The sequence below is a fragment of the Methanoregula formicica SMSP genome (genome assembly GCF_000327485.1).
Lineage (GTDB): Archaea > Halobacteriota > Methanomicrobia > Methanomicrobiales > Methanospirillaceae > Methanoregula > Methanoregula formicica.
Genome location: NC_019943.1, coordinates 620,664 through 676,048, shown reverse-complemented (window position 1 = coordinate 676,048; position 55,385 = coordinate 620,664). Strand labels below are relative to the sequence as shown.

At 56.3% G+C, this 55,385-nt stretch carries 60 protein-coding genes (2 of these 60 cut by a window edge); 29 read left to right on the top strand and 31 right to left on the bottom strand.

From position 1 onward, the window contains the following. Positions 1-1,536, top strand: the 3' portion of a protein-coding gene (locus METFOR_RS03460) for a hypothetical protein (RefSeq protein ID WP_015284712.1). Its footprint begins 132 nt before the window's first position; the window shows 1,536 of its 1,668 coding nt (coding positions 133-1,668); its start codon lies off the left edge, out of view; it ends in the stop codon at positions 1,534-1,536. A gap of 95 nt (positions 1,537-1,631) precedes the next feature. Next, complete coding sequence (locus tag METFOR_RS03455; protein WP_015284711.1) at positions 1,632-2,525, top strand: 4Fe-4S dicluster domain-containing protein; 894 nt, start codon at positions 1,632-1,634, stop codon at positions 2,523-2,525. A 116-nt stretch (positions 2,526-2,641) separates the two neighbouring features. Here the strand turns inward: METFOR_RS03455 and METFOR_RS03450 are convergent, their stop codons facing one another. The 6 genes from METFOR_RS03450 to METFOR_RS03425 form a co-directional block, all read right to left on the bottom strand. Further along, a complete protein-coding gene (locus METFOR_RS03450) occupies positions 2,642-3,442 on the bottom strand; it encodes a formylmethanofuran dehydrogenase subunit C (RefSeq protein WP_015284710.1) in 801 nt (266 codons plus the stop codon). A gap of 10 nt (positions 3,443-3,452) precedes the next feature. Beyond that, the gene (locus METFOR_RS03445; RefSeq protein ID WP_015284709.1) at positions 3,453-5,165 is read right to left on the bottom strand and encodes a formylmethanofuran dehydrogenase subunit A; all 1,713 of its coding nucleotides are present in this window, start codon (positions 5,163-5,165) and stop codon (positions 3,453-3,455) included. A 1-nt stretch (position 5,166) separates the two neighbouring features. Beyond that, the gene (locus METFOR_RS03440) at positions 5,167-6,483 is read right to left on the bottom strand and encodes a formylmethanofuran dehydrogenase subunit B (protein WP_015284708.1); all 1,317 of its coding nucleotides are present in this window, start codon (positions 6,481-6,483) and stop codon (positions 5,167-5,169) included. Continuing rightward, positions 6,480-6,887 carry a molybdopterin dinucleotide binding domain-containing protein gene (locus tag METFOR_RS03435; protein ID WP_015284707.1) on the bottom strand — a complete coding sequence of 136 codons (408 nt, stop codon included), beginning with the start codon at positions 6,885-6,887 and terminating at the stop codon, positions 6,480-6,482. Before METFOR_RS03435 ends, METFOR_RS03440 begins: the two co-directional genes overlap by 4 nt. A gap of 13 nt (positions 6,888-6,900) precedes the next feature. Then, the gene (locus METFOR_RS03430; RefSeq protein WP_015284706.1) at positions 6,901-7,161 is read right to left on the bottom strand and encodes a 4Fe-4S dicluster domain-containing protein; all 261 of its coding nucleotides are present in this window, start codon (positions 7,159-7,161) and stop codon (positions 6,901-6,903) included. A gap of 328 nt (positions 7,162-7,489) precedes the next feature. Beyond that, positions 7,490-9,349 (bottom strand): molybdopterin biosynthesis protein, encoded by a 1,860-nt coding sequence (locus METFOR_RS03425; protein ID WP_015284705.1) that lies wholly within the window; start codon positions 9,347-9,349, stop codon positions 7,490-7,492. Between the two features lie 233 nt (positions 9,350-9,582). On the opposite strand from METFOR_RS03425, the gene METFOR_RS15720 reads away from it, so the two are divergent. Together METFOR_RS15720 and METFOR_RS03420 are read left to right on the top strand one after the other, a co-directional pair. Further along, positions 9,583-9,753 (top strand): hypothetical protein, encoded by a 171-nt coding sequence (locus METFOR_RS15720; RefSeq protein WP_015284704.1) that lies wholly within the window; start codon positions 9,583-9,585, stop codon positions 9,751-9,753. An 88-nt stretch (positions 9,754-9,841) separates the two neighbouring features. Continuing rightward, positions 9,842-10,024 carry a hypothetical protein gene (locus METFOR_RS03420; protein ID WP_015284703.1) on the top strand — a complete coding sequence of 61 codons (183 nt, stop codon included), beginning with the start codon at positions 9,842-9,844 and terminating at the stop codon, positions 10,022-10,024. A 69-nt stretch (positions 10,025-10,093) separates the two neighbouring features. Here METFOR_RS03420 and METFOR_RS03415 read toward each other — a convergent pair whose 3' ends face one another. Further along, the gene (locus tag METFOR_RS03415; RefSeq protein ID WP_015284702.1) at positions 10,094-11,347 is read right to left on the bottom strand and encodes a Coenzyme F420 hydrogenase/dehydrogenase, beta subunit C-terminal domain; all 1,254 of its coding nucleotides are present in this window, start codon (positions 11,345-11,347) and stop codon (positions 10,094-10,096) included. Positions 11,348-11,349: 2 nt separating this feature from the next. Continuing rightward, positions 11,350-13,410 (bottom strand): formate dehydrogenase subunit alpha, encoded by a 2,061-nt coding sequence (fdhF, locus tag METFOR_RS03410; RefSeq protein ID WP_015284701.1) that lies wholly within the window; start codon positions 13,408-13,410, stop codon positions 11,350-11,352. Between the two features lie 201 nt (positions 13,411-13,611). Here fdhF (METFOR_RS03410) and METFOR_RS03405 point away from each other — a divergent pair, with 201 nt between their 5' ends. After that, positions 13,612-14,238: a hypothetical protein gene (locus tag METFOR_RS03405; protein ID WP_015284700.1), complete on the top strand. Its 627-nt coding sequence runs from the start codon at positions 13,612-13,614 to the stop codon at positions 14,236-14,238. A gap of 73 nt (positions 14,239-14,311) precedes the next feature. Here METFOR_RS03405 and METFOR_RS03400 read toward each other — a convergent pair whose 3' ends face one another. The 4 genes from METFOR_RS03400 to METFOR_RS03385 all read right to left on the bottom strand — a co-directional run bounded on the left by METFOR_RS03400 (position 14,312) and on the right by METFOR_RS03385 (position 17,892). Beyond that, positions 14,312-15,415 carry an ABC transporter ATP-binding protein gene (locus tag METFOR_RS03400; RefSeq protein WP_015284699.1) on the bottom strand — a complete coding sequence of 368 codons (1,104 nt, stop codon included), beginning with the start codon at positions 15,413-15,415 and terminating at the stop codon, positions 14,312-14,314. Further along, positions 15,412-16,143, bottom strand: a complete 732-nt coding sequence (locus METFOR_RS03395; RefSeq protein WP_015284698.1) for an ABC transporter permease — start codon at positions 16,141-16,143, stop codon at positions 15,412-15,414. The genes METFOR_RS03400 and METFOR_RS03395 overlap by 4 nt, the downstream gene beginning before the upstream one ends. 204 nt (positions 16,144-16,347) lie before the next feature. Next, entirely contained in the window at positions 16,348-17,406 is a 1,059-nt protein-coding gene (locus METFOR_RS03390; RefSeq protein WP_015284697.1) for a substrate-binding domain-containing protein, read from the bottom strand. Positions 17,407-17,559: 153 nt separating this feature from the next. Then, on the bottom strand, positions 17,560-17,892 hold the full coding sequence (locus METFOR_RS03385) for a hypothetical protein (protein ID WP_048110788.1): 333 nt from the start codon (positions 17,890-17,892) through the stop codon (positions 17,560-17,562). A 305-nt stretch (positions 17,893-18,197) separates the two neighbouring features. Here METFOR_RS03385 and METFOR_RS03380 point away from each other — a divergent pair, with 305 nt between their 5' ends. After that, entirely contained in the window at positions 18,198-18,464 is a 267-nt protein-coding gene (locus METFOR_RS03380) for a rubredoxin (RefSeq protein WP_015284695.1), read from the top strand. A gap of 158 nt (positions 18,465-18,622) precedes the next feature. On the opposite strand, the gene METFOR_RS03375 is transcribed toward METFOR_RS03380, so the two are convergent. Continuing rightward, a complete protein-coding gene (locus METFOR_RS03375) occupies positions 18,623-18,841 on the bottom strand; it encodes a KTSC domain-containing protein (RefSeq protein WP_015284694.1) in 219 nt (72 codons plus the stop codon). A 105-nt stretch (positions 18,842-18,946) separates the two neighbouring features. Next, positions 18,947-19,825 (bottom strand): 4Fe-4S binding protein, encoded by an 879-nt coding sequence (locus METFOR_RS03370; protein ID WP_015284693.1) that lies wholly within the window; start codon positions 19,823-19,825, stop codon positions 18,947-18,949. A gap of 82 nt (positions 19,826-19,907) precedes the next feature. Here METFOR_RS03370 and METFOR_RS03365 point away from each other — a divergent pair, with 82 nt between their 5' ends. The 7 genes from METFOR_RS03365 (at position 19,908) to METFOR_RS03335 (ending at position 23,895) form a co-directional block, all read left to right on the top strand. Continuing rightward, complete coding sequence (locus METFOR_RS03365; RefSeq protein ID WP_015284692.1) at positions 19,908-20,480, top strand: hypothetical protein; 573 nt, start codon at positions 19,908-19,910, stop codon at positions 20,478-20,480. Positions 20,481-20,665: 185 nt separating this feature from the next. Next, positions 20,666-21,199: a YeeE/YedE thiosulfate transporter family protein gene (locus METFOR_RS03360; RefSeq protein WP_015284691.1), complete on the top strand. Its 534-nt coding sequence runs from the start codon at positions 20,666-20,668 to the stop codon at positions 21,197-21,199. A gap of 2 nt (positions 21,200-21,201) precedes the next feature. Further along, positions 21,202-21,723 (top strand): YeeE/YedE thiosulfate transporter family protein, encoded by a 522-nt coding sequence (locus tag METFOR_RS03355; protein WP_015284690.1) that lies wholly within the window; start codon positions 21,202-21,204, stop codon positions 21,721-21,723. A 9-nt stretch (positions 21,724-21,732) separates the two neighbouring features. Then, positions 21,733-21,969, top strand: coding sequence for a sulfurtransferase TusA family protein (locus METFOR_RS03350; protein WP_015284689.1), 237 nt, complete (start codon positions 21,733-21,735; stop codon positions 21,967-21,969). Between the two features lie 63 nt (positions 21,970-22,032). Next, the gene (locus tag METFOR_RS14435; protein WP_015284688.1) at positions 22,033-23,277 is read left to right on the top strand and encodes a DsrE family protein; all 1,245 of its coding nucleotides are present in this window, start codon (positions 22,033-22,035) and stop codon (positions 23,275-23,277) included. Positions 23,278-23,293: 16 nt separating this feature from the next. Further along, positions 23,294-23,542 carry a hypothetical protein gene (locus METFOR_RS03340; protein WP_015284687.1) on the top strand — a complete coding sequence of 83 codons (249 nt, stop codon included), beginning with the start codon at positions 23,294-23,296 and terminating at the stop codon, positions 23,540-23,542. After that, entirely contained in the window at positions 23,542-23,895 is a 354-nt protein-coding gene (locus tag METFOR_RS03335; RefSeq protein ID WP_015284686.1) for a hypothetical protein, read from the top strand. Before METFOR_RS03340 ends, METFOR_RS03335 begins: the two co-directional genes overlap by 1 nt. Here the strand turns inward: METFOR_RS03335 and METFOR_RS03330 are convergent. Beyond that, a complete protein-coding gene (locus METFOR_RS03330) occupies positions 23,860-24,354 on the bottom strand; it encodes a C-GCAxxG-C-C family (seleno)protein (RefSeq protein WP_015284685.1) in 495 nt (164 codons plus the stop codon). The genes METFOR_RS03335 and METFOR_RS03330 overlap by 36 nt on opposite strands. A gap of 16 nt (positions 24,355-24,370) precedes the next feature. Further along, positions 24,371-24,895 (bottom strand): OsmC family protein, encoded by a 525-nt coding sequence (locus METFOR_RS03325; protein ID WP_015284684.1) that lies wholly within the window; start codon positions 24,893-24,895, stop codon positions 24,371-24,373. 260 nt (positions 24,896-25,155) lie between these two features. Between METFOR_RS03325 and METFOR_RS03320 the strand changes: the two genes are divergently transcribed. The 8 genes from METFOR_RS03320 to METFOR_RS03285 all read left to right on the top strand — a co-directional run bounded on the left by METFOR_RS03320 (position 25,156) and on the right by METFOR_RS03285 (position 33,269). Beyond that, positions 25,156-25,413, top strand: a complete 258-nt coding sequence (locus METFOR_RS03320) for a 4Fe-4S binding protein (protein WP_048110786.1) — start codon at positions 25,156-25,158, stop codon at positions 25,411-25,413. A gap of 17 nt (positions 25,414-25,430) precedes the next feature. Beyond that, positions 25,431-25,841 carry a molybdopterin dinucleotide binding domain-containing protein gene (locus METFOR_RS03315; protein ID WP_015284682.1) on the top strand — a complete coding sequence of 137 codons (411 nt, stop codon included), beginning with the start codon at positions 25,431-25,433 and terminating at the stop codon, positions 25,839-25,841. Positions 25,842-25,843: 2 nt separating this feature from the next. Next, positions 25,844-27,220, top strand: coding sequence for a formylmethanofuran dehydrogenase subunit B (locus METFOR_RS03310; protein WP_015284681.1), 1,377 nt, complete (start codon positions 25,844-25,846; stop codon positions 27,218-27,220). 1 nt (position 27,221) lies between these two features. After that, positions 27,222-28,952: a formylmethanofuran dehydrogenase subunit A gene (locus tag METFOR_RS03305; RefSeq protein ID WP_015284680.1), complete on the top strand. Its 1,731-nt coding sequence runs from the start codon at positions 27,222-27,224 to the stop codon at positions 28,950-28,952. Positions 28,953-28,961: 9 nt separating this feature from the next. Continuing rightward, positions 28,962-29,768 carry a formylmethanofuran dehydrogenase subunit C gene (locus METFOR_RS03300; RefSeq protein WP_015284679.1) on the top strand — a complete coding sequence of 269 codons (807 nt, stop codon included), beginning with the start codon at positions 28,962-28,964 and terminating at the stop codon, positions 29,766-29,768. 90 nt (positions 29,769-29,858) lie between these two features. Continuing rightward, positions 29,859-30,614, top strand: a complete 756-nt coding sequence (locus METFOR_RS03295; protein WP_015284678.1) for a SagB/ThcOx family dehydrogenase — start codon at positions 29,859-29,861, stop codon at positions 30,612-30,614. A gap of 167 nt (positions 30,615-30,781) precedes the next feature. Next, the gene (locus tag METFOR_RS03290; RefSeq protein ID WP_015284677.1) at positions 30,782-32,680 is read left to right on the top strand and encodes a molybdopterin biosynthesis protein; all 1,899 of its coding nucleotides are present in this window, start codon (positions 30,782-30,784) and stop codon (positions 32,678-32,680) included. 130 nt (positions 32,681-32,810) lie between these two features. Beyond that, positions 32,811-33,269 (top strand): ferritin-like domain-containing protein, encoded by a 459-nt coding sequence (locus tag METFOR_RS03285; protein ID WP_015284676.1) that lies wholly within the window; start codon positions 32,811-32,813, stop codon positions 33,267-33,269. A 136-nt stretch (positions 33,270-33,405) separates the two neighbouring features. Here the strand turns inward: METFOR_RS03285 and METFOR_RS03280 are convergent, their stop codons facing one another. Together METFOR_RS03280 and fdhF (METFOR_RS03275) are read right to left on the bottom strand one after the other, a co-directional pair. Then, the gene (locus tag METFOR_RS03280; RefSeq protein WP_015284675.1) at positions 33,406-34,662 is read right to left on the bottom strand and encodes a Coenzyme F420 hydrogenase/dehydrogenase, beta subunit C-terminal domain; all 1,257 of its coding nucleotides are present in this window, start codon (positions 34,660-34,662) and stop codon (positions 33,406-33,408) included. Between the two features lie 2 nt (positions 34,663-34,664). Beyond that, positions 34,665-36,731, bottom strand: a complete 2,067-nt coding sequence (gene fdhF / locus METFOR_RS03275; protein ID WP_015284674.1) for a formate dehydrogenase subunit alpha — start codon at positions 36,729-36,731, stop codon at positions 34,665-34,667. A 245-nt stretch (positions 36,732-36,976) separates the two neighbouring features. Between fdhF (METFOR_RS03275) and METFOR_RS03270 the strand changes: the two genes are divergently transcribed. Beyond that, positions 36,977-37,570: a DUF6431 domain-containing protein gene (locus METFOR_RS03270; RefSeq protein ID WP_015284673.1), complete on the top strand. Its 594-nt coding sequence runs from the start codon at positions 36,977-36,979 to the stop codon at positions 37,568-37,570. A 158-nt stretch (positions 37,571-37,728) separates the two neighbouring features. Here METFOR_RS03270 and METFOR_RS03265 read toward each other — a convergent pair whose 3' ends face one another. Continuing rightward, positions 37,729-38,880 carry a Coenzyme F420 hydrogenase/dehydrogenase, beta subunit C-terminal domain gene (locus tag METFOR_RS03265; RefSeq protein ID WP_015284672.1) on the bottom strand — a complete coding sequence of 384 codons (1,152 nt, stop codon included), beginning with the start codon at positions 38,878-38,880 and terminating at the stop codon, positions 37,729-37,731. Then, positions 38,881-40,950, bottom strand: coding sequence for a formate dehydrogenase subunit alpha (gene fdhF / locus METFOR_RS03260; protein ID WP_015284671.1), 2,070 nt, complete (start codon positions 40,948-40,950; stop codon positions 38,881-38,883). A 269-nt stretch (positions 40,951-41,219) separates the two neighbouring features. Here fdhF (METFOR_RS03260) and METFOR_RS03255 point away from each other — a divergent pair, with 269 nt between their 5' ends. Both METFOR_RS03255 and METFOR_RS03250 read left to right on the top strand, forming a co-directional pair. Next, a complete protein-coding gene (locus METFOR_RS03255) occupies positions 41,220-41,822 on the top strand; it encodes a hypothetical protein (RefSeq protein WP_015284670.1) in 603 nt (200 codons plus the stop codon). 98 nt (positions 41,823-41,920) lie between these two features. After that, positions 41,921-42,556: an FmdE family protein gene (locus tag METFOR_RS03250; RefSeq protein WP_015284669.1), complete on the top strand. Its 636-nt coding sequence runs from the start codon at positions 41,921-41,923 to the stop codon at positions 42,554-42,556. Positions 42,557-42,610: 54 nt separating this feature from the next. Here METFOR_RS03250 and METFOR_RS03245 read toward each other — a convergent pair whose 3' ends face one another. Next, positions 42,611-43,024, bottom strand: a complete 414-nt coding sequence (locus METFOR_RS03245; RefSeq protein WP_048110784.1) for a hypothetical protein — start codon at positions 43,022-43,024, stop codon at positions 42,611-42,613. A gap of 360 nt (positions 43,025-43,384) precedes the next feature. Then, positions 43,385-44,194, bottom strand: coding sequence for an amino acid kinase family protein (locus METFOR_RS03240; protein ID WP_015284667.1), 810 nt, complete (start codon positions 44,192-44,194; stop codon positions 43,385-43,387). A gap of 131 nt (positions 44,195-44,325) precedes the next feature. Here METFOR_RS03240 and METFOR_RS03235 point away from each other — a divergent pair, with 131 nt between their 5' ends. From METFOR_RS03235 to METFOR_RS03215, 5 genes are all read left to right on the top strand, one after another. Further along, positions 44,326-44,529, top strand: a complete 204-nt coding sequence (locus METFOR_RS03235) for a hypothetical protein (protein WP_048110783.1) — start codon at positions 44,326-44,328, stop codon at positions 44,527-44,529. 142 nt (positions 44,530-44,671) lie between these two features. Then, entirely contained in the window at positions 44,672-45,835 is a 1,164-nt protein-coding gene (locus tag METFOR_RS03230; RefSeq protein WP_015284665.1) for an aminotransferase class V-fold PLP-dependent enzyme, read from the top strand. Further along, a complete protein-coding gene (locus tag METFOR_RS03225; RefSeq protein WP_015284664.1) occupies positions 45,822-46,187 on the top strand; it encodes a hypothetical protein in 366 nt (121 codons plus the stop codon). Before METFOR_RS03230 ends, METFOR_RS03225 begins: the two co-directional genes overlap by 14 nt. A 30-nt stretch (positions 46,188-46,217) precedes the next feature. After that, positions 46,218-46,775 (top strand): class I SAM-dependent methyltransferase, encoded by a 558-nt coding sequence (locus tag METFOR_RS03220; RefSeq protein WP_158491343.1) that lies wholly within the window; start codon positions 46,218-46,220, stop codon positions 46,773-46,775. A 57-nt stretch (positions 46,776-46,832) separates the two neighbouring features. Beyond that, positions 46,833-47,537 carry a DUF5714 domain-containing protein gene (locus tag METFOR_RS03215; protein ID WP_015284662.1) on the top strand — a complete coding sequence of 235 codons (705 nt, stop codon included), beginning with the start codon at positions 46,833-46,835 and terminating at the stop codon, positions 47,535-47,537. A gap of 173 nt (positions 47,538-47,710) precedes the next feature. Here METFOR_RS03215 and METFOR_RS03210 read toward each other — a convergent pair whose 3' ends face one another. The 9 genes from METFOR_RS03210 to METFOR_RS03170 form a co-directional block, all read right to left on the bottom strand. Beyond that, entirely contained in the window at positions 47,711-48,511 is an 801-nt protein-coding gene (locus METFOR_RS03210) for a formylmethanofuran dehydrogenase subunit C (RefSeq protein ID WP_015284661.1), read from the bottom strand. Positions 48,512-48,521: 10 nt separating this feature from the next. Further along, complete coding sequence (locus METFOR_RS03205; protein ID WP_015284660.1) at positions 48,522-50,231, bottom strand: formylmethanofuran dehydrogenase subunit A; 1,710 nt, start codon at positions 50,229-50,231, stop codon at positions 48,522-48,524. Next, positions 50,232-51,557 carry a formylmethanofuran dehydrogenase subunit B gene (locus METFOR_RS03200; RefSeq protein WP_015284659.1) on the bottom strand — a complete coding sequence of 442 codons (1,326 nt, stop codon included), beginning with the start codon at positions 51,555-51,557 and terminating at the stop codon, positions 50,232-50,234. Positions 51,558-51,563: 6 nt separating this feature from the next. Then, positions 51,564-51,974 carry a molybdopterin dinucleotide binding domain-containing protein gene (locus METFOR_RS03195; protein ID WP_015284658.1) on the bottom strand — a complete coding sequence of 137 codons (411 nt, stop codon included), beginning with the start codon at positions 51,972-51,974 and terminating at the stop codon, positions 51,564-51,566. Positions 51,975-51,989: 15 nt separating this feature from the next. Next, positions 51,990-52,253 carry a 4Fe-4S binding protein gene (locus METFOR_RS03190; RefSeq protein ID WP_015284657.1) on the bottom strand — a complete coding sequence of 88 codons (264 nt, stop codon included), beginning with the start codon at positions 52,251-52,253 and terminating at the stop codon, positions 51,990-51,992. 356 nt (positions 52,254-52,609) lie between these two features. After that, positions 52,610-53,377, bottom strand: coding sequence for a transglutaminase domain-containing protein (locus tag METFOR_RS14430; RefSeq protein ID WP_052310746.1), 768 nt, complete (start codon positions 53,375-53,377; stop codon positions 52,610-52,612). Positions 53,378-53,503: 126 nt separating this feature from the next. After that, the gene (locus METFOR_RS03180; protein ID WP_015284655.1) at positions 53,504-54,373 is read right to left on the bottom strand and encodes a flavodoxin family protein; all 870 of its coding nucleotides are present in this window, start codon (positions 54,371-54,373) and stop codon (positions 53,504-53,506) included. A gap of 44 nt (positions 54,374-54,417) precedes the next feature. Next, on the bottom strand, positions 54,418-55,074 hold the full coding sequence (locus METFOR_RS03175) for a class I SAM-dependent methyltransferase (RefSeq protein WP_015284654.1): 657 nt from the start codon (positions 55,072-55,074) through the stop codon (positions 54,418-54,420). Between the two features lie 18 nt (positions 55,075-55,092). After that, a protein-coding gene (locus METFOR_RS03170; protein ID WP_015284653.1) for an iron ABC transporter substrate-binding protein crosses the window boundary here: on the bottom strand, positions 55,093-55,385 show its 3' end. The gene runs 823 nt beyond the window's last position; the window shows 293 of its 1,116 coding nt (coding positions 824-1,116); the start codon falls outside the window, past its right edge; its stop codon occupies positions 55,093-55,095.

Sequence of the window (55,385 nt, the reverse complement as noted above, 5' to 3'; positions counted from 1 at the left end):
CTTGAGCCGGAGATGATACCATTTTCCGACATCGTGACCGTCAAAGGCGGCAAGGCTGCCACCGGTGAACCGGCCGTCATCCTCACGCTGAAAGAAACGAGCACGTTCAGCAATTCGGCGCAGGTGAGTCTCATCTTCACCCAGAACCTCGGCGAGAAGCGGCGTCATGAGCGCGAACTCTGGGTGAAGAGGCTCATTGAGCTGGTCATCAGGGCACGCGAACAGGAGGCACAGAGCACCGTTGTGCCGGTGGCAAAAAAGAACGGTCTCCAGCCATCAGTGAGGCGCTGGGAAGCTCCCGAGCCCGTCCGCCCACGGTCATCCGTAGCTGAACCCGCGCCACCGATTGCCGAGCCCGTGATCATCACCGAGCAGGAGCCTGATTCGCTGGAGTTCTTCCTTGAGGAAAAAACTCAAAAGAGCGGGATGGTAGAACCTGCAACGGAAATGCGTGAGGAGACACTCCCGTCAATCCCGGCGCGGGAGAAAGAGACCCCCCGCACAGAGGCCGAACACATTGCTGAAGAACAAGACGCAGAGGAGTCGTCCAGCCAGAAACTGCTTCCGGAACCGGAAATACCCCCGGTTCAGGAAGCGGTTCCCCGGGACCCGTTTGCCGGGATTCACATCCCTCCGCCACGGACTGAGCCGGTTGAAACACCGCAATCACCCCCGGCACAAAAAGCATTTGTCGCGGAGTACCGCTCGCAGGAGCCGTTTAAAAACATCGTCCAGGCTGCCACGGAATCCCTCAAAGCGATCCAGAATACACCGGATTTGCTGCCTGTGGACGAACCGATCGTGAAAACAACCTCGGCCCTTCCCGATCCTGCCCTGAAACCCGCCCCGGATGCTCCTCCTGCCCGGCAGACCCCGGGCGAGAAGCGCGAACTTCCGGGGACCTACACGCCAAAAGTCGCGGTCCCAGCCCACCCCAATTCTCCAAAGAATCGAGTGCCAGCACAGGACGGCTCCGCCAAGTGGCCCAGGAGAAAATCAACTCCCGTCCGGAAGTCTTCCCTCATTGCTGCGGCCCTTGCCATTATTGCCATTATCGCAATCCTTGCCGTGGCAGCGTTTGCCGTGAACTCCCTCTACGGCTCACCGTACAGAGACACGGTCATCACGATAACGCCCTCCGCCGGAACGGCACCCGTTCAGGGGCAGGCCCCGGCAGATATTCAGCCTGCCGGCGTTTATGTCCGGGTTATCTGTCCCGGCGACTTTGCCGGTTCAATCGGGAATCCTGGGCTCCTGCGCCAGGTCTCCGGCAGGGGGGACCAGAACTTCTCCATCCTGATGACAAAGAGCATTGTCCAGGCAACAATCCGCAAACTAGACACCTCGCCCGAGCCGCTTACCGTCGAGATCTACAACAACAGCACCCTGCTTGCCAAGAGGACGGTCACTGCTCCGCTGGGGGAAGTGGGCCTGCTCATCGATACCACGACTGCTGCTGCACCGGGTATGCGTGCTGAACTCACACCGGCCAGTGATAAACACCTGCTGGGAAACGGGTCGCTGATCTATTACTGATTTCCTAAGCGCCAAGGCAAAAGGGGGTACAGGAGGCCCCAATTCCCCTGCCACAACCCCACTCTTAATTATCTCCCTCTCCCAGAGTACTGACGATGCAGCGCGATATCGGTATCCACATGAAAGGCGGGGTCATCACCGAGCGGAATCCAGACCTCTCGACCATCCGGATTCGGGCTCCGGCCGGCATCCTCTCTGTCGAACAATTGCGGGGAATTGCCAAGATAGCAAAGACCTATGGCAGCGGAGAGGTCCATTGCACCACCCGGCAGACTATCGAAATTCCGCATGTCGATCCGAAACATCTCAAAAAAATGGCCCTTGCCCTAGAAAAGAACGGGACACCGGTCGGTTCAGAGCGGGACGAGATTGTGAATATCATCTCCTGTCCCGGCACTGAGCGGTGCAAATTTGCCAATATCGATACCATCAGCCTCACACAGAAGATCGATGCAAAACTCTTTGGCAAGGTGATGCCGGTCAAGATGCGCATTGCCCTCTCCGGCTGCCCGAACGCCTGCACCAGCCCGATGCTGAACGAGATCGGCGTGATCGGCCGTGTCAGGCCCGTCCGGACAAAGGAACGGATTTGTACCGGCTGTGGCAGCTGTGTCTTCTACTGCAAGGAGGGCGCAATCAGGATCAAGAACGGCATCTCGGTGCTGGACGAGAACAAGTGCGTGGAATGCGGTGTCTGCGTCCAGTCCTGTTCCTTTGATCTCGTCAAGGCAGAAGACCGGCACTTCCTGATTACCGTCGGGGGTCGCCGCGGTAGGCACCCGAAAGTCGGTCGTAAGCTGCTTACGGTAAAAACCGAAGAGCAGGTGCTCTTTGTGATCGAGAAGATTGTGGACTGGGTCTACCGTCGGGCCTGGAGCGGGCGGCTCCTCTCAGAGCAGCTGGACGATCTCCATTTCGAGAAGTTCAGGGAAGAGATCCTCAGGCAGGTACCGGAAGCCCGGAGCGCAGAGGATGCCGGAAAACCGTGACGTGATCCACAGCTTTCCGGGTTAACAAACAGGAGAAGAATCCATGGTTGGATTCTCTCTTCTGTTTTTCCTGTTTTTATGAATGTGTGTGTTGTGTGCAGGGAAAAAAGGGAAGATTAGATCTTCTTGTACAGGTTCCCGTACACGACGACGCCTTTCTTCTTCTTGTGGCGCTCGCCCATGTCGCCGATAAAGTGGGCGAACTTTGCCTTGGTGCCGTCGACTTCGAGCTCGACTTCGCCATTCGGCTTGAATCCGGGCATCATGACATCGATATTGCCGAAAACTATAATGGTGCCCTCAACCATCTGGCCGCCGAGCTTGCTTGCTGCATTGCCCTTGATGGTGACCTTACCGCCCTCGGCATGGGTCATAATGTGGACATCGCAGTTGCCGTTGATGGTGATTTCCCCACCGAGCATGTACATACCGGTGTCGGACCCTGCATTGCCCTTGACAAGGATCTTGCCACCGGACATGCCTCTCCAGTCGCCGCGATATGCAGCGCCAAGGTAGTTGCCGGCATTACCTTCGATGACCATTTCGCCGCCCTTCATGGCAGTTGCAGCGAATGCACCCACATCGCCCTTAGCGGTGAGATTTCCGCCCTTCATCCAGGCACCGACATACTGGTCGGCCGGGCCCTCGATGACTACCTCACCGGCAGTCATCTTGAAGCCGATATACTTGACTTTCTTCGCGTCGCCTTTGACAACGATCTTCGTGTCGGCTGCAGTTGCCCCGGCATTGCCGCTGACCTCGAAGTATTTGCCAAGAGTTGAGGGGACGTTCCCCTCAAAAACCGGGAGCTCTGCGATCTGGGCCGCACTCTTGCCGGCGAATGCATCGGGAGAGATGGTGTCTGCCTCAAGATACAGTGCAGGCGCATTTTTCATAGTAATGGTAACGGTTTCCATCTTCTTCCACCTACACTTGTGTTGCATCAACCTCGATTGCATACGGGTTCGGGACAAAGTGGTGCCCGAGCGCTTCGTAGTTGGCCTGCGTCATGCTGTAATACTTGACGAACTTCTCGTTGATGTCGCGGGCAACCTGCGGGTTCTCCTTTGCCTTGACGTTGACCCAGAGGGTCCGCTTGTTGCCATTGCTGACAATCTCGCCATTGTTGACAACCTGGACGCCGCTCTTGAAGAACGCGGCGCAGCGGGAAAAGGCCTTCTCGATGTCGTCGGGGTTTGCCACCGGCTTGTCGGGGTTGATGTTGTAGATGGCAACATCGGCGTCCATGCCGGGCTTTAAGCCTCCGCACATGGCGGCAAGGCCGAGGGACTTTGCAGGCCCGGCACGGGTCATCTGGGCGAGCTCGTAGAGCGAGATCTCGCGGTCGAGCGTGCCGATGGCAGTCTGGGAGAGAACCTTGTCCTTGTGCTTGAAGGACTCGATCTGCTGCTTCCGCGCCTTCTCGGACATCAGCCACTTGTACACGCGGGGGTACCGGGTGAACGGGCCGGCGTTCGGGTGGTCGGTGGTGATGTAGCAGCGCATCGGGTCCTTCATCATGAGGGCGATCTCAAGCCCGATTGCCCACTGGATGGCACAGACAGAGATTGACGGGCTGTAGATGTACGGGACAACACCGGCTGCCGTCTCGAGCTCAACATCGACATTTGCCCACTTGAGGTGGTTGAGGCCGGTGAGGTGGTGCTCGAACGGGCCATCGGCAGTCATCGTGGTGGTCTCGTCAAGGGTGACGTTACCGGTATCGATGGTGATGTTCTTGTTCTTGTTGACGTAGTCGGTGACTTCCTTGGCCTTGGACTCAAAGTCGCCCCAGTTGGTGCCACCGTAAGAGTGGAACTGGGTGTGGGTGAGGTGCAGGACCTGCTCACGGCCGAACTTGTTCTTTGCCTTGATGCCCTCGGCGAGCTTCATGGTGTCGAGAGTTGTCTCGTAGCAGCCGGGGTTCCCGAGGTTGTTCGGGTGGATGTGCATCGAGTGGGGGAGGCCTAAGTACTCATTTGCCTCGATAAGCCCCTTGATGATCTCTGCCGGGGTGATGTCGAAGTACGGGACGGGATCGTTGACCGTGAGACAGTTCAGGCCCCAGCCCCAGGCTTCCGTGCCGCCGGGGTTGACGACCTTGAGTGCGTATCCCTTGGTGACATTGAGGAGCCAGGCACAGTATGCCGCAGTGTTCTCGATCTCGTGGTTCTTGAGGTATTCGAGGACGAACCAGTTGTTCCCGAAGACCGGGAATGCACCCTCGTCGATGATTGGGGTGTCGCGAATCTCCTCGTGCACGTGGCGGGAGAAGAGCGGGGGCATCGCAGCCTCCATGGCTACGGCAAATCCCATCTTTGCGTATTCGTACCCGGTCTTGAACGTGGTCGGGATCGAGGCGCCGCCGCCCATCCGCTCCATGCCCTTTGTCGGGGTGCAGCTGAAGAGCTTGTCCTCGGGCCGGTAGATGCGGCCGAGGTTGACCTTGGGGCCGGCAACGTGGGCGTGGATCTCCACGGCGCCTGCCATGACGGTCTTGTCCTTTGCATCGATCACTTTTGCAGAGGAACCGACCTTGTCAACGATCTTCCCGTCCTTGATGCAGATGTCCTTCTTGTCGCCCTTGATGCCCTGGACGGGGTCAAAGACATGGCCGTTCCTGATGATGTATTCCGACATGTTATGCTACCCCCTTCAGCTTCTTTAACCGGTCACAGACCATGGTGAGGAACTCAAGGTCCGTCTTCATGCCCTCGGGCGGCTCGACAACCTTGCGGCAGTCGATCGGGACATTGTCCATGCGGTAGCAGTTCCCGCCGGTCTCGACACCGTTGAAGGCAACGGGTACGTGGAGCTTGGAGACACCGGAGGTCGGGGTCATGTGGGGATCGATACAGACCGAGTCGACCTTTGCTATCTGCTTCACGGCGCTGATCGGGAAGTGTGCACCCGGGTCGCTGCCGATGGTGAACATGGCATCGACTTCCCCGCGGAGCAGGAGGTCGATCGAACTCGAGTCGCCGGGGTTGTAGCGGGCAAAGCCTCGGGTGAGGTCAACGGAGTACGGGAACCCGAACTGCCAGGCAAAGACTTCTCCGGAGCCGGTAACATTGTAGTGGCCCCGCATCGGCATGATCGAATATTTCGTGTACTCGTTGAGGTCCTTTGTGAGCGCGATCGCCGCATCAATGTTGTGGTTTTTGGAGAGTGACTGGGTAACACCCATACCGAAGAAGATGATACCGAACCGGCCGCTCTTTAAGATGTCTGCAACCTCGCGGATCTTCTCTGCGGGAATGCCTGCCACTACATCCGGGAGCCACTCGCCTTTGAGGGCAACACGGAGGGCGTCAAGAAGCTCATAGTCGCGACCCTGTTCGATCTGCAGGTGGACATCGGCCATCTTGGCGGTGTCAGTGCAGCGGGGGTCGACGACAACAAGCTTCCTGCTCATCTGTCCCTTGCCGGTGAAGAAACCACGGGGGAAGATGGAGTACCGGGACATGTGCCGGGGGTGGGCGTGTGCCGGGTTGCAGCCCCAGAAGATGACACGGTCAGCACGGTTCTTGACTTCCCCAAGAGTACAGCTCGGGAGACCGATATCCTGAACGGCAATGAGGGTGGTCCCGTGGCAGACAGCTGCGGTGTTGTCACAGCAGGCCTTTGCGATCTCGGCGATCTCGTTACCTACGCTCTGGGCCTCGCAGTTGGTGGAGGACCAGCCGTACATCAGGGGCTTCTTGGCCTTTGCAAGGAGCTTTGCGGTATAATCCGCGGCCTCTTCATAGGAGATCTCCTTCCAGCTGCCGTCTTCCTGGCGAAGCCGGGGTTTCGTGACCCGGTCGGAGGACTGGGAGTGGAGGAACTTCTCGGTGCCGATAACGCAGGCGTTTGCCACTTCGAGGAGCTTCTTGCCGTCATCGGATACGGTGACTTCGACATCATCGCAGAGGGTCCCGCAGAACGGGCAGATTACATCAGTGATAACTTTCGTCATCCTACTTTCACCCCGCACTGTCTCTGGACGAGTTCTATTCCTAAAAGGACGGGCTCGTTGATCGCAACTTCAACCTTTGCGGGCGTACCCTTGAAGGTGGGCATCCCGGTGGAGTAGGTGTTGTTGCTGACAACGGAGTTTGCCCAGGGGCCCATCGGGATGAATGCAACGCCCGGGTGGGGGCCCTGCGTGGCCTCGATGGCCTTGACAATAACACTCCCATAATCGGTCGTGACCTTTACGTTGGTGTTCTTCCAGGCACCGAGTTTCTTCAGGTCTGATTGGTCCATTTCGATGATGCCGCAGGCGGTGCGGTATGAGGGCTTCTCCTTGCCGCTCTCGATTGCAACGCCCTGCTGGATGGTCCTGCCGGAGATCAGGTTAACGCTGATTGAGTTTGCCATGGTATTCCTCGCTTCAGGCCTCTGAAGGGATTCGTGCTCCCTTTCCGGAGAGGCGGATGACATCGTACGGGCAGGCGTTCACGCAGACGCCGCAGCCAGCACAGAGCTCGGCCTTGACATCGAGGTGGATCGACTTACCGTTCTTCACGGCATAGATCTTCTCCTTGGTTGCCGGGTCCACGGTGTATAGCTCGAGGGCATCAACCGGGCATGCGATGACACAGTTGCCACAACCGGTGCACCGCTCCATGTTTACATGTACAGAAAACGCCATGCGTATCACACACACTGTCGTCGTAAAATTATGATTTCCCGGCTAGTTAGTTAAAGGTTTCCAAATGAACATTCATACAACTTCATTAAATAAGGTTTACAAAAAAAAATTTCATTCTTAAGTAATTAACTTATGACGGAAAATTTTCTGGATGACCCCCCCACTTTCCAAATGAAGGAGTGGTTATTCCTGTTCATTCCGGTACCTGTGCCGGAAAAAAGTTAATCATTTTCATTAAATAACGAGAGAGCCCTGCTGGAAATATCTCGTTTTGAAGGGCCGATCGACTAGTAATTGTTCACAGCAGGCCGGATTCCCCCGCGCAGGATCACGGGCTACCTTGCCGGATCGTTCCTGTTTCCATTGTTTCATAGCCACCCAGCTGTTCAAGAATTGATTTGAATTCCTTTGACCGGATCGCTTCCATGAGTGCCACGACACGCGGGTCCGTTGCATGTTCCCGGCGTATGGCCAGTTCGTACCGCTCGCTCGCTACCGGGACAAACGGCAGATTCAGGGCCTTTGCCGCACTGTACACGCAGAGACCGGCATCCGCCTCCCTGCTCTTGACGGCAAGCGCGACTGCGATATGCGTGGTCACTTCCCGTTCATATCCCGGAATTGTTCCCGGGTCAATACCTGCTTTCTTCAGCTGGTAATCAAGCAGCATGCGGGTCCCGGACCCCTTCTGGCGGTTGACGAACAGCCGTCCGGGGAGATCCGTAAACGAGAGCCCGTCACGTGAGACCACACCCTGTTGCCGTTCGGCTACGCAGAGGAGATCGACTTCCGTAACCCCGAGATACTTCTGCACGTACGTGATGTTGTAGGTCCCATCATCTGCAAGGAGGTGAGTCGGTGCCGCATGGCATTCATCCTTTCTCAGGGCAAGGATCCCTCCCATACTCCCCACGTGAGTTGAAATAAGCGAGACACCCTTTGGCCGGAGGAGGTCGGCCAGGTAATCGATGGCCGGGTCGTGGCTGCCTGTAATAAGGAGGGCATTCTCTGCTTCCTCCTCCGGTACCAGCAGTCGTGCGTCCACGAGATCTCCTGCGTTGAATCCTTCCGAGTCGCGGGGGAGCCGTATATACGCGTTTGACCGGATCGCGCTCATCTGGACACCGGCACCCTTGGACTGCGGTGATATGACAAAGCGATCCCCGACCTTCCCGAGCGTGCAGGCAACATACTCATCCGAGCCGATCTCCTTGGCAAGTGCCGTGGTCACCTGCGCCTGAACAATACGGTAAGGAGGAACAAAGAGTCCATACATCCTCATCAGGGGCAGGACCAGTTCACGGAGAACGGTCAGCGCCGAGAGAGGATAACCGGGCAGACCGATGACCGGCTTCCCGTCCACCCGGCCGATGATGGCCGGTTTCCCAGGCTTGGTCGCAATGCCGTGGACCAGCACCACACCAAGTTCCGCGATCACGTCCGCGGTATAATCTTTCGTTCCCGCGGATGACCCGGCCGAGACAATAACAAGGTCATTCTCACTGCAGGCTTTCCTGATAGCATTGCGGATTTTCTCCGGGGTATCCTCGACAAAAGGGTACCGTATGCAGGTCGCCCCAACCTCATCGAGTATCGCTTTTGCCATGAGCGTGTTACTCTCAACAACCTGGCCCGGAGCAGGGCGTGTCCCGGCTGCAACGAGCTCGCTGCCTGTGGGTACGAGACCAATGCGGACCGTGATCACATCAACTTCCGTGATACCGTATGTGGCAAGGCCCCCGGTCTCGTGCGGGCGGATACGGTGGCGCGAGGGCATTACCATTTCCGATTCAGCAAGGTCCTCCCCGGCCGGCCGGACATGCTGCCACGGGCTTGCGGACTTTCGGATAGTATATTTCCCGGATTCCTCCCAGACATCTTCGATCATGATAACCGCATCGTATTCCTGAGGTACAACATTGCCGGTATTCACCCGGACCGTACGCGGCAGAGTGACAGGGTGCTGCTCGGAGGCTCCTTTTGTATCTGCACTCACAACCGCGATCCCGTCCATTGCGGAGAGGTGGATCTCCGGTACGGAATATTTGGCAAAGATTGGCCCCACTGTGATCCGCCCCGATGCGTTTTCCAGCGGTACCGTAATGACAGAGGGTATGCAGGAGAACTCACGACCCAGAAGTGCGAGCACATCATCGAGCGGTTTAACCTGGAGATACCGTTTTACCATATATTCACCTGAACTCTGAATTCCATGCGGCCTTCCCTGCTTCTCAGCCGAAGTCTACCTTTTATATTCATCTCATCAGGTATACCACTTATGGCATTCTGGCCCGAAGCTTCCTCCGTTTTCCGGAACCGAAAGGACTGAATACCGGCCGGAAATAGTTGGGGAGTTTGCTGTCAGGGGGAGCATTTACCCATTCCAAAGGTGTATTAGGAAACAATCCAAAGGAAATGATCATGGCTGAAAAACATAAGTGCGAACGGTGTGGCAAAGAAGCCATCGGATTCCAGTCGATGGAAGGAGGTTTTGAATATGTCTGCCAAGACCATGCCGACAGCCTCCTCCTTGCGCTTAAACCCGGCGAGAAAAAAACGTATGGCGTTTGTTACCTTGAACGGTACAGCTGATAGAAAAACCTTCCAGATAATGGTTACAGCAACACAAATGGCGAGAAAATTCGTACAATTTTCTTTACACAACCTCCGGGAGATGACAATGGCTGAAAAAATCAAGTGTGAATTGTGTGACAAGGATGCGATCGGGATCCAGTCGCTTGGAACCTGTGTGTCCTACCTGTGCGAGGACCATGCCGACAGTTCGCTGCTTGCACTCAGACCTGGTGAAAAAAGGGCTTACGATTACTGTTACCTTGAGCGATTCAGTCCGACCAAGGACTGATCCTAAGATAAGACAAATAAGAAAAATCCCCTTTGGTTATTCTTCTTCGTAAAACAATAAAAAAAAGGTTTAGTGTTGTGACATCGGGTTAAACACATTCAGGTAGATCATGTCGCTGCCGGTGTTGTGCAACCTCTTGCGTTCGACCTGCTCCTCTGCATATGCAAGGATTGGAAGTTCCATGTCGACGCCCGGAGTATGGCCGAACATCTTCTCGAGCTCGACCTGCTGGGCGTGCATGAAGAGCGCGTTCGGGATCTCTGCAGGGCAGAGTTCCTGGCACTGGCCGCAGTTCACGCAGGAGTCGGCAATGTGGGCAAACCGGATCAGGTGGAACATGAAGTTCGGAGGAAGCTCCCCGGGCTTGACATACGCCGGGTTCTTGGTCGTGCAGTCAACGCAATAACAGATCGGGCAGGCCGAGATACAGCTGTAGCACTTGATGCAGCGGGATGTCTCGGTCATAATCTTCTTGAGCCGGTCTTTTCCCTCTCCGAGTGCCTCGAAGTCGTGCTTGCGCCACTTGTCGCCAAGCTTCAGCATTGCACCCTCGACCTTTCCGCGGATCTCGAGGCCCTTGGGGTTGGCTGCCTCGGTCGCAAGGATGCCGTTCTTGACTGCACCTGAAACGAGGTTCGCACCTTTCTCGGAACAGACTTCAACAAAGGTTGCCTTGCCGGCCTTCTCGCCGATGACACCCCAGTTACCACAGGCAAGGTCTGCCTGCCGGGGGATCTTCATCTTGCAGCGGCGGCAGTTCGAACGCCGGCCATAGCCTGCCTCTTCGAGCTCGTCAACGGAGATGCCCTTGTGACCTCCCTCGTACTCGATGATGAACTGGCCCTTGTCGATCTCTTCCTTGTGGACTTTGTCCGGGTCAACGCCGTACTTCTCGGTGATCATCCTGCGGGCGAGGACCGGGCTGACCGATCCACCGCAGTTGACACCGATCATGACAACGTTGTCAAGGTTGATCTGCTTGCGCTTGGCGAGTTCGTAGAACGCCATCGCATCGCAACCCTTGACGGTGACACCGATCTTCATGTTCTCGGCGCCATCCATGTACTTCTTGACCAGTTTGGGCAGGAGGAGCGTCCCGCAGTGGAGGGACCCGGCAGTCTTTGCGAGTTCCTTGGGGTCGGTGATGAGGACCGGCTGCGCATCGTAGAGGTCAGTCCCCTTGGTAATGACAAGGACAGCGTCAACTGCCTTGGACTCCAGCGCGAATTTCCAGAGTGCCGTGACAGCACCGCCGAGTTCGGCCTTCTTCTTGATCTCTGCGTCGTTGGTCCACGCGTAGAGCATATCGCCTTTCTTTGCCATCTTCAGGCCTCCTTGATCTTCTCGATTTTACAGGCACATGCCTTGAACTCGGGAATCTTTGCCACGGGATCGAGCGCGTTGATGGTGAGGATGTTTGCCGCACACTCGATGAAGTGGAACGGGATGAACACGACGCCCTTCTTGATCGTCTTCGTTACACGGGCACCGATCTTGATATCGCCACGGCGGGAGGATACCTTGAGCATCTCCTTGTCTGCAATCCCCAGTGCCTTTGCGTCTTCAGGGTTGATCTCGACCCATCCGGTCGGCTCCTCGCGCTCCAGGCTCGGGGAGCGGCGGGTCATGCTGCCGGTATGCCAGTGCCAGATGCAGCGGCCGGTGGTGAGGAGGAACGGGTACTCCTTGTCCGGGACTTCGGCCTGGGCTTTCCACTCGATCGGGGTGAAGATTCCAAGACCGTCCGGGTGGGAGAACTTCTCCTTGTGCAGGATCGGGGTGCCCGGGTGTTCAGCAGTCGGGCAGGGCCAGTGGAGTGCCTCGGGCTTCTCGAGCCGGGCATAGGTCATTCCACCATAGGACGGGGTGACCCTGGCGATCTCGTTGAAGATCTCCTCGGCGCTCTTGTAGGGGAACTGCTTCTCGTATCCCATTGCCGCTCCGAGTTCACAGATGATCTTCCAGTCAGCACGTGCCTCGCCGGGCGGGTCCTGGGCCTTCCTCCACTTCTGGACACGGCGTTCGGTCGAGGTCTGGGTGCCGTCTTTCTCGGCAAAGCAGGTTGCCGGAAGGACAACATCGGCGAGCTGGGCGGTCTCGGTCAGGAAGATATCCTGCACGACAATGAACTCTGCGTTCTTTAAGCCCTTCTCCACGTGGTGGAGGTCAGGGTCAGACAGCATCGGGTTCTCACCCATGATGTACACGCACTTGACTTTCCCGGGCTCGTCAGCGAGAGTGTTGATCAGCGTGGTGACTGTCAGGCCAACTTTGCCCTCGGCAATCTGGCAGCCCCAGGCGTCTTCCATCTTCTTCTTCATCTCGGGAACGAGAACGGACTGGTAGCCGGAGTATACATTTGCAAGGGCTCCCATGTCGCAGGCGCCCTGGACATTGTTCTGGCCACGCAGTGCGCAGATGCCCGTGCCGGGTCTGCCGAGGTTGCCGGTCAGCATCTGGAGGTTTGCAACCGACTTGACATTGTCAACACCGGTCGTGTGCTGGGTGATACCCATCGAGTAGAGTACCGCAGACTGTCCCGACTTGCCGAACCATTCGGCAGCCTTGATAATGTCTTCCGCAGGAACGCCCGTGATCTTCGAGACGTTCTCGGGGCTGTAGGTATCCTTCATCACGACTTCCTTGACCTTCTCGAAGTCCTTGGTCCGGTTCTTGATGAAGTCCTTGTTCTCCCAGCCGTTCTTGAGGATCAGCTGCATGAAGCAGTTCAGCAGTGCAACATCGGTACCCGAGTAGAACTGCAGGTGCAGGTCAGCGATCTTCCCGGTCGGGGTGAGACGGGGGTCGGCGTAGATGATCTTTGCACCGTTCATCTTTGCCTGCATGATACGGCGCCCGATCAGCGGGTGCTGCTCGAAGGTGTTCGTACCGATAACAAGGAGACACTTCGACTCGGCAATATCCGCAATGGACTGGGTCATGGCACCGGACCCGAATGCACCGGCAAGACCAACGACCGTGGACGCATGGCAGAGCCGGGCGCAGTGGTCGATGTTGGGAGTCTTTAGAACAGCACGGGCAAACTTCTGCATCAGGTAGTTCTCTTCATTGGAGACACGGGCGGATGCAAGGCAGGCCATCTCTTCGCCCTTGTAGGACTTGAACTTCTGGGCGATGAGCTTGTAGGCCTCGTCCCAGCTGGCTTCAACAAACTTGCCATCCTTCTTGATGAGGGGCTTTGTTAACCGGTCAGGGCTGTTGATGAACTCCCAGGCATAGTTGCCCTTGGGGCAGAGCTTGCCTTCGTTCACCGGGTTGCGTTGCCACGGCTGGACGCCGACAACCTTCTTGTCCTTGACAACAAGGTTGAATCCGCAACCTGTGCCGCAATAGGGGCACGTGGTCGGAACGTACTTGAATTCCATGTATGACACACCTTTTAACAAAAAAAACTCAGATGGGAACGATATTTAAGCATATTGAAAAAACCACAAAAAATGATTAATAATGGTGGGTCAAAGAGTATTTCAGGATATGCTGGGTAAAATGCTTGTACCAATTATCGCACTAAATCAATTGACCCACATTTATCCGAAAATTGTTTTATTTGGGGGAGCGCGCACGTCATGAAACCTCCCAAAATTCTCCCGATTGTGGCTGCTATCGTCCAGAGTGCGATTTCCATAGTTGATGGTGTTACATTTACCGGACATTCCGTATGTCCCGCATGTGGTGGCCCTCTTGCTGGTTATGATACGAAAAGAAAACAGTACGCGCACTTGTTGATCAATAATGAGCAGAGAACAATGTATGTCTCTGTTAAACGGTTTTATTGCAAGAGCTGTGACAAACTCTGTTATGCAGATGAACCGTTCTATCCCAATACCCGAATGGGTTCCGCTATTATCGATCTCTGCGTTGCATTCTCAATGACGATGTCGGTCAACCGGGTTCCGGCATATCTTGCTGCCATGGGTATTATAGTGGACCGCTCCAGCTGCCGCCTCTATGTACAACACATCTGTAGTTGCCACGTGCGAATCAATTCCCGCTACCTGGACATAGACAACAAGTATGGTATTCACCTGCCCCTCTCCGTTCTCTCACTCTCTACGCTAGCATACCGTCGTGATATAGGGGAGCACATCGATGAATCAAAAGTGCTTGAAGCCTGCAGTTTTCCCTCTGCGCCACGGAAAGCGAAGAATTTTCCATTACCGCAGAAGCGCTGGATAAACCGGGAATTATTCTAATAAGACCAGCAAGCCCTTCTGCCACAATTAGTCGGCCTGTCGGAATTTCCGGAAATGTGGAATGCCAGAATAATTATCCAGCAGCATTTCTATCCCCGTCTTCCTGCAGGACATGGATCGCGGTTGCCTTGACACCGGCAATGACCATGGACCCTAGCGAGAGCCCGAGATCGGTGCACGACCTGCGGGTGATCAGTGCAACGAGAGGAAAACCGCAGTCCACAGCGATCCGGACGAACGGGCCGGACGGGAGAATCTTCTGGATCCGACCGACAATCCGGTTCCGCATACTGGTCTTTTCTGAGACCGAGTCAGACGGTGTCAGGGTAACGTCCTCCGGGCGGATGCAGAGCGAGACCCGCTTTCCCTTCGGGATATCCGTCAGCGCCTCAAAACAGGTCTCCCCGACGCGAATGAGGGCATGTCCCCCGGTGTTTTCAATCACCCGTCCTCCGGTAATCGCATCGATCCCGACAAAGCGGGCAATCTGCCTGCCTTTTGGCTGGTAGAAGATCTCCGGTGCACTCCCCACCTGTACCAGGCTGCCGTCCATGATCACACCGATACGGTCTGCAAGCCGCTGCCCCTGGAGCATGTCGTGGGTGGACATAACTATCGTGGTGCCGAAGCGTTTGTTGATCCTGACGATCAGGTCCTCGATCATCTCCGACGAAACAGGGTCGAGGTTTGCGGTCGGTTCATCGAGGAGGAGGACCTCCGGTTCGGTGACCATTGCACGGGCAAGGGCAACCCGCTGCATCTCACCCCCGGAGAGGGTGATCGCCCTTCGTGAATACAAGTCCGAGAGCCCGACAAGGTGGAGGGCAAACTTCACTTTCTTCTCTGCCTCCGTTGCAGGCACTCCACGGAACTTCAGGCCAAAGGCAACATTCTCGGCAACAGAGGTATTCAGGACGGCGGGTTTCTGGAATACCATACTCATCCTCCGCCGGATGACAAGCCGGTCCTTTTTGGGACCTGCGGTATCGGTACCATCGAAGAATATCTTCCCGGAACTCGGGGAATCGAGGAGATCGATAAGCCGGATAAGGGTGCTCTTGCCGCTGCCGCTTGGGCCTATCAGGGTGAAGATCTCGCCCCTGCGGATCTCGAGAGTCACGTCCCGCAGCGCTTCTTTTGCTCCGAACGCCCGGGTGAGCTTTTCAATCCGGATCATCCGTGCGGACCTCCTCCGGCAATCTGCTGCAAGTCAGACGACAGAGCCGATGTTATCAGGTTCAGGATGACAACAACGATCAGGGCAATCACCAGGAGGATGATCCCAAGCGCAATGGAAAAACCGAATTTTCCCATCCCCGTTTCGAGCGTGATGGCTGTTGTGAGTACCCGCGTATGGTCGCGGATGTTCCCCCCGATCATCATGGCAACCCCGACCTCGGCGATTGCCCGCCCGAACCCGAGCACGACCGCGCTCAGGATGGCAAACCGTGCCTCCTTGACAATCTCGATTATCTTCTGGAACTGGGTAGCCCCAAGGGAGATCAGCGTATCGCTGATGCCCCGGTCGATCCCGCTCAGTGCCGAGATAACAAGCCCCATCATGATCGGGATGATGAGGACCATCTGTCCGAGGATCATGCCCTGCGAGGTGAAGAGGAGGCCAAGGAAACCGAACGGTCCGCTCCGGGAGATGAGAAGATAGAGGATGAGGCCGACGACAACGGTCGGAACGGAGTAGAGGGTCTGGATGAGAATGATGACGGCACGCTTGCCGTAGAAGGTGTTGAAGTAGATGAGCGCGCCGGCAGGAATGGCAACGATCGCAGCGAGAGTCGTGGCAGTAAGAGAGATGTACAGCGAGAGGGCAGCGATCTGCATGACCTCCGGGTTGAGCGTAACGATAAGATCGATGGCCTGGATAATCCCGTTTGTAATGTCGCTCATTCCGGCACACCCGCCATGCACGCACGCTCCCTGATCCTCTTACCCGGACCGGCCCGGTCGCCATCCGATAATCTGTGTATTCTCTTCATCATGGTAAATGAAACGCTCCGGGCATGAACCGGATACATTCCCGGTAGGAGATCGAACAGGGTTGCCGGTCATTATTCCAGGGCCCCGATAAACGAGAAAAAGGGATGTGAGAGATTATGCTGTTGTTGCAGCGGCTGCCGGGGCAGCGGTTGCTGCCGGGGCAACAGCGGTTGCCGGCGTACTATAGTCACCAACCCAGCCGGCAGTTGCCGTGGGAACTTCAACGCTCATCGGGATGAAGAGGGCCTTGCCGTACTTATCAACTCCGAAACTGCCAATGGCGTCCTGGGTGTCTTTGGAGATCAGGAAGTTGATGAAGTTGTTAGCCATCTGGATCTTCTCGACCGGCTGCTTGTCGTTGTACACTGCCATGACACTGTAGATGTTCAGGAGGCTCGCACCCTTGGTGACGAGAGGAGTCATTTTCAGATCCTTCTTGTACGCAAGGTAGGTACCTTCATCGGTGAGGGCGTATGCTCCCTTCTCGCTTGCCATCTGGAGGGTCTCGCCCATACCCTTGCCGGCCTCTACATACCAGTCACCGGACTTCTGGACCTGGGTCGTGTAGTTGTACCCGGCCTTGGACCAGACGGTCTTTTCGGCAGAGTGGGTACCAGAATTGTCGCCGCGGGAGACGAAGGAGACGCCTGCGGTCTTGTTGGTGCCCTTCACGAGCAGCGTGGTGAAGGCCTTCTCGGGGGTCATGTCCTTGATGCCTGCGGGATCGGATTCAGGTCCGACGATGATGAACGAGTTCGATGCAAACGAGCGGCGGTTCAGGCCGTACCCGTCCTTCATGAAGGCGAGTTCCTGACTGGGGGAGTGGACGAGCAGCACGTCGGCGTCTCCCTTCTTGGCAAGCTCGATGGCCTTGCCGGTGCCCTGGGAGGTGATCTTCAGCTTGACGTTATACTGTTTCTCAAACATCGGCTGGAGATAATCGAGCAGCCCGGTGTCGTAGAGGCTCGTTGTTGTCGCGATGACGAGCGTCTCCTTGCCGCTCTCGGTTGTGACCGGGGCTGCCGGCGCTGCAGTGGTTGCGGCTGCCGGTGCAGCAGTCGTTGGTGCTGCTGCGGTCTTGGAAGGGGTACTGGTGCACCCTGCAATGAGGGCGGAAACAAACAGGACTGCAATGATCACTGCAATCGATCCGATATACACACTCTTTTTCATAGTATGACCGGAATCAATTTTTCAAAGAGTAATAATTGAATGTTTCTTTTCGTAAAAAGTAAAATAATCTTTCAATCAACTGGTAAACAAATGGTTTGCATCAGATTTCATTGATTTTTTTTCTGAGTAAAGTACATTTAAAAAATAGGCCGGTCACTTTGCGATCTTGTTGAAAAGGTCCGGGGGGATGATCCGGGAGATATCGCCGGAGTACTTCTCCTTCATCAGGTCCAGCATCTTCCGGCTTCCCTTGGCGGTAGTCAGGATGCCGACACGTTCTGCGCGGGTGATCAGTTCCTCTTCTTCCATCATGGCAAAGTACGGGAGGATATAGTAGTGGGGGACACCGAGGAATTCAGCGAGTCTCCTCGTGGTGGGGAACCGGATCCGGATCGCATCGCCCGTGAATGTGAGCGAGACTGACCGTTCGCTGATCTGGATACGGATGGCGGCATCAAAGAGGATATCAATCGACAGGGAGGCCATGGGAATTCCTGTACCTGATTGGGTGCAGCTGACTAAAATAGTATCATGATAAGGAAAAGGGGAAACCGCAAGGCCCAGTGTCCCCCGATTCTTTATGGGGGAGGAAGGGGTCCCTTCCTGCGGACTCTGAAACGGGCCAATGGGGGGCGGGTCATGGTGGGAGAGGGATGGGTACCCCCCCTTTATAGAAGATTTCTCATAGTTCACCAACATCAATCAGCCCACCCTGAACCCATTAATTTCAATACGCTAATAAGGGGTTAATGATAATAGGATTATGTTACCTATATCCAGAGGTTATCACGATGGACAAGTATGTGTGTATGATGTGCGGTCATATCTATGACCCGGCAGTAGGAGAGACCAAGGCGTTCAACAACACGATCCTGGTCAACACAGACAGGATGGAACTCTATGAGGGCAAGGTCATGGCAGCAACCCCGATCCCGGCCGGCACGGCCTTCGCCGACCTCCCCGCAGACTGGAAGTGCCCTTCCTGCGGCCACCCCAAGTCCTATTACCGCAGGATGGAGCCCGACACGCTCCGTGCCATGCGGACGATCAGCTACTGATGTGAACCAGACTGTTCACCAACAATCTTTTTCTTTGATCCGGTTCCCCTGCCAGCTGTTGCTATCGGTCACAGACCATGAGATAATTGGGTCATAAAAAACAGATCGGTCTCTAAGGTAATGCTACAACAGCCCTTGTCTCCCGTCATACTTTTTGTTCAGGAGGCGTTCACTGTCGGGATCTGCGCCTCAACGGTCTGCCGGTAGAGCCTCTCGGGGAAGGTTGCATGGAAGATCGCGGCATAGACCGGGTAAGGTACCGGCGCATGGTACTTCGTGACCCCGCCAGGAAATACTACGGCCATGGTGTGTGTCTTGACATCATAGCCCAGTTCGCGGATTCCGTTCGATACGTGCCTGTCCCAGACCATGTTCATGATGGTTCACCCCGGCACCACTCGGGTGCCTTACGCGGCAATGGATCGGCAACAAGGATAAGGATTGCGGGACGTTTCAGGATCTGCGAGAAAAGAAGAGGGGAACTATCCTTCGATCATCTTGACAATCGTCTTCTTGAACTCATCGAACTCGAGCTCGTCCAGCTGCTCGGGCAGGAGTGAGCCGGTCGAGGCCTGGCGATAGATCCAGTAAATAACCTTGTCAACGACCCGGATCACTTCCTCCGGTGTCTTTACATCGATGAGGTGCCGGCCGATCTTAGGGTGCCGGCCGCGGTGACCTCCCACGGTGATGCGGTACTCCGGAGGGGATCCCTGGATGATGTGGAACGGGCAGGGTTTGATGCAGAACCCGCATTCCATGCATTTGCCGGCATGGAGGACGATGACGCCGTCCTGGACCTCGATGGCCTTCTCCCGGCAGTAATGAGTGCAGGTGCCGCAGCCGGTGCAGAGGCCGGGGTCGCGGATCGGCCGCTGGATGCCGGTGATCCCGATCTCGTTGAGCCGCTCACTCTCGCAGCCGTTCGGGCAGGAGGAGATGGCGATCCTGACCTTGATCGGCAGTTCCTTTCCAAAGAATTTCTTATCAATCTCTTCAGCCAAGCCAACGGAGTCGATGATACCGAACTTGCAGTGCCGGGTCCCGAGGCATGAAGTGACGTTCACGACTTCTTCCCGTTCGGCACCGAGCGGGGTCCCGTTTGCAGCGAGATCATCGAGAAGGGGCTCAAGTTTCGAGGGGTCGACATGCGGGAGCTCGACCGTCTGGCGCGTGGTGAGATGAATATTTTCGATCCCGTACTTTTTTGCAATCTCACCCAGACCTTTCATCCGTTCGGGTGTGATCATGCCGGCCGGCATGCGGAGCCGAACGATACAGAAATCGGGGTCGATCTCGGTGATGATCCCGCCGCGGGTGAAGAGATCCTGGTTGACCGGGGGTCGCAGGCGACGTGGCATAACATAATTCAATTGGAGGCGTTAATTGAAAGATGTTATCACCGTACTAAAAATTAAACTGTTTCTTAACAAATAAGTACATATGACGAAACCATCGGAATACATGGAGGCATTTTTCGGGGTTGAACTGAACCAGAAGTTCGAGGACATGATTAACGAGCTCAAGGATGTGGAGGAGAGTCTCAAGGACCTCTCGCAGGACATAGGAAAACTCGGTGGGAACCTTTCTCCTGAAGATTTCAAGGGGCTTGTCAAGGAGTGCCGGGCGATCTCCTACGAGAATGCCCAGCAGATCAAGGATGTCCGTACATTCCTTGACTTCTACCTGAAATCAGATAAGACTTCAACGCACATCATTCTCGAAAGGGATGCCTATATGAAGATCTACCAGATCTTCAAGTGGGACGGCTCGGATGTCCGCGACCTGAAGCGCTGGATCAAGGAATTGAGGGAGCTCTGCGACAAGATCGGGCTCAATGTCCGCGACCTGATCAACTTCAAGAAACTCACGGCCAACCCGGTTCCTGAAGAACTGGTGAAGTTCCCGGTGTATGCTTTCGACAAACAGGGGTATTGTCTCACCGGCTCAACCTACGATGTTGTGATGCACATCGATGAAGTCCGTGAGAAGATGGCCGATAACAATTCGTCATAATCCCCATCATCCAAGCCTCCGCTTTTTTCATTCATTTTCCATGATGAGTCATGGTTATGCCGGGTAAGTCCACACGAGCAAGAGTTAGGTTTACCTATATCAAATCTTAACTCCATTAATTTTTTAGTATTAACATACTGAATGATTTCACTAAGTTTATTTACCATTATTCAGAATTAATTAACATGGCCGAAATCAAGGCAAAATCAGAAGAAACACCATCCTGCTTGGACACCCTTGCCAAAAGCCCGCTTTATGTCGGACTTGCCATCGGTATTCTCGCTGCGCTTGTACAGGCACTCCTGATGAGTGCCGGCGGACCGGAAGCCTACGGGTTCTGTGTCGCCTGTCACACCCGCGATGTCGTGAACGTTGCGGTGAACGATATCGCCGGGACGAAGCTTGCTGTTGCCGCGATCTCCCAGAATGCCATCCTGCCGATGCTGACCGTGATCGGTGTCCTCATCGGTGCGTTTGTCTCCGCCCGGTATTACCAGGAGTTCCGGACCAAGGCCGGCAATGCCGCATCCTATCTCTGGTACCTGCTCGGTGGGCTCTTCTTTATGGTCTTCGCCCTTTTCATGGGCGGCTGCCCGTACCGCATGGGCTTGCGGATCGGGTACGGCGACGTAGTGGCCGTCATCGGGGTCATCGCGATCATTGCCGGGGTTCTTGTCGGAATAAAGATCACCACCAGCCTTGCGGAGCGTGAGGGATAACCATGGCCGTAGCAGGCTGGTTAACAAAGGACGTTGCCATCATCGCCGTCCCCATCGTCTCGCTCCTCCTCGGTCTTCTGATCGGCTGGCTTGGCCAGCGGTCCGGGTTCTGCTCGATCGGAGGGTTCCGTGACTTCTTCATGTTCAAACACACCCGGCTCCTGTACGGGTATCTCGCCCTGATCATCGGGGCGTTCATCGGCTACCTCGTCTTCTGGTTCATCACCCCGCAAGCATTCGAGAACTTCTTCTGGTTCCTCCATAAGGGCCTCATGCCCGTTCCCGGTGCACCCGCGAACCTGACGCTTGCAGCTTACATCCTCCTCGCCGTTATTGGCGGTATCGTGGTCGGGCTCATTGGCGTCCTGCTGGGTGGCTGCCCGCTCCGGCAACTCGTGATGACTGCCGAAGGAAACCTACGGTCCCTCCTCTTTGTGATCGGCATGTGTATCGGTGCCATCCTGTTTGCCGCGTGGGTATCCGGCTGGGCGGTCGGGATCTTAAAGGGTCTTGGGATTGCATAACAGAGTTCGGTGATAACCTTGACAACCAAAAACCTCGACATAACCGGAAAAGTCTGCCCGTACTGCCTCCTTGCGGTCCAGAAGGCATCGGCCTCATTACAGAAAGGCGATGAACTGCTGGTCTCCTGCGATCATCCACCGGCGGCTACAACGACCATCCCGAAGTTCGCAGAGGACAACGGGATGAACTGCGCAATAAAGAAGTCTGCACCCGGGCTCTGGGAGATCCGGCTGACGAAGAAGTAACAAAAAACCTTAACACAACCCATAAATAATCATGTTTGTGTAACCTTAGAGGAGAAGCACGACATGAACCCCCATTTTTTTCTCCTCGGCGGACCGGTTACGGAAGAGCGCCTCTCCTGGATCGAGTCCTGCCTGAAATTTTTCTTTGTCAAGCTCAATCCCGAGAACCTCCTGCACCATACAAAAACCCATGAAGGGGTCTTCACCTTCTTTTTGACCGGAGACGCCCTGTACAGCCTCCATGAACCGGGAACCGCGAGGATCTGGGGCGTCATTCTTGCACTGCCCTCGGTGAAGATTGTCTGCGACCGACAGGAACTCATCCTCCGGGGCATCTCGATCGAAGGTCTGAAGATGAAGTTCCCCGACCAGGTGATCGACCACAACCGGCTGGGCATCAGCGGCCAGCCCTCGTTCTGGAATGACGTGGTACGGGTTGCCCGCCAGCACGAGCAGCCGGTACCAAGCACTATCGGGTACCTCCAGCTGGAGTCGCCCTACATGAACCGGTCATCACTCTCTACCGTGAAATGCCTGAACGCGGCGCTCGAAGCGCATGCATCGGTGGAACTATACGCTTATCTTGACGGCATCCACTGCGGCCACAGCAACCAGAACCCGACGGAGTTTGAAAATATCGGCACGGGTCTGGAAGAGATCTGCGACCGAGCCGCAAAACGGAACCTCGCATGCCAGATGATTGTCTGCAGCCGGTGTGCGGCTGCCCGGGGGTACAGCACCTGGGACGACGGGCAGGGTCAGGTGGTATCGGCCTGCACGATACGGCCGTTCCGGATCCGGAACCTGAACGAGATGGTCGAGCGGTTTTCAAGGAACCACACGATCCTTGCCGAGAATGGTGCATCGATCCAGATGAAACCGTCCGGCCAGCAGACATCGTTCCCGCTGGAGGAACCCGGACGGGCCCCGCCCGTCACGGTCCTGATCACGAGTACACCGTACGGCACGGAACGGGCATTCGGGGGACTCTCGTTTGCGATTGCCTGTGCCGCAGGGGGGATTCCCACGCAGGTCATCTTTATCGAGGATGGCGTATACGCCCTCTCCGGCAGCCACACGCTGGATCCGGACTCGCAGTTCTTCAATCTCCAGGACGTGATCGATGCCGTTGCCGGGAGCAGGGACCTCGAGCTCTTCGTTTTCCAGCCCTCCCTCCACCAGCGGGGACTCTCCAAGAACGCAAAGATGAATGCTGTGCTGGATATCGGATTGCAGGAGCTCGGTCAGTTGCTCTTCTTCCCGCCACGGGCCATCCAGGCAGTTCAGCGGCGGGTCATCATCTTCTGACCGTTACGGGGATACTATGAGAGGGGCTGATGAAACGATCCCGGATTTCTCCGATCTCACCTGCACGAACCTGATGATACGGCTTAAAATGCTCCTGAAAAAAGCCCCCGACGGGACCCCGGTGGTCTGCTATGTCCGTCGTGACCAGAAGGATACCGTGGAGACGCCGTTCTCCCGCTCCGGGTACGAGGTAAAGGTCCACAAGGCCGATACCAACCGGTACCGCGTGAGCCTCACAAAGTGTGAAGAGGAGCCTGATCTCTGATGACTCCAGCGCCTTTGGTTTCATCGGTTGTTATAACATTCACCCGGCACGACCGGTGGTACTGCATATTTTCTGTTGCTGACAGAGAGGAGGAGTTCCTCTATTATACGCACCATGACAAGCCCCTCCGCTCGCTCATGTTCGGCGATCATTTTGTCGATCAGTTGCCCGGGCTGATGAAGAAGGAAGACCTCTGCATTGAGTGCGGGCTGGGGCTTTCGGTGAAAGGAGGCGTAGCGCTTGACGACGGGGACCTTATCGCATGGCACTGCACGGTGGAAGAGGCAAATGCGATTCTCACCGCGTTACAGGAAACGTCAGGAAACGAAGGGAAGCGGATTTCCCTGTTCTGAACCGGTCCCGGTCTCCCTCAGGATGATCCTTGCAACCTCTTCAGCTATTTCCCCGGTAAAGGAAATGCACTGCTGCATGTGCTCGGGGGATTTGAGTTTCATGCCACGGATCAGGGTCCGGCAGCAGAGGCAGCCATGCCTTCTGGCAAAGAGCGTGTGGAGTTCCCGGCACAATCCGAGGCAGCGGTCGATCCGGGGGTCGCCGGGCTGGTCCCTGCCAAAGACCATGCCAAGGGCCATAACACCCCCGGTCACGGCTCCGCAGGAGCACCCTGATCCACCGATGCCGATGGGAAAACCGGATGCGAGCCGTATGACCGATTCCGGATAGCCGAGGGAAAAGCCGTCATTGATGGCTTTTACAATCGCTTCGGAGCAGTAGAATTGGCCCGTCCGGTAATATTCTTCTGCGATCTTTCGGATCTGCGCAGGATCGGCCGGCCGGACAGGTTCCCGCATAAAGACCTCAAAAAAGCTATTTCTGGAACCGGACTTCTGCCTTCAGGGCAATCGCGTTCCGGATGGTGAACATGCCCATGCACCGTTTCAGGGCATACTCCTTCAGGTCCTGGACCTGCGCATCGGTTGCGTCGCCTTGTACATCCATAAATACTCGGTATTCAGAGATGAGCGGATCGTTCCCGAGATCGAACTGGACCGTATAGTTGAGGTCGGCTTCCACACGGGTCTTGACCGATGTGAGTTTCAGGTTACGCATTGCTGCTTCCGTCACAAACGTGCTGGAATAGCAGGCCGCAAACCAGAAGAGGCCGAATGCCATCGGTCCCGGGCGGCAGGCCGGACCGGCGAAGTTCGGATGGCTTGCTTCCATCGTGTATGTGCCGTCTTTTACCTTAACGGTTGAGCGGAACTGCGGACCACCCTCATCAAAAAGCCAGTCGCCCTCGATCTTTGCGGTGAACTTTGCTTCGTTGGGATCCGTCTGGATCTCCTTTTTGTAATCGGTGACTTGTTTTGTGTCAATGTTGTTCAGGCCCATGGTGTTAACCTCTGAATGACATTGGTTTCCGCTGGTAAAATAATTTGTTAACCTTTCCCCATATCTCAACTTTAAAGATTTACCATCTCCGAAAGCGAAACTGAATGACCTGTAACTATTATTTTTTCTCATCGTCGGGGATTCATCCCCATGGTAAGAATATTCAATGAATGTTGATCAAGAATTCAAAAGGTTTATTAATTTCAGTAAACTAACGATCGATAATAACAAAACAAATTAACTTTACCTGTGTGATGTGCATGGCGTTTTCAGTACATGTCAATATGAACCGCTGTACCGGTTGCGGGAACTGCGTGGTCTCCTGCCCGGTGAACGCGCTCGAGCTCTACACGCTCGACCCGGTAACGAAGGAGAAGATCTACCATGTGAAGGACGGCAAGTCCATCAGCATGGATGTGAACATGGAGCTCTGTGCCGGCTGCGGTGTCTGCGTGGGCGCCTGCCCGTACGGCGTGATCACCCTTGCCGGTAAAGGCCAGGCGGGCGTGTTTGTCTGATGGATGGAGGATATCGCATGCCAAAGATCGAACTCAACATGATCACCCAGCGCTCCATTGAGGAAGGCGCTGCTATGGAGAAGGGCAAGACCAACCCCGACTACTTCGAGGCCTGCTCCATCTGCGAGATGAACCCGGAAGACATGAAGCGTGCCGGCATCTGGAAGAACACTAATGTCCGCGTTACGAGCGAGTGCGGAACCGTGATTGTCAAGGCAATAATCCCCACACAGTACGTGCCCCCGGGCCTTGCCCACATCCGGCAGGGTGTCTGGGCCAACCAAGTTGTCCCGCCCCGGACCCAGTCCACCGGTACCCCGCAGTACAGCGGCTTCCCGGTCACTATCGAACCCGCTCCCACCGAGCGGCTGAAATCTGCCCTTGAGCTTGTGCAGGGCGCTGTCGGGCTCTGGAAAGGAGGTAACTGACTATGCCAAAGACCATTAAAGGTGTAGGATGCCCGTACTGCGGATCGTCCTGCGATGATATCGAAGTCGTTGTCAGCGATGACGAGACCAAGATCCTGGAAGTGCACAATGCCTGCATCATCGGCACCAACCTCTTCCACCACGCAAACGACCCGACACGACCCCGGCTCCCGCGCAAGCGCCAGCCTGACGGTTCCATGAAGGAGATTCCCTACGAAGAGGCGATCGACTGGATGGCAAAGACCATGCTCGCAGCAAAGAAGCCCCTCATCTACGGCTTTGGCTCCACCAACTGCGAAGGCATGAGCGCCGTAGCCCGGATCGCGGAGAAATCCGGTGCCGTGCTCGACAACTGCGCAACCATCTGCCACGGCCCCTCGTTCCTTGCGATCTTCGACAACGGGTACCCAAGCTGCACGCTGGGCGAGGCCAAGAACCGTGCCGATGTCGTGGTTTTCTGGGGCTGCAACCCGATGCACGCCCACCCCCGGCACACCTCCCGGTACTCGATCTTCCCCCGCGGGTACTTCACCCAGAAGGGCCAGATGCAGAGGACCGTCCTCTCCATCGACCCGCGTGAGACCGACACCGCGAAACTTGCCGACCATCACCTGATGCTCGACCAGGGACATGACTATGAACTCTTCGATGCGTTCCGGACCGTCCTCCGGGGTTTCGATATTCCCGATGTAGTAGCAGGGATCCCTAAGGAGAAGATCAAGCAGTCGGTCGAGATCATGAAGAACGCGAAGTTCTGCATGATCTTCTTTGGCATGGGTTGCACGCACACCGATGGCCGCAACCACAACATCGATGCCGCAATCAGCCTGACCCGCGACCTCAACAACCATACGAAGTGCTCGATCATGGCAATGCGGGGCCACTACAACATTGCCGGCCCCGGCCAAGTCTGGTCCTGGCAGTTCGGCTTCCCGTACTGTATCGACCTGTCGAAAGGCTCTCACGCCCACATGAACCCGGGCGAGACGAGTTCGGTCGACCTCGCGATGCGCGACGAGGTTGACTGCTTCGTCAATGTCGGTACCGATGCCGGCGCCCACTTCCCTATCCAGGCTGTCCAGCATTTAAAGAAGCATCCGTTCATCACCATCGACCCGAACTTCTGCATGGCAAGCGAGATCGCCGACCTCCACATCCCCGTCCGGATCGCCGGTGTGGACGAGCCGGGCGTTGTCTACCGTATGGACAATGTACCGATCCAGTTCCGGGCGGTCATCAAGGGCCTGCCTGGCGTCCCGAGCGACGAGGAACTCTTCGACCGCGTGTACGAACGGATGTGCGAACTGACCAACACCCAGCCGGTATGGCTTGCGGCAAAGGAACACCGGAAATACCCGCAGAACCCGGCGGTGAGCTGAGATGTCATCAGGAGAAATTATCGTCAAGGGCGGGTTCATCGTTGACCCGACCCGGAAGATTAACGGCGATGTTGGCGACGTTGCCATCAAGGACGGAAAGATTGTTGACAGGGTCGGCTCCTCGGCAAAGGTCATCGATGCCAAAGGCAAGGTCGTCATGGCCGGCGGTGTCGATATCCACTCCCACGTGGCCGGTCCCAAGGTCAATGCAGGCCGCCTGATGCGTCCCGAGGACAAGCTCAGGTCAGGAGACCTGCGGAGCGGTGTCGCGCAGAAGAACGGCTATCGCATGGAGTCCGGGTTCTCGATCCCGAGCACATTCCGGACCGGGTACGAGTACGCCCGGATGGGATACTCGTTTGTCATGGAAGCGGCAATGCCCCCGCTCCTTGCCCCGCACACGCACGAGGAGATCCACGACACCCCCATCATCGATGAGGCCGCCCTGCCGGTCTTTGGCAACAACTGGTTCGTCATGGAGTACCTCAGGAACAACGAGATCGAGAACACCGCCGCCTACATCGCTTGGCTCCTGAAGACCACGAAGGGCTATGGTGTCAAGGTCGTCAACCCCGGCGGCACCGCTGCCTGGGCATGGGGACTGAACTGTCTTTCCATCAACGACCCGGTCCCGTACTTCGAGATCACGCCTGCCGAGATCATGACCGGCCTGATGAAGGCGAACGAATACCTCGGCCTTCCGCACTCCATGCACGTCCACCAGAATGACCTCGGCAACCCCGGTAACTTCCAGGTCACGCTGGATTCGCTCAAGCTTGCAGAAGGAATCAAGGCCAAAAACAAGTTCGGCCGCGAACAGGTTATGCACTCCACCCACCTCCAGTTCCACTCCTATGGCGGTGACGGCTGGGGGACCTTCTGCTCCAAGGCAAAAGAAGTCATGGACTATGTCAACAAGACAAAGAACATCACCATCGACCTCGGCTGCGTAACGCTGGACGAGACCACAACGATGACCGCTGACGGCCCGTTCGAGCACCACCTCCACGGCCTCAACCACCTGAAATGGACCAACGTTGACGTTGAGATGGAGACTGCCGCCGGGATCGTTCCCTATGTCTACGACCCGAACATCAAGGTCTGTGATATCCAGTGGGCAATCGGCCTGGAACTTGCGCTCTATGCAAAGGACATGGACCGCACCTTCATCACCACCGACCACCCGAATGCCGGCCCGTTCACGCGGTATCCCCGCGTTATCAAGTGGCTGATGTCAAAGAAGGCCCGCGATGCAACGCTCGACTCGTTCAAGCACAAGGACAAGGTTCTCGACGCAATCTCCCTCCACAACATCAAGCGCGAACTCTCGCTCTTCGAGATCGCCCAGATGACCCGGTCCGGCCCGGCAAAAGCGCTCGGCCTTGCACACATGTACGGCGGCCTTGCCCCCGGCATGAGTGCCGATGTTGCGGTCTATGACCTCAACGTCAAGGACATGCCCAAAGACCCCGAGGAGATCGAGGATGCATTCCTGCGTGCGGCCTGCTTCATCAAATCCGGTGAGGTTGTTGTCAAGGACGGGGAAGTTGTCAGCAACGGCCACAAGAAAACGGTCTGGGTCAATGCGAAGATGCCCGAGAACCCGCAGGTCACCCGCGATGTCACCGAGGCATTCACGAAGGGCACCTACACCATGGACATCCGCAACTACCCGGTCCGGGACTACCTTGCCCCGCACCCGTTTGTCATCGAATATGACGTGGAGGCCTGAGGTGCAACCATGGCAACCGTTACGTTAAAACCGATCAAGACCCCCGAGCTCATCTTCGAGGGCTACAGTATCACACCCGATGCATTTGCAGGAAAGACCGCACAGCAGATTGCCGGGCTTCCGGGTCACGAGGGCAAGATCGTGACGAGGCTCGGGGACTTCTTTGAGGTCTCCGGTAATGCCGGTGAGACCGCGGCGGACACCGGTATTGTCATCAACGGCGACTGCGCTCGGGTCAAATACATTGGCTCGAAAATGACGGCCGGTACCGTCACGGTCAACGGCAATGCCGACATGTACGTCGGCGGCTGGATGAAAGGAGGAAAGATCCATGTCACCGGTAACGTTGACTCGTTTTGCGGCATCCAGATGCAGGGAGGCGAGATCCTTGTCGATGGCAATGCCAAGAACCATGTCGGCTGCGCATACCGCGGCGACTGGAGAGGCATGAAGGGCGGCACGATCCGGATCAGGGGCAGTGCTGGCAATGATATCGGGACCTTCATGCTCGGCGGGACCATCATCATCGAGAAGGATGCATTCATCCACGTCTCCACCCATGCAGAAGGCGGCACCGTTATCATCAAGGGCGATGTCGAGGGCCGTGTCGGCGGCCAGATGGTCAAGGGCGACATGTACGTGCTCGGCAAGATCAAGTTTATGATGCCCGGGTACCAGAAGATTGGCACGGTCGAGAAGGAAGTCGACGGTGTTACGGAAACCTTCGACCACTATATCGGCGATCTTGGCGAGAGACACCCCAAGAGCAAGGGGCAGGTTGTCTATGCAAACCTGTACCTGAAAGCAGCGGCATGAATGTCGTATCCATCACACACAGTACGGGGTCATCCCGGCAACCACTTTTTATGAATGTTATCGTCATCCTGTTTTCTGGAGTATGCAACAATGACCACAATCGGTAAGGAATTCATGGAAAGGACCCGGTACCCGGATTACTCCACGGTAGACCTTGTCCTCCGCAAGCCGGAACCCCCGCACGAGCTCCCGGTAAAGGAAGGCCAGGAAATAACCCGGCTGCCGGATCCGAAGAGGTTCAAGGCAGGGGTGATTCCCGTAAGAAAAGCCATCGGGACTTGGGAACCTGTCGGGTTCTTCTCGCGATCCTCGGTCACGCTCTCGGAGCTCTCGTATCTGCTCTGGTGTATGCAGGGATTTCGGAAGACCGTGGCGGAGACCATCCAGCTCAGGAACATCCCTTCCAGCGGATCGCGCTATCCGCTGGAGATCTTTTTTGTGGCAAACGAGGTCGAGGGGCTTGAGACCGGCCTGTACCGGTACCTCCCGAAATCCCACAGCATTGTCGCAGAACGGATCGACTCCGACCTGACGATGGAGATGAGCACCGCGAGCCTGAACTTCAAGATCATGACAAGGGCCGCGGTGGCATTCCTCTGGGTTGCCGTACCGTACCGCTCGGTCTGGGCGCTGGGAAACCGGGGATACCGGAGCGCCCTGATCGAGGCAGGGCACAGCTGCCAGAACCTCATTCTCGCTGCGGAGGGTCTCGGCTTCAGGGTGTTCCCTTCGGACATGTTCCATGACGAGCTGATGACAAAACTTGCGGATCTCGACCCGGAGATCCAGTGGCCGGTTTACCTCGCAGCGCTGGGGAAAACCGAAGAGAATGTGACTCTGGCCTGATCACGGCTTCTTTTTTCAATCGGCAACCTTGCGAATTGTTTATTGAGGAACAATGGAATAAACTACATGATATTGATTGCATCCAGCGGTTAACAATGTACTATTGTACTGTGGTGGTGCAGTGGTCGGATATATGATAACGAAACCAGGTTCCAGGGGATCACTTTATGGTAAAACGCTATCTTGAGCTTCGGTCCCTTGCCGAGGCACTGAACCTTTTGACCACCTCCTTTCCCCCGCCCCGGAGGACCGAGAAGGTTCCCCTCCTGCAGGCAGCAGGGCGGGTGGCGGCAGAACCGATCTTTGCAAAGTATTCCGTACCGGAGGTAAACATCTCCGCAATGGACGGTATAGCGGTCAGGAGCCGGGACACGATCAGCGCCAGCGACCGGAACCCGGTCACCCTTGACCACTGCGCACGGGTGAACACCGGCAACATCATCCCGCCGGAGTTCGATGCCGTTGTCATGATCGAGGATGTCTGGGAGTCGGGCGACCGCTACCAGATACGACGGGCCGCGATCCCCTGGCAGCATGTCCGGCCGGCCGGCGAGGACATCAAGGAAAAGAAACTCGTCATCCCCCGGGGCCACCTGATCCGCCCGTTCGATATCGGGGCCCTGGCAACGTACGGATTTTCCACCATCAGGGTTCTTGCCGTCAACGTGGGGATCATCCCCACGGGGAGCGAGCTCGTGCCGCTTGGCGTCAGGCCCGGCCCCGGACAGGTTGTCGAGAGCAACACCGTCATGGCGCAGGTCTTTCTTTCGCAGACAGGGGCCCGGTGCACCCGGTATCCCATTGTCCGGGACGACCCCGATCTCATCCGCGAAGCGCTTAAAAAGGCCGCTTTGGAGAACGATCTCGTCCTCATCTCGGCCGGTTCGTCGGCCGGCACCCGTGATTTTACGGATCCGGTGATCCGCTCCATCGGAGAACTCATCTTTCACGGGGTCGCCGTCAAGCCCGGAAAACCGGTGATGCTTGGGAAGGTCATGGGAAAACCGGTACTCGGCCTCCCCGGCTATCCTCTCGCTGCCCAGACCGTGCTCCGCGAGTTTGCCGCAACCCTGCTGGAGTCCTGGGGATTTGCCCCGGCGCCGAAGTACCCGGTCCGGGTGAAGCTGGCACAAACGCTTACGTCCGACCCCGGGTTTGACGAGTTTGTGCCGCTCTTCATCGGCCGTATCGGAAACACCCTCTATGGCATGCCCCACGGGAAAGGGGCCGGTGTCCAGATGGCAACGATCAAGGCAAACGGGTACACCCACATCCCGGCACCGGTCGAAGGATACGAAGCGGGTACGGACCACGAGGTCTTCCTCACGACCGATCCCGGGTCCATCGGGCGGACACTCTTCTTTACTGGCACGCTTGACCCGGCACTCGAGGAACTGGCAAACCTTGCCCATGACAAGGGTTTGTTCATCCACGCAACCAACCCGGGCAACTTCACGGGGATCCTGGCACTGAAAAACAACACCTGCCATGCTGCCCCACTCGTCCTTCCCGCACAGAATATTCTCGGAATGTCCCAGCCGCTCATGGAGTTCTCCGAAATCAAAGATCTGGGATTCATCCACATTGCGAGGGTGGAGCTTGGCATCGCATCGTGGGAAGGGCTGGGCCTTGAAGATCTTGTGCATGCCCGGTTCATCAATACCCGGAAAGGGACCCCGTCACGGAGCGTGCTGGACACGCTGCTTGCGGCTGAAGGAATAGACCCGGGGAGAGTGAACGGGTACGGGCACGAGGTCCACGGTCCCCCGGCCGTGGCAGCCGCAATCCGGAACGGGTTTGCCGATGCCGGGATCTGCACTTCGGGCATTGCCAGTGCCAACGGGCTCTCGTTTGTATCCCTTGCGCACCAGGATTATGAACTGGCTGTCCGGAAGGAGATGCTCTCCGATCCCCGTATCCTGACACTGGAAAGCATCATCGGGTCGCCCGCGTACACGACACTCTTAAAAACCATCGGGGGCTATGACGCTGGCCTCTCCGGCACCATCCGGGAACTCGGGCAGGAGAATATCCTCGTTCCGGTCTCCCTGCCCATTCAACCGTGACACCTCTCCCGATGATGCGTGGCTGTCAGAACCACTCCCGGCTGCGATGACACCATAACAAGATATATGATAATGGCCGCGATCATCACTACCTGTAATATAAAAATTCTTTCAATTCTGAGGTGTGCACATGAAACCCGAAGATGCAAAGAAGATCCTGTCACTGGCTATTGACCGTGAAGTAGAAGCCTACACGTTCTACCGCAATGTCGCCGACAAGGTAAAAGACAAAGCCTTGAAGTCTCTCTTTGACGAACTTGCCGGAGAAGAGAAGAAACACCGCGAGTTCCTGCAGGGCTTCCTGGCAAAAGATGTCAGCAAGATGAAGTTCGCTGCAGGTCATGATTACAAGGTCGGAGACACCCTCCCGTCACCCAAGCTGACAATGGACTTGAAGCCACTCGATGGCCTTGTCCTTGCTATCAAGAAAGAACTTGAGGCAATGCAGATGTATACCCAGTTTGCCAAGGCTGCTGCAGATGTGGAAACCCAGTTACTCTTCACCCAGCTGGCAAACATGGAGCGGGGGCACAAGGCCCGGCTTGAGGATATTTACACCAACATGGCATTCCCCGAAACCTGGGGATAACGATTTTTTTAACCCCGGTGCAATCTTTTGCACCCGGGTCCTCTTTTCCCGATGTAAAATCCGGAACTGGTAGTCGGGGACTCACGTACCTGATATACGGTTTTCCCGGGAAACGGTGTCAGAAAAAAAGAGGAGATTAGTGTTTCTTGTCCATCGGGTTGAAGACGTTGAGGTAGATCATGTCGCTACCGGTGTTGTGCAACCGTGAGCGTTCCTCCCTTTCCTCAGCATATGCAAGGATCGGAAGTTCCATGTCCTGCCCGGGGGTGTGGCCGAACATCTTCTCCATCTCGACCTGCTGGGAGTGCATGATGAGTGCATTCGGGATCTCGGCTGCGCAGACTTCCTCGCACTGGCCGCAGTTGACGCAGCTCGATGCGATGTGGGCGTACCGGATCAGGTGGAACATGAAGTTGACCGGGAGCTCGCCGGGCGGGACATAGGCCGGGTTCTTGGTCGTGCAGTCGACACAGTAGCAGATCGGGCAGACGTCAATGCACTGGTAGCACTTGATGCACCGGGAGGTTTCGGACATGATCTTCTTTAACCGGTCCTTGCCCTCGCCGAGTGCCTCGAAGTCGTGCTTGCGCCACTTTTCGCCGAGCTTGAGCATTGCGCCCTCGACCTTTCCGCGGATCTCAAGACCCTTGGGGTTGGGAGCTTCGGTCTCAAGGATGCCCTTCTTCTTTGCGCCGTCGATAAGGTTTGCACCCTTCTCGGAGCAGACCTCGATAAAGGTTGCCTTTCCGGCCTTGGGCCCGATGACACCCCAGTTCCCGCAGGCAAGGTCCGCCTGGCGGGGGATCTTCATCTTGCAGCGGCGGCAGTTGGACCTGCGGCCATAGCCTGCTTCTTCGAGCTCGTCAACGGAGATGCCCTTGTGGCCTCCCTCGTACTCGATGATGAACTGGCCCTTGTCGATCTCTTCCTTGTGGACCTTCTCGGGGTCAACATCGTACTTCTCCTTGATCATCTTGCGGGCAATGACCGGGCTGACCGATCCACCGCAGTTGACACCGATCATGATGATGTTGTCAAGGTTGATCTGCTTCCTCTTGGCGAGTTCGTAGAATGCCATTGCGTCGCAGCCCTTGACGGTGACACCGATCTTCTTGTCGGTAGCCCCGTTAAGGAACTTCTTGACAAGCTTTGCCATGAGGAGCGTACCGCAGTGGAGCGACCCGGCGGTCTTGGCAAGGTCCTTGGGGTCGGTGATGAGTACCGGAACTGCATCGTAGAGATCGACACCCTTGGTGACGACGAAGACTGCGTCAACAACCTTGTTCTCGAGGGCATACTTCCAGAGTGCGGTGACCGCACCACCGAGTTCGGCCTTCTTCTGGATCTCTGCGTCACTGGTCCATGCATAGAGCATGTCGCCTTTCTTGGTCATGTTCAGGCCTCCTTGATCTTCTCAACTTTGACAGCGCAGTGCTTGAGCTCCGGCATCTTTGACATCGGGTCGAGCGCGGTGTTGGTCAGGTTGTTTGCACCGTTGGCAAAGTGCATGGGCATGTACATGACTTTGGGGGCAACATCGTCGGTCACGCGGGCAATGGCAATGGACTCGCCACGGCGGCTCGTCACTTTGATCTTCTCGTGCTGCTTGATGCCGAGTTCTTTTGCATCCAGCGTGTTGATCTGGACGTAGTTTTCGGGCACATCGTTGTGCAGGGTCGGGCTCCGGTCGGTCTGGGTCCTGGTGTGGTAGTGGAAGATGATACGGCCGGTCATGAGCGTGAACGGGTATTCTGCATCGGCGACTTCCGCGGGCGGGCGGTACTCGATACCGAACATGGTACCCTTTCCGTCTGCTGCGGAGAACTTGCCGATGTGGAGGATCGGGGTTCCCGGGTGCTCGATGGTCGGGCAGGGCCAGTGGATGGCTTCGGGCTTCTCGATCTTCTCGTAGGTCACGCCGAACTGGCCGGGGGTTACGGAGCGCATGTCGTCCCAGACGTCCTTTGCGGTCTTCCAGTCAAAGCCCTTGAGGCCCATCTTCTTGGCAACCATGCCGATGATCTCCCAGTCGTACTTCGACTCGCCGGGGCCGTCGACTGCCTTCCGAACACGGTTCACACGACGCTCGCCGCTCGTGAACGTGCCGTCCTTCTCGGCAAAGCAGGTGCCGGGCAGGACAACGTCTGCATACTCGCAGCTCTCGGTCCAGTAGATGTCCTGGATGACGAGGAAGTCGAGCTTGTCGAACATCTTCCTGACGTGGTTCGAGTCAGGGTAGGAGACAACCGGGTTCAGGCCCAGGACGTACATCGCCTTGACAACTTCGCCACAGTCATTGATCTGTTCGGTCAGGGTCGAGCCGTACCAGTCGGGCAGGGACCCGGCGGGCATGCCCCATGCCTTCTCCATCTTGGCACGGTTCTCGGCAACGGCAACGGCCTGGTAGCCGGAGAAGACGTTCGGGTATGCACCCATGTCGCAGGCGCCCTGCACATTGTTCTGGCCACGGAGCGGGTTGACACCAACGCCCGGGCGGCCTACGTTGCCGGTGAGCAGGGCGAGGTTGCCCATGGAACGGACATTGTCGGTACCGGTGGTCAGCTCGGTGATGCCGAGACAGTAGATGATGACGGCGTTCTTTGCCTTTGCATACTGGCGGGCGATGTCCTGGACGGTCTCCTGCGCGACACCGTGAATCTTCGTTGCGTCAGCGTACTTCTCGACCATCTTCTTGAGGTCGTCGAAGCCCTTTGTCCTCTCCTTGATGTACTCCTTGTCCTCGAGGCCTTCCTTGATGATGTAGTACATCATGTTGTTGGCAAGCGCAATGTGGGTCGACGGGTTGAACCGGATCCACTTGTCGGCGAGCCGTGCTGTCGGGCTGAACCGGGGGTCAACGACAATGATCGGGATGCCCTTCTTCTTGGCCTGCATGACGCGGCGGCCGGCAAGCGGGTGGGCCTCAACGGCGTTAGAACCCCACATGACGATCAGGTCGGAGTTCAGGACATCTTCGAACGGGTTGGTGGCTGCACCGGAACCGAAGGAGAGCGAGAGACCGGCAACGGAAGGTCCGTGGCAGATGCGGGCGCAGTTGTCAACATTGTTGGTCTGGAAACCGACACGGGCCAGCTTCTGCAGAGCATAGCAGTCCTCGTTGACCGTACGGCACGAGGTCTGGAATCCCAGGGCCTTGGGGCCGTGCTTCTTGGAAACCTCCGTGAAATTCTTGACAACCAGGTCAATGGCTTCATCCCAGGAGGCTTCCTCGAACTTGTCGCCCTTCTTGATCAGGGGCTTGGTCAGCCGTCCGGGCTTCTGGACGGTCTCCCAGCAGGTTGCACCCTTCGGGCAGAGCTTGCCTTCATTGATCGGGGATCGCTTGTACGGTTCGACACCAATGAGCTTGTTGCCCATGGAAACGAGGTTCAGGCCGCAGCCGACCCCGCAATAGGGACATGTTGTTGGTGTGTACTTGAGTTCAGATTTTATGTCTTCCATTACTACTCACCAGGTTTGTTGATCGGTTTTCATACCGGTTGATTTCTGGATTTGTTAAAGAGATTTAATGATTGAACATCAGATCTCTGCCCTTGCATTATATAACCGTTCTGAAATTTGGACAAAAATTGGTGAACAAAAGTGGGTTTATTATCTTATGCCGTTGAATGTATAGATAATCCAGCCCGCAATTGCCCGAATAATCCGGGCGAACCAACCGGAACACCTGGAACTGGTGCAGCTCCATGAGAAAACGCCGCATCCCTCCTATGCTCACCGACATTGTCCAGGCTGCACTGGCATCTTATGATAACGTACTGTTTGATTCCTGCGATACCTGCCCTTCCTGTGGGGGAGATCTTTCCGGGTATGATATTAAAAAGAGACAGTTTGCCGTTGTCATGGATGGGGAACAGAAGAAGGTGATCCCCGTACGGGTTAAGCGGTTCCGCTGCCGCAGCTGCAGGCAGATCCATCCTGCCGATCAACCCTTTTATCCGGATACCCGTATCGGGTCGCTTGCGGTAGATCTCTGCGTGACGCTTGGCGGGAGCATGCCGTTCTCCCGTGTCTCTTCCTGCCTGTATGAGATGGGGGTTGTTGTCGACCGCTGGAGTGTCAGGAACTATATCCGGAATAACCGGCGCACCGTTCCCGGTGTGGATATGTTCGGGTTCACGATCCCCCTCTCCATTGTCTCCCACTCTGCCTTGGCCATGGGGATACCGGCAGGGGGCAGCGTGAGTGCATCGGACCTGCTTGCCGCGTGCGGGTATCCATCGGGGAAAAATACCGGGTCTCCACCGCAGGAAGCGATGACCGGATCGCGGGAAGGATAATGGTAACCAAGAGTCAGGAAACGATCCTGCCTTTTTGGAGATGAGAGTGGGGACGGGGGATATCGATCTGATCTCCCTCATCACCACGGGTCCCCCGCTGTATCTCTGGAGATGAGTATTGATTTTCCCTCGCGGGACCGGTTTTGGAATAAAAAAATTTAGTTGGAATAAGCTGACTTTCCGAGCTTCGGCTCGAAGACCTTGTCAGCTTCCGTGCGGATCGCGTGGCTGAAGAGCGCAAGCGGGATCTCGCACGGGCAGCATTCTTCGCACTGCCCGCAGTTGATGCAGGAGTCGGAGATATGCGCAAACCGGCGCAGGTGGAACATCGGGTCGGCCGGGATGAACCCGTGGCGGACCATCATGTCAGGCTGCTTGTACTTGTCAGCACGGGTGACACAGACCGGGCAGTGCTCAATGCAGGCCAGGCACTTCATGCAGCGCCCGGTCTCCTTTGCAATGGTGTCCCAGAGAACCGGTGCGAGCGCCTCGAAGTCGTGCTTGCGCCACTTATCGCCGAGCTTGAACATAGCATTCTCGACTTTGCCACGGACCTCAATACCCTTGGGGTTTGCCGGTTCCGTGGAGAGCTTCTTGGCCTTGACGGCAGCGTCGAGAAGTTTTGCGCCCTTCTCGGAGCAGACCTCAACAAAAGTCGCGTTGCCTGCCTTGGGCCCGATGACTCCCCAGTTCCCGCAGGCAAGGTCTGCCTGACGGGGAACCTTTACTTTGCAGCGGCGGCAGTTCGACCTGCGGCCATAGCCGGCCTCTTCGAGTTCGTCCATGGAGATGCCCTTGTGGCCTCCCTCGTACTCGATGATGAACTGGCCCTTGTCGATCTCTTCCTTGGTGACGGTGTTCGGGTCAACGCCGAACATCTCCTTGATCATCTTCCGTGCAGCGACCGGGCTGACCGATCCACCGCAGTTGACACCGATCATAACGATGTTGTCGAGGTTGACAAGGTTGCGCTTCGCAAGCTCAAGGAGCCCCATCATGTCGCAGCCCTTGACAACCATCCCGATCTTCTTGCCGGACATCCTGGGTGCGTACTCCATCACCAGTTTCGACATAAGGACGGTACCGCAGTGAAGCGAACCTGCGCATTTGTCGAGTTCCTTGGGGTCGGTGACGAGAGCCGGAATTGCATCGTACAGGTCAACACCGCGTGTTACGGCAAGCACTGCATCAACGGTCTTGCTCTCAAGTGCATACTTGAGGAGCTCGGTGACCGCACCGCCACATTCCGCCTTCTTTAAGAGGCCGGCATCATTGGTCCATGCATAGAGCATATCGCCTTTCTTTGCCATTTACTTCGCCTCCGCAATCTTTTCGACCTTGACGGCACAGTGTTTCAGCTCCGGCATCTTGGAGAGCGGGTCGAGCGCGGTGTTGGTCAGGTTGTTTACCCCTTGGTTGAAGTGCATTGCCATGTACAGCACCTTCGGGGCAACGTCGTCCGATATCCGTGCCCGCGTTATGGTCTCGCCACGGCGGCTCGTTATCTTGATCTTCTCGCCTTCCTTGACACCCATCTTCTTTGCATCGATGGTGTTGATCTGGCAATAGGACTCGGGCACTTCATAGTGCAGTTGTGCGGCACGGTCGGTCTGGGTCCTGGTGTGGTAGTGGAAGATAACACGCCCGGTCATCATGGTGAACGGGTACTCTGCATCTGCGACTTCCGCGGGCTGGCGATATTCGAGGCCGAACATGGTACCCTTGCCGTCCGCAGCGGAGAATTTTCCGATGTGGAGGATCGGGGTCCCCGGGTGCTCGACGGTCGGGCAGGGCCAGTGGATAGACTCGGGTTTCTCCATCTTCTCGTAGGTTGCGCCGAACAGGTTCGGGGTGCATGCCCGCATGTCGTCCCAGACATCCTTTGCGGACTTCCAGTCAAAGCCCTTGAGCCCCATCTTCTTTGCAACCATGCCGATAATCTCCCAGTCGTACTTCGACTCGCCGGGACCATCGACGGCCTTCCGTACACGGTTGACACGGCGCTCGCCGCTCGTGAACGTGCCGTCCTTCTCGGCAAAGCAGGTGCCGGGCAGGACAACGTCTGCGTACTCGCAACTCTCGGTCCAGAAGATATCCTGGAAGACGCAGAAGTCGAGTTTCTCCAGTTGCCGCTTGACATGGTTGGAATCGGGGTAGGAGACAACAGGGTTCAGGCCAAGGAAATACATTGCCTTGATAACGCTTCCGGCATCGTTGACCTGTTCGGTCAGGGTTGAGCCGTACCAGTCGGGGAGGGAGCCTTCCTTCATGCCCCACGCCTTCTCCATCTTGGAACGGTTGTCAGCGACTGAACATGCCTGGTAGCCGGAGTAAACGTTCGGGTATGCACCCATGTCGCAGGCACCCTGCACGTTGTTCTGGCCACGGAGCGGGTTGACACCAACGCCCGGGCGTCCGACATTGCCGGTGAGCAGGGCGAGGTTGCCCATGGAACGGACATTGTCGGTACCGGTGGTCAGCTCGGTGATACCGAGACAGTAGATGATGACCGCGTTCTTTGCCCTGGCATACTGGCGGGCAAATGACTTGACCGTTTCGAGCGGGACGCCGTGGATCTCTTCGCAGTCGGCATACTTCTCAACGGTCTTCTTGAGGTCATCGAATCCTTTCGTGCGCTCATTGATGAACGCGGTGTTCTGGAGTCCCTCCTTGATGATCCAGTACATCATGGAGTTGGCAAGGGCAATGTGGGTCGACGGGTTGAACCGGATCCATTTGTCGGCAAGCCGTGCTGTTGTGCTGTACCGCGGGTCAACGACAACGATCGGGATTCCCTTCTTCTTGGCCTGCATGACGCGGCGGCCGGCGAGCGGGTGGGCCTCGACTGCGTTGGAACCCCACATGACAATGAGGTCGGAGTTCAGGACATCCTCAAACGGGTTCGTTGCTGCGCCGGAACCAAACGAGAGCGAGAGACCGGCAACGGACGGACCGTGGCAGATACGTGCACAGTTGTCGACGTTGTTGGTCTGGAAACCGACACGTGCAAATTTCTGCAGCGCATAACAGTCCTCATTGACGGTACGGCATGATGTCTGGAATCCCAGGGATTTGGGGCCGTTCTTGTCGGAAATTTCCTTGAATTTCTTAGCAATCAGGTCGATTGCCTCGGTCCAGGTAGCGTCCACGAACTTGCCGTTCTTCTTGATCTTCGGCTTTGTCAGCCGGTCAGGGCTGTGGACGTGTTCCCAGCAGGTCATTCCTTTGGGGCAAAGTTTGCCTTCATTGATCGGGCTACGTTTATACGGTTCCACCCCGACGAGCTTGCCGTCATTGACAACAAGGTTCAGACCACAGCCTACGCCGCAGTAAGGGCACGTCGTGGGTACATACTTAAGAGTACTCGTGCTATTAGCCATTATATCACCATACACACACACAGAAGCCCTGGCTAAAAGCAGCCAAAACCTCTATGCTACACACCTCTGACAGTGGTATTCGCAAAATTGGTTAAACAATTTTGCTTAATTAGGGATCTAGGTAAAAATGATATATATGCATATTGAGATATCCCTGAAAACTGGGGATTGGTTTGGGGTCAGAGGGGTATTTCTATCCAAAAAACCCAGTGTGCTGTGCATTTTTGTTGTGCAGATGGCTTGCCGCGCAAAAATGAGGGTGATTGATCATGAGACTGAGACAGGTCCCCGCAATGCTTGTCAATATCATCCACACGGCACTTGTTGCCTGCGAGGATGTCCGTTTCCATGCCGGGACAGCGTGCCCTTTTTGCGGGGGCCGCCTGTCAGGGTACGATGAACGCAGGAAACGGTTTGCCGTGCTGGTGGAGGATGAAAACCGGGTTGTGGTGAATGTCGTTGTCTGTCGTTCATACTGCCGGGTGTGCGAGCGTATCATCGATCCCCCTCAGCCATTTTATCCGGGCACGAGGATCGGGGCGCCGGTAGTCGATCTCTGCCGCACTCTGTCATCCAATATACCCTTCACCCGTGCCTCTGTATACCTAGAACGGATGGGCGTGATCGTGGACCGCTGGAGTGTCCGGCACTATTCCGGGCTGGCGCTTCCTGTTATTCCCTCGGTCGACGTTTTCGGCATGAAAATTCCTGTCTCGATTATCTCGCTTTCCACATTTGCCGGTACGTCAGCGGAGCCCGCCAGTCTCGATATGGAAGAGATCCTCATGGTCTGCAACATCGCCAGAAGTCCTCCCCCGGCGGGGTTTCCCGCCCGGGACGGGGAACGTAAGGATCCTGCCAGACGGCCCTGAACCTGCCGGTCCTCCCGCATTCGTCACAAACTACTGTATGCAGGCCCTACCGGTAAACAATCATAAAAAGTTTAACAGATGTAATTCCACAGATGTGCATGACCGGAATGCACGAAGACCCTGATTCAAGACTCAATGTCGTGATGGATATTCATCACGTCCCCCCGCGCCTGCAGGAGCAGATCCGGCAGCTCTCATCCTTCCATACGTATGCTGCCCCTGGCATCCTCATTGGTGCATTTATGGTGGACTATGCCCTGGAACTCCTTGGGATCAGTCCCGACAAAAAACTGTACGGTGTCTGCGAAACGCCAAAGTGCCTTCCCGATGCCCTTCAGGTAATGGCAAGGTGCACCACCGGCAATAACCGGCTGAAAGTGGTACCGATCGGAAAGTTTGCCATCACGCTCAACGGCCCCTCGGACAAGGAGGCGACAGATGCAGTAAGGGTGTATCTTGACCTGCAGAAGGTGAAGAAGTATCCTACCCTGGACCTATGGTATTCCAACAGCCCGGCGTTTGACAAGCACACCATGGGTGATAAGCTCCGTGACGATATCTTTCAGGCCGGCCGTAACGTCCTGTCGTTCGAGAAGGTCCGGGTTGGTGTAAAGACCAAGAAGAAGTGGAAGTCCGTGACGTGCCCGGTCTGTGGTGAGACCGTGCCCGATTACCTTGCTGTCAATGGCCGCTGTGGTACCTGCGGATCCATGAAATATTACGAGAAGATATGATGATGCGGCTTGCCCAGGTAACCCGGGCGTGGCCGCATTTTTAAAACAATGAAATCAGGCAGCGGATTTCGCTGCATCCTCTTTCCGGACCGGCTTCTTGACCCAGATCAGTTCCTTACCCTCAAAAGCAAAGGATCGCATGGTCAGGACAGGAACACCAGCCGGTACTGAAGCCATGTTCGCGTTTGCCGGGAGCAAAACGGCAAACGAGTGGCGGGCGAGTGTCCCGTCATACGACTTCACCGGAACCCGAAGCTCATCCAAGTGATCTGGGGCAAAGTCACGTGCAAAGGATACGAGGATCTTTACACACTCCCGGTGTCCGCCGTTATGCCGTTCCAGTACGGCTATTGCATCATACCCGTCTCCCGTCTCTTTCATGGTACAGTTCCAGCCATCATAGCTGGAGTAGATATTTCGGATCTCTTTTGCCACAAAGTCATGCATGATATCTGCGCTGAATCCCATAGTACTCATAGTATGTAAACGAGTCTTTCTGATAAACCCTGCTGGTTAATCAACTGAGGTTATCATATCACCTGAAGTGGGTTAAGTTAATCTTATGAAAACAGTCTATGTTCTGAAATCATGATCCTGGAGACTCTCACGGTTTGAGGTCCCACTGCACAAATGTCAAATGAAAATTATTAACAATATTGTTTTATTAATAAGAAAATTAATAAAGAGAGTGTCCGCAAAGGATAGGAACGTCAGCATCCGGATTATGCCACGATCAGGCAACTGGCGATCCGCCCGGATCCCGCATGGCGGCCACTCACGTATGACACACACTTGGCCGCCATTCCTGGGATCGTCTGGTGCTTATTCTTATTCAGCCCTTATGATCGTCCCGATATTCTTCCCGGCAATTGCCTTGCCGATATTGCCCCTCGTGTGACAGTTGATGATCCGGACTTCACGGACATGCACGGAATCCTGCAGGAGTTCGATGACCATCGGTTCGAGAACCATATCTTCGAGGTTCATACGGATCAGTTCCTTTGCCGTGATTTCTTTGATGAGTTCCGCGTCAGGATTCTTTCGTGGATCCTCAGTATATAGTCCGTCAACATTTTTTCCGATGATACAGTTCTTTGCCCCGAGTACCTCGGAAATCAAAAACGCTCCGGTATCTGTACGGTGCGGGGGGATCATGTCGGTTCGCGACGGGTGTTCATACAACCCGTACGGGGGGGTTCCGTGTGTCACCGGCAGGATTCCCAGTTTCAGGAGCATTGGGAGCTCAAGCAGGTCACCGGTGTGGATCCGGGTCCCGTTGTATTTCGAAAGGAGGATCGAGACCATGATCGCGTTCTGCTCAGAGATCTTTGCCGAGAGTTCTGCAAGAACACCGGTGGGCATGCCCAGGTCCATTCCGATATCCATGATGTGGCGCACCCTCCCGCCGCCACCGGTAACGACCAGTACCTGGTTCTTTTTTGAGAGCTTCCCGATCTCATCGCAGAGGGGGAGCATCACTTCCCGGCCGTAATCGATCGCACCATGTCCGCCGATCTTTATGACATTTATCTCCGGGGCAATGCGAATCTGTTCAGAGTCGGACCGCTTTCTCTTCATCCCTTTCCGGACCAGGGTCTCACCCTGAAGTCCGCTTGAGAGCTCAAACCGTTTTTTCATGATGACACGCTACTCTCTGTTCCGCGATAGAAAGGCATAAGTCCTTGTAAACCAGTTGATATATCAGAGCCAACATTCGTGCATTCCTCGCACCAGCGAGGTGCTGCCTGATGGTTGGCAGGAGAGTATGTATGAAGATTTATGTCCGTGAGCGCCAGAAAGTCGGCGAAGGCGTCGAATCACCCAAGTACCGGATCATCGCCGTAACCGGCGGAGAAGTCCAGATTGCGGCAACCCACTTTCGGAAATTCGAGATCGAACAGATCGCAAAGGACGTCAAGGCTGAAGTCGTGTACATGAAACCTGTTGACGATGAACACAAGAAGAAGAAATAATCCTGTTTTTCCCGGTCCTCTAGGCCTGTTTTTCTGACAGGATTAACAATCCAGGCATAACCGTCCCTTCCATTCTTTTCCCTTACTGATAGAACCGGTCTTCACGAAAGAGCAAAGACAATGAACCACCCACACTACAGCAATGGGAAACAACCCGGGCATTTCCCCGCTCATCTACCTCAACAATGCGGCAACGACATGGCCGAAACCACCAGAAGTACTGGACGAGGTTGCCCAATGCCTGAAAATCCCGTTCTTCGAGCACGGCAGATCAACGGCCGGGTCAGCAACCGATTACCCGTCGGAAACACGCTTGGTGCTGGCCGGGCTCTTCCATGCGGAAAACCCGGACCATTTCATCTTCACGCAGAATGCCACTGACTCCCTCAACCTGCTCATCCACGGGTTTGTGAAAAAACAGAAAGCGTCGTTCCACGCCATCACGACAGACCTTGAGCATAACTCCGTCCTCCGTCCGCTGAATACTCTTGCAGGTGATGGAAAACTCACGATTAGTACAGTTCCCTCAGAGGACGGATATATCCCCCTCCGGGAGATGAAAAAAGCCGTCCGTCCGGAGACCCGGCTCATCGTCATGAGCCATGGAAGCAATGTGCTCGGAACCCTGCAGGATGTCCAGCCAGTGGCCGATCTCTGTGCGGATAACGATATCTTCCTGGTTGTCGACGGAGCCCAGACTGCCGGCCAGGTCCCAATCAACCTCTCGGCAATCTCCGGCGGAGCGTTTGTCTTCACGGGCCATAAGGCCCTCTTCGGGATCCCCGGCATTGGCGGATTTTACCTTAATGATCCCGAAACGACTGCCCCGGTTCGGCAAGGGGGGACCGGTACGGACTCGCGCTCGCTCGCCCAGCCGGTAGAAATGCCGCAGAAGTTCGAGGCCGGCACGCATAACTATACCGGGATCGCCTCGCTCCTTGCCGGCATCCGGTTCATCGAACGCGAGGGTCAGGACAAAATCACGACCAAGGGCAGGAATCTCGCGACCCTTTTCCTCCAGGAGATCAAAAACGATCCCAACATCATTCTCTACACCCCGGCTCCCGACCTCCCGGTCGTCTCCTTCAACATCCGGAACCTGGACAACGACGAGGCTGGTTACATCCTTGCAAAGGCCTACAACATCATCACCCGGACCGGACTCCACTGTGCCCCGCTCGTGCACGACCGGATCGACGGGGGGAAAGGGTGCATCCGCGTCAGCTTCTCGTACCTCAACACACCGGAAGAGTGCAGGGCTGCCGGTGAGGCCGTGCGGGAGGTGGCCGAGGGTGCGAATCGTTAAATCCCTCCAGAACAAGGTCTGCACGGACGGTTCGCAGATGCGGGAATTCCTCCTCGAGTTCCCGCTTACACCGGAATTCCTCACATTCCTGAAATCGTTCGGCACGGTGAAGGAGTACCCCCACATGAAACGGCCGTACTTTTCCTTCGAGCAGGAGCATTTCATCTCCCTCAAGGGATTTGTCGGGGATTCGAGCGTGGAGGTCCGGTACCGGAAAGAGTTCTTCGACCTGACCTCGGATTACTTCCACCTGCTCCTCTTCTACGCAAAACAGGGGGAGAGCGGTGCACGGAAGATGCTGGAGATCACCGATTCGATCCGGGAGAAGATGAAGGTGCGGCTGCCCCGGTGAGGTGCTCTTTTTATGAAAACGGGAGATTCCGTGTTTGATCGGTATGCCCCGGAATATGACGCATGGTTCGATACTCACAAGGCGACCAATACTGCCCAGCTTTCACTCCTCCGCCGGGCCATCCCGGCAGGAGGCAGGGGCCTTGAAGTAGGGGTTGGCTCCGGGAGGTTTGCCGGGCCCCTTGGCATCCCTCACGGCCTCGACCCCTCCCCGGCCCTCCTTGTTATGGCCCGGCAGCGGGGTGTGGAAACCGTGCTGGGTCTCGGGGAATTCCTGCCCTATCGTGACGGTACCTGGGATACCGTGCTGATGATGACGGTCATCTGTTACTTCGAGGACTATGCCCGTTCGTTCCGGGAGGTTTTCCGGGTCCTGAAACCGGGCGGGACACTGGTCGTGGGGTTCCTGGAAAAAGACGGGGAGATTGCTACACGGGAGCTGGCAAAGGAGCCAAAAGGACGGTTCCTCCGGCATGCGAAATTCCGGTCCCTGCCGGAAGTTACCGGGGCACTGGGTGATGCCGGCTTTTCGCATACGGTGACGTGCAATCGCGGGTTTTACGTGGTGATAACAAAGAAAGAGCGATAACCTTGGCAGATCCTGAATGTTTATGCTTCCAACCCGAGTATGGGATAGTGGGAGAATATGGACCCGGAACACCAAAGCGGCTGCCTCGTCTGCGGGAAGAACCTGAAGTACCTGCCGGAGCCGGTGGCCGCCCCCTGTTTCTATTGCGGGGAGATGCATCAGACAGACGCAGTCTGCCAGGTCGGTCATTTCGTCTGCGACCGGTGCCACCGGGCCCCGGCCGATGAGATCATCGAGACATTCTGCAGAACGACACAGGAGAGTGACCCGCTCGTGATCGCGGAAACTCTCATGGATACACCCCAAGTTAAGATGCACGGGCCGGAGCACCACTTTCTCGTGCCTGCCGCCCTCCTTGCCGCGTATTACAATGTGAAGGGAGAGCCGGCCAAACGCCATAAGGTCGCGCAGGCCCGGCAGCGTGCGGCGCTTGTCATGGGCGGGTTCTGCGGCACCCATGGCGACTGCGGTGTTGCAGTCGGGACCGGGATCTTCATCTCGCTCGTAACCGGTGCAACCCCCCTCTCGCGCGAGGAGTGGAAACTGTCGAACCTGATAACGGCAGAGAGCCTCAGGGAGATTGCCCTCCATGGCGGGCCCCGGTGCTGCAAACGCAATGCGTTCCTCGCAATCATCACAGCCGTGCACTTTTGCCGGGAACACCTTGGCATAACATTTCCGCTCCACGAACCGGTGACCTGCCACTATTTTGCCAATAACCGGGAATGCCGGGTGAAGGACTGCCCGTTTTTTCCCGGGTAACTGGTTCTCATCTTCAGATGGTTGAGGAGGAGAACTGCAGGGTTTATGAAACCGGACTGGTTCATCAGAACCAAGAGGACAAGAAGAAATCCGAAGGATTTGTTCGAACCTGTCGGAAAAAATGTCAGTGAGGAAATATCTCCCCTCACGTGCGTGTGTGATTCGCTTTCGCGTTAGTTCTTCATGTAGAGGTGGCCGTAGACGGTTTCGCCCTTCCTCTTGGGGTGGCGCTCACCGAGGTCGCCGATATAATCGGTGAACTTTGCCTTGGTTCCATCAACTTCGAGCTCGACCTCACCGACTGGCTTGTAGCCGGGCATCATGACGTTGATCTTACCAAAGACATAGATGATCCCCTTGACCAGCTGGCCGCCAACACGGCGGTTCGCATTGCCCTTGAGGATGATCGTGCCACCCTCCATGTGGGTGCCGAGGTGGATATCGACATCGCCCTCAACGATCAGCGTGCCGCCGGTCATGAAGCTGGCAACGTCCGATCCGGCATTGCCCTTCACGCGGAGGACGCCACCCGACATACCTCTCCAGTCGCCACGGTAGGCAGCGCCGAGGTAGTTACCGGCATTGCCGTTGATGGTGAACTCGCCACCCGCCATTGCAAGGCCACAGAAGGAGTGGACATCGCCGTTGACGGTGAGTTTCCCGCCCTTCATCCAAGAGCCCGTGTACATGTCGCAGGCAGAGTTGACGACCATCTCGCCGGCGGTCATCTTGGCGCCGAGGTACTTCATCTTGGTGCAGTCGCCGTTAACAACGATCTTCGTGTCAGCTGCAGTTGCTCCTGCATCGCCGCTGATGGTGAAGAAATCGCCGAGGGTGAGGATCTCCTTGCCCTCAAATGCACCGAGCTTTGCAATATCAGCTGCCTTCTTGCCGGCAAATGCGTCGGGATTGACATTCTCGCATTCAAGGTAGAGTTCCGGCTGCTTTTTTACTGTGAGTGTAACCGTGTTCATCTTTTTCACCTCACGCCTTGGTAGCATCCACCGTGATGATGTGCTGGTGCGGTGCATAGCTCTCGGGGACCGGGTAGTTGGCCTCGTTCACGCTGTAGTAGCGGAGGAACTTCTCGCGGATGTCGTGCATGACGAGCTTGTTCTCGGGCACCTTTGCGTCGACCCAGAAGGTCTTCTTCTGGCCGAAGTCGACGACCTTGCCGCCATCGACACAGATCCTGCCATCCTTGAAGAGGTAGGCTGCATTGCCGAACGCCTTCTCAATCTCCGGTCCGTTCGAGGGGAACTTGTCCGGGTTGATGTTGTAGATGGCGATGTCGGCGTTCATACCGACCTTCAGGCCGCCGTAGTCCTTTGAGAGGCCGAGTGCCTTTGCCGGACCGGCGCGGGTCATCTGGGCGAATTCGTAGAGCGAGATCTCCTTGTCGAGCCCGGCAAGGTGGGTTGCACCGATGACCTTGTCGGCATTCTTGAAGGTGTTCAGGCGCTCGTCTCGGTACTTCTTGCTCATGAGCCAGGCATAGACACGCGGGTAGCGGGTGAACGGGCCGGCGTTCGGGTGGTCGGTGGTGATGAAGCAGCGCATCGGGTCCTTTGCCATGAGGGCAAGTTCAAGGCCGATACACCACTGCTTGGCGCAGACTGAGATGTTCGGGTCGTAGATGTATGGCACGACACCGGCTGCGGTCTCGAGCTCGACGTCCACATTGAACCACTTGAGGTGGTTGAGGCCGTGGAGGTGGTGCTCGAACGGGCCGTCAGCAGTCATCGTCGTGGTCTCGTCAAGGGTGACGTTCCCCGTGTCGATGGTGATGTTCTTTTGCTTGTTGACGTAGTCCATGACTTCCTTGGAGCCGGACTCAAAGTCGCCCCAGTTGGTCCCCTTGTAAGAGTGGAACTGGAGGTGGGTGGAGTGCATAACCTGCTCGCGGCCGAAGTTGTTTTTCGGCTTGACACCCTCAGCGAGTTTCAGCGTATCGATGGTGGTCTTGTAGTTGCCAGGATTCCCAAGATCGTTCTGGTGCACGTGCATGGAGTGCGGGAGACCGAGATACTCGTTTGCCTTCATCAGGCCTGTCATGATCTCTGCCGGGGTGATCTCGAAGTACGGAACCTGATCGTGGATGGTGAGACAGTTCAGTCCCCATGCCCAAGCTTCGGTGCCGCCGGGGTTGACGACCTTGATACCGTAGCCCTTGGTCTGGCGCATAACCCAGGCAATGTAGGCTGCGGTGTTCTCTACCTCGTTGTTCTTGAGGTACTCCATGACAAACCAGTTGTTGCCAAAGACCGGGAGAGCGCCCTCGTCAATGATCGGGGTGTCGTGGATCTCCTCGTGGACATGCCGGGCATAGAGTGGGGGCATGGCGGCTTCCATGGCAAACGTGAATCCCATGCGGGCGTACTCGTAGCCGGTCTTGAAGACGGTCGGGATCGACTTGCCGCCCTCTATGCGGGTGATGCCGGCCTTCTTGTGGGAGTCGAAGTGCTTATCCTCGGGGCGGTACCAGCGGCCTGCATTGACCTTGGGGCCTGCTACGTGGGCGTGGATATCCATGGCACCTGCCATGACGGTCTTGTCCTTTGCATCGATAACCTTTGCCGAGGATCCGACCTTGTCGACAATCTTGCCGTCTTTTACGGCAATGTCCTTCTTGTCGCCCTTGATGCCTTGGACCGGGTCAAAGACGTGTCCGTTCTTGATGATGTACTCAGACATTTACGCGCCTCCCTTGGCAAGGAGTTCATCAACACGCTTGTTGATCTTGGTTAAGAGTTCCTCGTCCGTGAGCATGCCCTCGGGGGGTTCGACGACCTTTCTGGTCTCAATCGGGACATTGTCCATACGATAGGCGCAGCCGCCGGTTTCGACACCAACCATCGCGACCGGAATGTGGATGTCGGAGATCTCGGTCGTGCAGTTGATGTGCGGGTCGATGGTGACGGTGGGCTTCCGTGAAGAGCTGATCATTGCATCAACCGGGAAGTGTGCACCGGGGTCGGTTGCAATGTAGAAACAGGCCTCCACCTCGTTCCTGTTAAGGAGGTCGACAGAGGTCGTCTCACCGGTCTGGTGGCGTGCCTGGTCTCTCCGCGAGACATCGACGGCATATGGGAACCCGTACTGCCAGCCGAGGACCTGACCGGACCCGGTGACGTTCCAGTGGCCCCGCATGGCCATGATCGCGAATTTCGTGTACTCGTTCATGTCGCGGGTGAGGTTGATGGCGATATCGATGTTGTGGTTCCTGCCCATGGTGTGGGTAAGTCCCATGCCAAAGAAGATGATTCCGAAGCGTGCGGTCTTGAATGATTCTGCAATCTCGTAGATCTTCTCCTTCGGGACACCGCCAACGGTGTCCGGGAGCGCTTCGCCGCGGACTGCGGTCCTGAATGCATTCAGGAGCTCGTAGTCGAATCCCTGCTGGACCTGAATGAACTTGTCGGCGCACTTTGCCGTATCCGTGTACCGGCAGTCAACGCAGTAAATCTTCCGGCCCTTGTGGCCCTTGACGGTGAAGAAACCACGGGGGAAGATCGAGTACCGGGACATGTGGCGGGGGTGGGCGTGAGCCGGGTTGCATCCCCAGAAGATAACACAGTCGGCACGGTTCTTGATCTCACCGAGTGTACAGCTCGGGACACCGACATCTTCGATGGCAATGAGGGACGACCCATGGCAGACAGTTGCGCAGTTGTCGACAATCCCCCCGCATTTCTCCGCAATCTCGTGGCCGATGCTCATGGCCTGGCAGCTCGTGGATGCCCAGCCGTACATCAGGGTCTTTCTCGACTTGACGAGCATCTTTGCGGTCCAGTCAATCGCTTCGTCGTAGGTGACTTCTTTATAGGTCCCGTCAGCCTGCCTCATGCGGGGGCGCTTGACGCGGCCCGGGAGCCTCTGGTGGTTGAACTTCTCGGCGCCGATGGCGCAGGCGTTCTTAACACCAAGGATGGTCTTGTTGTCATCGGACACGGTGATGATCAGGTCATCACACAGGGTACCGCAGAACGGGCAGATTACATCAGTTACTTCTTTTGGCATTGTCCGTCACTTCCTGATGAGGCCGCAGGCGTCCTGCAGGACCTCGATAGCACCCATGATGCGTTCGTTTGCTGCGATCTCGACATCCACCGGGAATCCCTTGAAGCACGGTTCGCCGGTTGAGAAGGTATAGGCCGGGACGATCCGGTTCGCCCAGGGTCCCATCGGGATGTGGGCAAGGCCCGGGACAAGATCTTCGCGGGTCTCAACAGCTTTTACAATAACGCTGCCAACGGAACTCGTGACTTTGACATTCGTGTTCTTCCAAAGCCCAAGCCGCTTCATGTCGTCAGGGTGCATATGCATGACCGTGCAGGCATCGAAATATTTCTGCGAGGTCTTGCCTGCTTCCATGCCAACGCCCTGCTGGATCGTCCGGCACGTGATCATGTTGAGAGTAATTTTCTTTTCTGCCATTGGGATCTCCTCTCTTCAGGCTTTGGCCGGGACTTCGGTTGATCCTTTCCCGGATAGGCTGATGACTCCCATCGGGCATGCTTCAACGCATACGCCGCATCCTGCGCAGAGTTCGGCCTTGAAATCAAGGCTCTTCGCCACACCGTCCTGTACCTGGTAGATCTTCTCCTTGGTGACAGGGTCGAGCGTAAAAAGCTCGAGTGCATTGACCGGGCACGCAACAACGCAGTTGTTGCACCCGGAGCACCGTTCCATATTTACATGAACTGCAAAAGCCATGCACATCACACACAAATTTTCACACAAATTTTATCGGGTAAAATTTGCTAATTCAGAGGTAGGAAGAAAATAGTAATTAAAGATTGTTAATTTCACAGACGGTAAAACGGAGTGAGTTAATCAACTGGAAAAAAATTTGTAAGTGGTTGACATATCCCGTCAAATTTTTCATCTTGTTGACATCCGGCGGACATTAAAATGCATATTGTTCCCGTTTGAATATCTCAGCCAATATTTTGCCGGAAGGTTTTCTTCTGCTGGACAACCGCGACCGGCACCTATGAAGGAAAATCCATCAAACGCGCAATTATCCCTCAGGAGAACCCGGGCCCGGACGCCCCGGCGCGGCAACGGGCTTACGGTGTTTCGCTCCACTCCCACGTCCCGTCGGGATAATACGCAATCCGCACACCCCGGTCAGCAAAAAACCGGCCCCCGGGATGGCGGCTCCACCAGTCAAGGTTGAGCCAGTAGTGACGGGTCCCGTCGGCACTTTCCGTGATGTGGCAGCCGACATCCGTGACATGGTAGCGCTGCCGGATATAGGCTGCGGCAGTGTCAAACCGGGCACTGCTGTCCCCGATATAGAGCTCCGGGTAGGCATGACCCCCGGTGCCGTTCTGTGCTGTCACGATCCGGGAGCTTCCCCCGACCGATTCGATCATGGCTGCGACAACGATCGCAAAGTCATCGCAGTCACCTTTCATGCCGAGCGCAATCGTACGGCTCGCGGGTGAGAAATATTCACTTCCCCGCGGATCGTCTACGTAGGTCCAGTTGCGGTAAACGTCTTCCCAGAGATCGCAGGCTTGGGCAAGGTTGAAGCTCCCCCCGTGTGAGCGGGGGATAATCGAGACGGCATAATCGCGTGTTACTGAGTTATTGACATTGATCGCGTCTCGGATTATTGCTGCACGCCACCTGATACCGGAATCACCGGGAGGATCCTTTGCGGGATCGGGTAAACCAGAGGTGTTCACAACATTCTGGTAGAGATACAGGTCCTGCACACCGGTCCGGGTCGAGGCGAAACCCGGGCCGCCCGGATCCTGCGGGCCGGAAGAGAGGCAGCCGGAACAGGCAACCAAGATAGCGAGGAAGAGGACTGCTGTGAAAGATGCCACAGGCCCCTGCCCCCGTACGGCTCCCGGTATCCCTCCTCTTTTCTCCGGCCACATGCCGGATTATCTCACGTCTTTGTGCCTATTATCCTTTGGGTTCCTCCCTTGAGATTAGCGTCAACAGCCCTGTCAGAGATACCGGCGCACGAGACCGGATACTTCCTCCCGCTTTCCCGCGATCTCACGGATATCCTTCACCGCATCCACGCTGTCGATGAGGATCTCACCGGCCGGTTCGATCCCGCAGTTTTTGAAGAATGCAGTCACCACCTTCGTGATGCAGGTGAAGTTGCCCCCTCCCTTCCGGCCGGCAACCGAGAAGAGGAGGCCGTGCTGTCCGTCCTTTCCTCCAAAAAGTGTCCGTTCCGCGTGATAGGCCTGCATCCGGTCGATGACCAGTTTGAGCCCGGCCGTCACGGTGTTGGTGTACACCGGTGAGCAGACGATGATGAGCCGGGCGCCCCGCACCGCATCGATGATCCCGTTCATATCGTCGTCGAACACGCAGGTGCCGGTGTTGTAACACTGGTAACAGCCGATGCAGCAGTGGATGTCGAGGTCATGAGGGTAGATGACCTCTGCGGTACGGCCCCTGTCCCTCGCTGCATCCGTCGCCCATCCGGCAAGGATCGCACAGTTGCCGTCCGGCCGGGGGCTGCCCTGCAGGAGGACGAGGTCGGCGGACGGTTGTTTCGCCGGCTTTGGCTCCCGCTCCCTGAATTCACGGAGAATACGGGAGGGGTCCGCTGCAAGCTCCTTCTCCCACTCACCGGCCTTCTCAAGCGCCACGGATTCAGCCGCAAGAGGCGAGAGCGGGGAGTACTCGAAGGTGTTGGTCCGGAATGATGCAAGCCGCCTCTCTCCGTCAGAGACTGCGAGAACGTAGCGGACCATGCGGGGGTAGAGGGCTGAGTAGTCCTCGCGATCGAGCGTGAGGAGGTAATCTGCTGCCCCGCTTTTGACCGGTGTTTCCCGCAGCCGTTCCCGGACCGGTTCCATGGGGGATCATATTGCGGGCTGGTTGAAATGGTTAACGATAGTGGTCACTTCAGCGGCTTCCGGAACACGATCCAGTAACCCGAATCGTCTTTATTGAGATCATAATCCCGGATACCTGCAAAGACAAGTGCTGCCCGCACCTTTGGGGGTGTGCAGTTCTGTGACCACCGGTTCCGTTTCTCCTTCCATTCCGGATCCCGGACCCGCATCTTTTCAGCGATCTCGTCCTTGAGGCGTGCATTTCCAAAACCGCCTCCAATGTACGCAATTCCCCCGGGCCTGATGACCCGCAGGCATTCGGAAAAACCCCGGGAGAGGTTTGGCCAGAAGAAAAACGACCCCCGGCTGACAACAAGGTCCATCGACCCGGTATTGAACGGGATTTCCATGACATCGCCAAAGACGGCCCGTACGCGGCGTTCAAGCCGGTATTTCCGGATATTCTCTTCCGCTATCCTGAGCATGGGCCGGGAATTATCCATTGCACAGACTTTCAGGTCCGATAAGGTTGCAAGCGCGATGGCGAGATGCCCGGGGCCGCACCCTAAGTCGAGGCACTGACCCTGCTCGATACCGGTCCTTTCAAGGATCTGGTTGGCGATGACCGGGTAAATGGGGAAGAAGATGGTCTGGGCAATCTCATTGAAATCGGCAGCGGACTCATCCGTATGCTCCTCCCGGTTCACGGTCCTGGACGCCATTCCTTCCCCATACCTGGATTAGCGGATCGACGGATCCAACAAACTGTTCACTTCGCTGTCCGAGAGATCGTAGTGATAGAACTTGCTGTAGAACTCCCTTGTCAGGGCCGGCATGTCGATATCCGTGAACTTTTCGGGATACAGAACCTTTGCCGTCCACGGGATACCGATGATCCGGTTGACACCGGGCGGCCGGTCGAACCAGGTGAACGGCGACTGCGGGACAAGGTAGATCCGGTGGTTCTTCACGGCCGGGATCACCTGCCAGAGCGTGTCGTTGGAGATGGTCTTGTAGAATCCGGGGTCACCGA

Excerpts from the sequence above, each read along its gene's own strand:
- METFOR_RS03445 (WP_015284709.1), bottom strand. The coding sequence starts at position 5,165 with ATGTCGGAATACATCATCAGGAACGGCCATGTCTTTGACCCCGTCCAG.
- METFOR_RS03400 (WP_015284699.1), bottom strand. The coding sequence starts at position 15,415 with ATGATCCGGATTGAAAAGCTCACCCGGGCGTTCGGAGCAAAAGAAGCG.
- METFOR_RS03385 (WP_048110788.1), bottom strand. The coding sequence starts at position 17,892 with ATGGCCTCCCTGTCGATTGATATCCTCTTTGATGCCGCCATCCGTATC.
- METFOR_RS03365 (WP_015284692.1), top strand. The coding sequence starts at position 19,908 with ATGACGAAACCATCGGAATACATGGAGGCATTTTTCGGGGTTGAACTG.
- METFOR_RS03305 (WP_015284680.1), top strand. The coding sequence starts at position 27,222 with ATGTCATCAGGAGAAATTATCGTCAAGGGCGGGTTCATCGTTGACCCG.
- METFOR_RS03415 (WP_015284702.1), bottom strand. The coding sequence starts at position 11,347 with ATGGCAAAGAAAGGCGATATGCTCTACGCGTGGACCAACGACGCAGAG.
- METFOR_RS03235 (WP_048110783.1), top strand. The coding sequence starts at position 44,326 with ATGAAGATTTATGTCCGTGAGCGCCAGAAAGTCGGCGAAGGCGTCGAA.
- METFOR_RS03200 (WP_015284659.1), bottom strand. The coding sequence starts at position 51,557 with ATGCCAAAAGAAGTAACTGATGTAATCTGCCCGTTCTGCGGTACCCTG.
- METFOR_RS03315 (WP_015284682.1), top strand. The coding sequence starts at position 25,431 with ATGCCAAAGATCGAACTCAACATGATCACCCAGCGCTCCATTGAGGAA.
- METFOR_RS03285 (WP_015284676.1), top strand. The coding sequence starts at position 32,811 with ATGAAACCCGAAGATGCAAAGAAGATCCTGTCACTGGCTATTGACCGT.
- METFOR_RS03340 (WP_015284687.1), top strand. The coding sequence starts at position 23,294 with ATGAGAGGGGCTGATGAAACGATCCCGGATTTCTCCGATCTCACCTGC.
- METFOR_RS03450 (WP_015284710.1), bottom strand. The coding sequence starts at position 3,442 with ATGGAAACCGTTACCATTACTATGAAAAATGCGCCTGCACTGTATCTT.
- METFOR_RS03250 (WP_015284669.1), top strand. The coding sequence starts at position 41,921 with ATGACCGGAATGCACGAAGACCCTGATTCAAGACTCAATGTCGTGATG.
- METFOR_RS15720 (WP_015284704.1), top strand. The coding sequence starts at position 9,583 with ATGGCTGAAAAACATAAGTGCGAACGGTGTGGCAAAGAAGCCATCGGA.
- METFOR_RS03320 (WP_048110786.1), top strand. The coding sequence starts at position 25,156 with ATGGCGTTTTCAGTACATGTCAATATGAACCGCTGTACCGGTTGCGGG.
- METFOR_RS03270 (WP_015284673.1), top strand. The coding sequence starts at position 36,977 with ATGAGAAAACGCCGCATCCCTCCTATGCTCACCGACATTGTCCAGGCT.
- METFOR_RS03215 (WP_015284662.1), top strand. The coding sequence starts at position 46,833 with ATGGACCCGGAACACCAAAGCGGCTGCCTCGTCTGCGGGAAGAACCTG.
- fdhF (WP_015284674.1), bottom strand. The coding sequence starts at position 36,731 with ATGGAAGACATAAAATCTGAACTCAAGTACACACCAACAACATGTCCC.
- METFOR_RS03430 (WP_015284706.1), bottom strand. The coding sequence starts at position 7,161 with ATGGCGTTTTCTGTACATGTAAACATGGAGCGGTGCACCGGTTGTGGC.
- METFOR_RS14435 (WP_015284688.1), top strand. The coding sequence starts at position 22,033 with ATGAACCCCCATTTTTTTCTCCTCGGCGGACCGGTTACGGAAGAGCGC.
- METFOR_RS03405 (WP_015284700.1), top strand. The coding sequence starts at position 13,612 with ATGAAACCTCCCAAAATTCTCCCGATTGTGGCTGCTATCGTCCAGAGT.
- METFOR_RS03295 (WP_015284678.1), top strand. The coding sequence starts at position 29,859 with ATGACCACAATCGGTAAGGAATTCATGGAAAGGACCCGGTACCCGGAT.
- fdhF (WP_015284701.1), bottom strand. The coding sequence starts at position 13,410 with ATGGAATTCAAGTACGTTCCGACCACGTGCCCCTATTGCGGCACAGGT.
- METFOR_RS03435 (WP_015284707.1), bottom strand. The coding sequence starts at position 6,887 with ATGGCAAACTCAATCAGCGTTAACCTGATCTCCGGCAGGACCATCCAG.
- METFOR_RS03390 (WP_015284697.1), bottom strand. The coding sequence starts at position 17,406 with ATGAAAAAGAGTGTGTATATCGGATCGATTGCAGTGATCATTGCAGTC.
- METFOR_RS03245 (WP_048110784.1), bottom strand. The coding sequence starts at position 43,024 with ATGGGATTCAGCGCAGATATCATGCATGACTTTGTGGCAAAAGAGATC.
- METFOR_RS03440 (WP_015284708.1), bottom strand. The coding sequence starts at position 6,483 with ATGACGAAAGTTATCACTGATGTAATCTGCCCGTTCTGCGGGACCCTC.
- METFOR_RS03180 (WP_015284655.1), bottom strand. The coding sequence starts at position 54,373 with ATGGAACCGGTCCGGGAACGGCTGCGGGAAACACCGGTCAAAAGCGGG.
- METFOR_RS03195 (WP_015284658.1), bottom strand. The coding sequence starts at position 51,974 with ATGGCAGAAAAGAAAATTACTCTCAACATGATCACGTGCCGGACGATC.
- METFOR_RS03205 (WP_015284660.1), bottom strand. The coding sequence starts at position 50,231 with ATGTCTGAGTACATCATCAAGAACGGACACGTCTTTGACCCGGTCCAA.
- METFOR_RS03280 (WP_015284675.1), bottom strand. The coding sequence starts at position 34,662 with ATGACCAAGAAAGGCGACATGCTCTATGCATGGACCAGTGACGCAGAG.
- METFOR_RS03290 (WP_015284677.1), top strand. The coding sequence starts at position 30,782 with ATGGTAAAACGCTATCTTGAGCTTCGGTCCCTTGCCGAGGCACTGAAC.
- METFOR_RS03190 (WP_015284657.1), bottom strand. The coding sequence starts at position 52,253 with ATGGCTTTTGCAGTTCATGTAAATATGGAACGGTGCTCCGGGTGCAAC.
- METFOR_RS03330 (WP_015284685.1), bottom strand. The coding sequence starts at position 24,354 with ATGCGGGAACCTGTCCGGCCGGCCGATCCTGCGCAGATCCGAAAGATC.
- METFOR_RS03175 (WP_015284654.1), bottom strand. The coding sequence starts at position 55,074 with ATGGCGTCCAGGACCGTGAACCGGGAGGAGCATACGGATGAGTCCGCT.
- fdhF (WP_015284671.1), bottom strand. The coding sequence starts at position 40,950 with ATGGCTAATAGCACGAGTACTCTTAAGTATGTACCCACGACGTGCCCT.
- METFOR_RS03310 (WP_015284681.1), top strand. The coding sequence starts at position 25,844 with ATGCCAAAGACCATTAAAGGTGTAGGATGCCCGTACTGCGGATCGTCC.
- METFOR_RS03335 (WP_015284686.1), top strand. The coding sequence starts at position 23,542 with ATGACTCCAGCGCCTTTGGTTTCATCGGTTGTTATAACATTCACCCGG.
- METFOR_RS03360 (WP_015284691.1), top strand. The coding sequence starts at position 20,666 with ATGGCCGAAATCAAGGCAAAATCAGAAGAAACACCATCCTGCTTGGAC.
- METFOR_RS03355 (WP_015284690.1), top strand. The coding sequence starts at position 21,202 with ATGGCCGTAGCAGGCTGGTTAACAAAGGACGTTGCCATCATCGCCGTC.
- METFOR_RS03300 (WP_015284679.1), top strand. The coding sequence starts at position 28,962 with ATGGCAACCGTTACGTTAAAACCGATCAAGACCCCCGAGCTCATCTTC.
- METFOR_RS03325 (WP_015284684.1), bottom strand. The coding sequence starts at position 24,895 with ATGGGCCTGAACAACATTGACACAAAACAAGTCACCGATTACAAAAAG.
- METFOR_RS03240 (WP_015284667.1), bottom strand. The coding sequence starts at position 44,194 with ATGAAAAAACGGTTTGAGCTCTCAAGCGGACTTCAGGGTGAGACCCTG.
- METFOR_RS03380 (WP_015284695.1), top strand. The coding sequence starts at position 18,198 with ATGGACAAGTATGTGTGTATGATGTGCGGTCATATCTATGACCCGGCA.
- METFOR_RS03370 (WP_015284693.1), bottom strand. The coding sequence starts at position 19,825 with ATGCCACGTCGCCTGCGACCCCCGGTCAACCAGGATCTCTTCACCCGC.
- METFOR_RS03375 (WP_015284694.1), bottom strand. The coding sequence starts at position 18,841 with ATGAACATGGTCTGGGACAGGCACGTATCGAACGGAATCCGCGAACTG.
- METFOR_RS03395 (WP_015284698.1), bottom strand. The coding sequence starts at position 16,143 with ATGAGCGACATTACAAACGGGATTATCCAGGCCATCGATCTTATCGTT.
- METFOR_RS03230 (WP_015284665.1), top strand. The coding sequence starts at position 44,672 with ATGGGAAACAACCCGGGCATTTCCCCGCTCATCTACCTCAACAATGCG.
- METFOR_RS03265 (WP_015284672.1), bottom strand. The coding sequence starts at position 38,880 with ATGGCAAAGAAAGGCGATATGCTCTATGCATGGACCAATGATGCCGGC.
- METFOR_RS03425 (WP_015284705.1), bottom strand. The coding sequence starts at position 9,349 with ATGGTAAAACGGTATCTCCAGGTTAAACCGCTCGATGATGTGCTCGCA.
- METFOR_RS03255 (WP_015284670.1), top strand. The coding sequence starts at position 41,220 with ATGAGACTGAGACAGGTCCCCGCAATGCTTGTCAATATCATCCACACG.
- METFOR_RS03420 (WP_015284703.1), top strand. The coding sequence starts at position 9,842 with ATGGCTGAAAAAATCAAGTGTGAATTGTGTGACAAGGATGCGATCGGG.
- METFOR_RS03455 (WP_015284711.1), top strand. The coding sequence starts at position 1,632 with ATGCAGCGCGATATCGGTATCCACATGAAAGGCGGGGTCATCACCGAG.
- METFOR_RS03210 (WP_015284661.1), bottom strand. The coding sequence starts at position 48,511 with ATGAACACGGTTACACTCACAGTAAAAAAGCAGCCGGAACTCTACCTT.